The sequence below is a fragment of the Duganella sp. BJB1802 genome (genome assembly GCF_013369445.1).
Classification (GTDB): domain Bacteria; phylum Pseudomonadota; class Gammaproteobacteria; order Burkholderiales; family Burkholderiaceae_D; genus Rugamonas; species Rugamonas vulcania_A.
The window spans coordinates 1-57,671 of sequence record NZ_JABWEF010000010.1; the positions used below are offsets into that span (position 1 = coordinate 1).

51 protein-coding genes (1 of these 51 running past the window's edge) are annotated in these 57,671 nt (G+C 64.9%); 39 read left to right on the forward strand and 12 right to left on the reverse strand.

Annotated elements, in window-relative coordinates; genetic code table 11:
* From HUX88_RS16595 to HUX88_RS16605, 3 genes are all read left to right on the forward strand, one after another.
* Positions 1-247: enoyl-CoA hydratase/isomerase family protein (locus HUX88_RS16595; RefSeq protein WP_176362482.1), on the forward strand; the 247-nt coding region annotated here is incomplete at its 5' end.
* A 7-nt stretch (positions 248-254) separates the two neighbouring features.
* Positions 255-719 (forward strand): Lrp/AsnC family transcriptional regulator, encoded by a 465-nt coding sequence (locus tag HUX88_RS16600; protein ID WP_176362483.1) that lies wholly within the window; start codon positions 255-257, stop codon positions 717-719.
* Positions 720-814: 95 nt separating this feature from the next.
* Positions 815-1,189 carry a VOC family protein gene (locus HUX88_RS16605; protein ID WP_176362484.1) on the forward strand — a complete coding sequence of 125 codons (375 nt, stop codon included), beginning with the start codon at positions 815-817 and terminating at the stop codon, positions 1,187-1,189.
* Between the two features lie 6 nt (positions 1,190-1,195).
* Here HUX88_RS16605 and rapZ read toward each other — a convergent pair whose 3' ends face one another.
* The 5 genes from rapZ to ilvA form a co-directional block, all read right to left on the reverse strand.
* On the reverse strand, positions 1,196-2,056 hold the full coding sequence (gene rapZ / locus HUX88_RS16610; RefSeq protein WP_176362485.1) for an RNase adapter RapZ: 861 nt from the start codon (positions 2,054-2,056) through the stop codon (positions 1,196-1,198).
* A 90-nt stretch (positions 2,057-2,146) separates the two neighbouring features.
* Complete coding sequence (gene hprK / locus HUX88_RS16615; protein ID WP_008444515.1) at positions 2,147-3,082, reverse strand: HPr(Ser) kinase/phosphatase; 936 nt, start codon at positions 3,080-3,082, stop codon at positions 2,147-2,149.
* A 66-nt stretch (positions 3,083-3,148) separates the two neighbouring features.
* Entirely contained in the window at positions 3,149-3,631 is a 483-nt protein-coding gene (locus HUX88_RS16620; protein ID WP_117014389.1) for a PTS sugar transporter subunit IIA, read from the reverse strand.
* 340 nt (positions 3,632-3,971) lie between these two features.
* Positions 3,972-4,805 (reverse strand): NADPH-dependent 7-cyano-7-deazaguanine reductase QueF, encoded by an 834-nt coding sequence (gene queF / locus HUX88_RS16625; RefSeq protein ID WP_176362486.1) that lies wholly within the window; start codon positions 4,803-4,805, stop codon positions 3,972-3,974.
* Positions 4,806-4,867: 62 nt separating this feature from the next.
* Positions 4,868-6,403 carry a threonine ammonia-lyase, biosynthetic gene (gene ilvA, locus HUX88_RS16630; protein WP_176362487.1) on the reverse strand — a complete coding sequence of 512 codons (1,536 nt, stop codon included), beginning with the start codon at positions 6,401-6,403 and terminating at the stop codon, positions 4,868-4,870.
* A gap of 266 nt (positions 6,404-6,669) precedes the next feature.
* Here ilvA and HUX88_RS16635 point away from each other — a divergent pair, with 266 nt between their 5' ends.
* From HUX88_RS16635 to HUX88_RS16650, 4 genes are all read left to right on the forward strand, one after another.
* Entirely contained in the window at positions 6,670-7,161 is a 492-nt protein-coding gene (locus HUX88_RS16635; protein WP_117014387.1) for a YqaA family protein, read from the forward strand.
* 224 nt (positions 7,162-7,385) lie between these two features.
* A complete protein-coding gene (locus HUX88_RS16640) occupies positions 7,386-11,393 on the forward strand; it encodes an FAD/FMN-binding oxidoreductase (RefSeq protein ID WP_117014386.1) in 4,008 nt (1,335 codons plus the stop codon).
* The gene (locus tag HUX88_RS16645) at positions 11,393-11,824 is read left to right on the forward strand and encodes an HIT family protein (RefSeq protein WP_117014385.1); all 432 of its coding nucleotides are present in this window, start codon (positions 11,393-11,395) and stop codon (positions 11,822-11,824) included. The genes HUX88_RS16640 and HUX88_RS16645 overlap by 1 nt, the downstream gene beginning before the upstream one ends.
* 3 nt (positions 11,825-11,827) lie before the next feature.
* Positions 11,828-12,253: a gamma-butyrobetaine hydroxylase-like domain-containing protein gene (locus HUX88_RS16650; protein ID WP_117014384.1), complete on the forward strand. Its 426-nt coding sequence runs from the start codon at positions 11,828-11,830 to the stop codon at positions 12,251-12,253.
* Positions 12,254-12,258: 5 nt separating this feature from the next.
* Here the strand turns inward: HUX88_RS16650 and HUX88_RS16655 are convergent, their stop codons facing one another.
* Both HUX88_RS16655 and HUX88_RS16660 read right to left on the reverse strand, forming a co-directional pair.
* Positions 12,259-12,549, reverse strand: coding sequence for a hypothetical protein (locus HUX88_RS16655; RefSeq protein WP_161098747.1), 291 nt, complete (start codon positions 12,547-12,549; stop codon positions 12,259-12,261).
* Positions 12,536-13,024, reverse strand: a complete 489-nt coding sequence (locus tag HUX88_RS16660; protein WP_176362488.1) for a hypothetical protein — start codon at positions 13,022-13,024, stop codon at positions 12,536-12,538. The genes HUX88_RS16655 and HUX88_RS16660 overlap by 14 nt, the downstream gene beginning before the upstream one ends.
* Positions 13,025-13,155: 131 nt before the next feature.
* Between HUX88_RS16660 and HUX88_RS16665 the strand changes: the two genes are divergently transcribed.
* The 12 genes from HUX88_RS16665 (at position 13,156) to HUX88_RS16720 (ending at position 25,351) form a co-directional block, all read left to right on the forward strand.
* A complete protein-coding gene (locus HUX88_RS16665) occupies positions 13,156-14,454 on the forward strand; it encodes an alpha/beta fold hydrolase (protein WP_176362489.1) in 1,299 nt (432 codons plus the stop codon).
* A gap of 40 nt (positions 14,455-14,494) precedes the next feature.
* Entirely contained in the window at positions 14,495-15,229 is a 735-nt protein-coding gene (gene ubiE, locus HUX88_RS16670) for a bifunctional demethylmenaquinone methyltransferase/2-methoxy-6-polyprenyl-1,4-benzoquinol methylase UbiE (RefSeq protein WP_161092695.1), read from the forward strand.
* Between the two features lie 13 nt (positions 15,230-15,242).
* Positions 15,243-16,157, forward strand: coding sequence for a Tim44 domain-containing protein (locus HUX88_RS16675; RefSeq protein ID WP_176362490.1), 915 nt, complete (start codon positions 15,243-15,245; stop codon positions 16,155-16,157).
* Between the two features lie 91 nt (positions 16,158-16,248).
* A complete protein-coding gene (locus tag HUX88_RS16680; protein ID WP_176362491.1) occupies positions 16,249-16,854 on the forward strand; it encodes an SCP2 domain-containing protein in 606 nt (201 codons plus the stop codon).
* Positions 16,851-18,419 carry a ubiquinone biosynthesis regulatory protein kinase UbiB gene (gene ubiB, locus HUX88_RS16685; RefSeq protein ID WP_176362492.1) on the forward strand — a complete coding sequence of 523 codons (1,569 nt, stop codon included), beginning with the start codon at positions 16,851-16,853 and terminating at the stop codon, positions 18,417-18,419. Before HUX88_RS16680 ends, ubiB begins: the two co-directional genes overlap by 4 nt.
* Before the next feature lie 2 nt (positions 18,420-18,421).
* Positions 18,422-19,030, forward strand: coding sequence for a methyltransferase domain-containing protein (locus tag HUX88_RS16690; protein WP_176362493.1), 609 nt, complete (start codon positions 18,422-18,424; stop codon positions 19,028-19,030).
* A gap of 83 nt (positions 19,031-19,113) precedes the next feature.
* Positions 19,114-19,401, forward strand: a complete 288-nt coding sequence (locus tag HUX88_RS16695; protein WP_161098072.1) for an FmdB family zinc ribbon protein — start codon at positions 19,114-19,116, stop codon at positions 19,399-19,401.
* Positions 19,402-19,443: 42 nt separating this feature from the next.
* Entirely contained in the window at positions 19,444-20,070 is a 627-nt protein-coding gene (locus tag HUX88_RS16700) for a DUF502 domain-containing protein (protein ID WP_117014376.1), read from the forward strand.
* Between the two features lie 49 nt (positions 20,071-20,119).
* Positions 20,120-21,919, forward strand: coding sequence for an aspartate--tRNA ligase (gene aspS / locus HUX88_RS16705; RefSeq protein ID WP_176362608.1), 1,800 nt, complete (start codon positions 20,120-20,122; stop codon positions 21,917-21,919).
* Positions 21,920-21,968: 49 nt separating this feature from the next.
* On the forward strand, positions 21,969-22,427 hold the full coding sequence (nudB, locus tag HUX88_RS16710) for a dihydroneopterin triphosphate diphosphatase (protein ID WP_117014374.1): 459 nt from the start codon (positions 21,969-21,971) through the stop codon (positions 22,425-22,427).
* Between the two features lie 96 nt (positions 22,428-22,523).
* Entirely contained in the window at positions 22,524-24,476 is a 1,953-nt protein-coding gene (locus tag HUX88_RS16715; RefSeq protein ID WP_176362494.1) for a M10 family metallopeptidase C-terminal domain-containing protein, read from the forward strand.
* A 59-nt stretch (positions 24,477-24,535) separates the two neighbouring features.
* Positions 24,536-25,351, forward strand: coding sequence for an endonuclease/exonuclease/phosphatase family protein (locus tag HUX88_RS16720; RefSeq protein WP_117014372.1), 816 nt, complete (start codon positions 24,536-24,538; stop codon positions 25,349-25,351).
* A gap of 15 nt (positions 25,352-25,366) precedes the next feature.
* Here HUX88_RS16720 and HUX88_RS16725 read toward each other — a convergent pair whose 3' ends face one another.
* On the reverse strand, positions 25,367-26,161 hold the full coding sequence (locus tag HUX88_RS16725; protein ID WP_117014371.1) for an ABC transporter substrate-binding protein: 795 nt from the start codon (positions 26,159-26,161) through the stop codon (positions 25,367-25,369).
* Between the two features lie 88 nt (positions 26,162-26,249).
* On the opposite strand from HUX88_RS16725, the gene clsB reads away from it, so the two are divergent.
* Complete coding sequence (gene clsB, locus HUX88_RS16730; RefSeq protein WP_117014370.1) at positions 26,250-27,413, forward strand: cardiolipin synthase ClsB; 1,164 nt, start codon at positions 26,250-26,252, stop codon at positions 27,411-27,413.
* A complete protein-coding gene (locus HUX88_RS16735; protein WP_117014369.1) occupies positions 27,410-27,793 on the forward strand; it encodes an RNA-binding S4 domain-containing protein in 384 nt (127 codons plus the stop codon). Before clsB ends, HUX88_RS16735 begins: the two co-directional genes overlap by 4 nt.
* Here HUX88_RS16735 and HUX88_RS16740 read toward each other — a convergent pair.
* Together HUX88_RS16740 and HUX88_RS16745 are read right to left on the reverse strand one after the other, a co-directional pair.
* The gene (locus HUX88_RS16740; RefSeq protein WP_176362495.1) at positions 27,790-29,109 is read right to left on the reverse strand and encodes an MFS transporter; all 1,320 of its coding nucleotides are present in this window, start codon (positions 29,107-29,109) and stop codon (positions 27,790-27,792) included. The genes HUX88_RS16735 and HUX88_RS16740 overlap by 4 nt on opposite strands.
* The gene (locus HUX88_RS16745; RefSeq protein ID WP_176362496.1) at positions 29,109-30,128 is read right to left on the reverse strand and encodes a LacI family DNA-binding transcriptional regulator; all 1,020 of its coding nucleotides are present in this window, start codon (positions 30,126-30,128) and stop codon (positions 29,109-29,111) included. Before HUX88_RS16745 ends, HUX88_RS16740 begins: the two co-directional genes overlap by 1 nt.
* 187 nt (positions 30,129-30,315) lie before the next feature.
* Between HUX88_RS16745 and HUX88_RS16750 the strand changes: the two genes are divergently transcribed.
* The 11 genes from HUX88_RS16750 to HUX88_RS16800 all read left to right on the forward strand — a co-directional run bounded on the left by HUX88_RS16750 (position 30,316) and on the right by HUX88_RS16800 (position 45,883).
* Positions 30,316-33,165 carry a TonB-dependent receptor gene (locus tag HUX88_RS16750; RefSeq protein ID WP_176362497.1) on the forward strand — a complete coding sequence of 950 codons (2,850 nt, stop codon included), beginning with the start codon at positions 30,316-30,318 and terminating at the stop codon, positions 33,163-33,165.
* Positions 33,152-34,441 (forward strand): BNR repeat-containing protein, encoded by a 1,290-nt coding sequence (locus HUX88_RS16755; protein ID WP_176362498.1) that lies wholly within the window; start codon positions 33,152-33,154, stop codon positions 34,439-34,441. The genes HUX88_RS16750 and HUX88_RS16755 overlap by 14 nt, the downstream gene beginning before the upstream one ends.
* A gap of 96 nt (positions 34,442-34,537) precedes the next feature.
* Positions 34,538-35,689, forward strand: a complete 1,152-nt coding sequence (locus tag HUX88_RS16760) for a glycoside hydrolase family 88 protein (RefSeq protein WP_176362499.1) — start codon at positions 34,538-34,540, stop codon at positions 35,687-35,689.
* A 9-nt stretch (positions 35,690-35,698) separates the two neighbouring features.
* Positions 35,699-36,961, forward strand: a complete 1,263-nt coding sequence (locus HUX88_RS16765) for a DUF2264 domain-containing protein (RefSeq protein ID WP_176362500.1) — start codon at positions 35,699-35,701, stop codon at positions 36,959-36,961.
* 1 nt (position 36,962) lies between these two features.
* A complete protein-coding gene (locus tag HUX88_RS16770; protein ID WP_176362501.1) occupies positions 36,963-38,174 on the forward strand; it encodes a DUF4861 family protein in 1,212 nt (403 codons plus the stop codon).
* Between the two features lie 227 nt (positions 38,175-38,401).
* On the forward strand, positions 38,402-39,022 hold the full coding sequence (locus HUX88_RS16775; protein WP_161092776.1) for a TetR/AcrR family transcriptional regulator: 621 nt from the start codon (positions 38,402-38,404) through the stop codon (positions 39,020-39,022).
* Between the two features lie 55 nt (positions 39,023-39,077).
* Positions 39,078-40,868, forward strand: coding sequence for an acyl-CoA dehydrogenase C-terminal domain-containing protein (locus HUX88_RS16780; RefSeq protein ID WP_176362502.1), 1,791 nt, complete (start codon positions 39,078-39,080; stop codon positions 40,866-40,868).
* A gap of 18 nt (positions 40,869-40,886) precedes the next feature.
* Positions 40,887-43,286: a 3-hydroxyacyl-CoA dehydrogenase/enoyl-CoA hydratase family protein gene (locus HUX88_RS16785; protein WP_161092774.1), complete on the forward strand. Its 2,400-nt coding sequence runs from the start codon at positions 40,887-40,889 to the stop codon at positions 43,284-43,286.
* A gap of 57 nt (positions 43,287-43,343) precedes the next feature.
* Positions 43,344-43,793 carry a PaaI family thioesterase gene (locus tag HUX88_RS16790; RefSeq protein ID WP_026334897.1) on the forward strand — a complete coding sequence of 150 codons (450 nt, stop codon included), beginning with the start codon at positions 43,344-43,346 and terminating at the stop codon, positions 43,791-43,793.
* Positions 43,794-43,836: 43 nt separating this feature from the next.
* Positions 43,837-45,033, forward strand: a complete 1,197-nt coding sequence (locus tag HUX88_RS16795; protein WP_117014358.1) for an acetyl-CoA C-acyltransferase — start codon at positions 43,837-43,839, stop codon at positions 45,031-45,033.
* A 70-nt stretch (positions 45,034-45,103) separates the two neighbouring features.
* Positions 45,104-45,883, forward strand: coding sequence for an enoyl-CoA hydratase (locus tag HUX88_RS16800; RefSeq protein ID WP_176362503.1), 780 nt, complete (start codon positions 45,104-45,106; stop codon positions 45,881-45,883).
* 314 nt (positions 45,884-46,197) lie between these two features.
* Here the strand turns inward: HUX88_RS16800 and HUX88_RS16805 are convergent, their stop codons facing one another.
* Entirely contained in the window at positions 46,198-48,588 is a 2,391-nt protein-coding gene (locus HUX88_RS16805; RefSeq protein ID WP_217916356.1) for a hypothetical protein, read from the reverse strand.
* Between the two features lie 714 nt (positions 48,589-49,302).
* Here HUX88_RS16805 and HUX88_RS16810 point away from each other — a divergent pair.
* The 6 genes from HUX88_RS16810 to HUX88_RS16835 all read left to right on the forward strand — a co-directional run bounded on the left by HUX88_RS16810 (position 49,303) and on the right by HUX88_RS16835 (position 56,452).
* Positions 49,303-49,902 carry a hypothetical protein gene (locus HUX88_RS16810; protein WP_176362505.1) on the forward strand — a complete coding sequence of 200 codons (600 nt, stop codon included), beginning with the start codon at positions 49,303-49,305 and terminating at the stop codon, positions 49,900-49,902.
* Positions 49,903-49,974: 72 nt separating this feature from the next.
* The gene (locus HUX88_RS16815) at positions 49,975-51,048 is read left to right on the forward strand and encodes an SGNH/GDSL hydrolase family protein (protein WP_176362506.1); all 1,074 of its coding nucleotides are present in this window, start codon (positions 49,975-49,977) and stop codon (positions 51,046-51,048) included.
* 104 nt (positions 51,049-51,152) lie between these two features.
* Complete coding sequence (locus tag HUX88_RS16820) at positions 51,153-53,513, forward strand: glycoside hydrolase family 127 protein (RefSeq protein ID WP_176362507.1); 2,361 nt, start codon at positions 51,153-51,155, stop codon at positions 53,511-53,513.
* 101 nt (positions 53,514-53,614) lie between these two features.
* Positions 53,615-54,214 carry a PEP-CTERM sorting domain-containing protein gene (locus HUX88_RS16825; protein ID WP_176362508.1) on the forward strand — a complete coding sequence of 200 codons (600 nt, stop codon included), beginning with the start codon at positions 53,615-53,617 and terminating at the stop codon, positions 54,212-54,214.
* Positions 54,215-54,349: 135 nt separating this feature from the next.
* Positions 54,350-56,050 (forward strand): DUF6600 domain-containing protein, encoded by a 1,701-nt coding sequence (locus HUX88_RS16830; RefSeq protein ID WP_176362509.1) that lies wholly within the window; start codon positions 54,350-54,352, stop codon positions 56,048-56,050.
* Between the two features lie 9 nt (positions 56,051-56,059).
* Positions 56,060-56,452, forward strand: coding sequence for a hypothetical protein (locus tag HUX88_RS16835; protein WP_176362510.1), 393 nt, complete (start codon positions 56,060-56,062; stop codon positions 56,450-56,452).
* A 75-nt stretch (positions 56,453-56,527) separates the two neighbouring features.
* Here HUX88_RS16835 and HUX88_RS16840 read toward each other — a convergent pair whose 3' ends face one another.
* Entirely contained in the window at positions 56,528-57,298 is a 771-nt protein-coding gene (locus HUX88_RS16840; protein WP_229219384.1) for an ABC transporter substrate-binding protein, read from the reverse strand.
* A 176-nt stretch (positions 57,299-57,474) separates the two neighbouring features.
* On the opposite strand from HUX88_RS16840, the gene pnuC reads away from it, so the two are divergent.
* Positions 57,475-57,671, forward strand: the start of a protein-coding gene (pnuC, locus tag HUX88_RS16845) for a nicotinamide riboside transporter PnuC (RefSeq protein WP_176362511.1). The gene runs 397 nt beyond the window's last position; 197 of the gene's 594 nt are visible here — the first part of the coding sequence; it begins with the start codon at positions 57,475-57,477; its stop codon lies beyond the right edge, outside the window.

Genomic DNA, 57,671 nt, shown 5'->3' on the forward strand with positions numbered 1-57,671 from the left:
GCACGAGCGGGGCGAGCGCGGCGCCGCGCTGGACGTGGCCGCCTGCCTGCGCATGGAGCGCACGCTGGTGCGCCACAACTTCGAGGATGGCGAAGTGATCGAAGGCGTGCGCGCGCTGGTGATCGACAAGGACAACGCGCCGCAATGGAAGCCGGCCGTGCTGGAGGAGGTGGACGACGCCATGGTGCGGCGCTTCTTCCAGCCGGTGTGGCCCGACTACGCCCACCCGCTGCGCCACCTGGACTGAGCTGCCGATGGCTGTCGAACTGGACCGACTCGATATCCAGATATTGAACCTGCTGCAGGAAGACGCGGCGATGCCGCTGCGGCGCATCGCCGGGCTGGTGCACGCGTCGGCCGCCACCTGCCAGCGCCGCATCGCCCAGTTGCGCGCCAGCGGCGTGCTGGTCAAGGAGGTGGCGCTGGTGGACCGCGTGCGCGTCGGCCGTCCGCTGACCGCCTTCGTCACGGTGCAGCTGGAGCAGCAGAACACCTCGCTGCTGAAAATGTTCGAAGCGCTGATGCGCGACGAGCCCGACGTCATGGCCTGCTACGAAGTGGCGGGCGAGTTCGACTTCATGCTGGTGGTGACGGCGGTGTCGATGGAAGCGTTCCAGGCCTTCACGCGGCGCGTGTTCACGTCGAATAACAACGTCAGCAATTACAAGAGCCTGCTGGCCATGAACTGCGCCAAGTTCGAGACCAAAGTGCCTTTGTGAAGATCGAATAATTCTTGCACCGGAGCGGGCGAGTTTGCAATTTTGTCTCACGGCCGCTCGGTATGATGGGCTTCCCAATTCAGGAGGACCGCATCATGATCGACCATGTTTCCATCGGCACCCGCGCACTGCCGCGCGCCACGGATTTCTACACGGCCTGCTTCGCGCCGCTGGGCTACATCTTGCAGCACAGCGATGCCACGCAGGTGATCTACGGCGCCGATGGCGTCTGGAGTTTCTGCCTATACCCGTCGGCAGGCGAGGGCGCGCTGGCCGGCGACCGCAGTCACGTCGCGGTCACCGCGCCCAGCCAGCAGGCGGCGCAGGAATTCTTCGACACAGCGATGGGCCTGGGCGCGACCAGCTTGCGCGAACCCGGCCTGCGGCCCGACATCAACGAGCGCTACTTCGGCACCATCATCCAGGACCCGGACGGCCACACCATCGAAGTGGTGCACTGGAGCCGATGACCAGGACTACTGCTCGCGGTGGCGCAGGATGACGCGTTCGGATTGCTGGAAGTAGGCCGCCAGCTGCTCGGCCATGTAGACCGAGCGGTGCTGGCCGCCGGTGCAGCCCACCGCCACCGTCAGGTAGCTGCGGTTGTCGGTCTTGAAGGATGGCAGCCATTTCTCGATGAAGACGCGGATGTCGTTCATCAGGTCCAGCGCGCTTGGCTGGGCGTTGAGGAAGTCGATCACCGGCGCGTCGCGCCCGGTCAGCGGACGCAGGGTCAGGTCGTAGTAGGGATTGGGCAGCGCCCGCACGTCGAACACGAAGTCCGCGTCCAGCGGCACGCCCAGCTTGAAGGCGAACGATTCGAAGAACAGGATCAGCGGCGCGCGCTCGATCGCCACCAGGTCCTTGACCCAGGCGCGTAATTTGTTGGCGCTCAGTTCCGAGGTGTCGATCACATGGCCCAGCTGTTCGATGGTCGACAGCCGCTCGCGTTCCTCCGAGATGCATTCGATCAGCGTGCGCCGCGCCGCCGGGTTCTGGCCAGGCCGCAGCTCGTGCGACAGCGGATGGCTGCGCCGCGTCTCCGAAAAGCGCGCCACCAGCGAATGGGTGTTCGCGGTCAGGAATATGATCTTGATGTCGTGGCCTTGCGCGCGCAGGCGCTCGACGGCGGCCGGCAGCGTGGCCAGCGATTCGGCGCTGCGCGCATCGACCGCGACGGCGAGCGCCTCCAGGCCTTCCTCGACCAGGGTGTCGACCAGGCTGGCAAGCAGGGTGGGCGGCAGGTTGTCGACGCAATAGTGTCCCGTGTCTTCCAGGACGTTCAGGGCCACGGATTTGCCGGAGCCGGAAATACCGGTAATGAGTACGATGCGCATAGCCCCGGATGATACCGCAGCCCGGCAAAGCTTGCCCATCCTGACCATGTTTAGTTTTCGCAATGATGCGAAAAAGCCATGGGAACTTGTTTAGTCCCCGCTCATGGCCTGCCGTTGCCGCTCCATGAACTCCTGCAGCGTATCGATGCCGCGCAGTTGCAGGATGGTGTTGCGCACGGCGGCCTCCAGCAGCACCGCGATGTTGCGGCCGGCCGCCACCGGGATCACCACCTTGCGGATCGGCAGGCCCAGCACGTCCTCGGTCGGGAACTGGAACGGCAGGCGCTCCACCTCCTCGTCGGCCGCGCCGCGCCGCACCAGGTGCACGATCAGCTTCAGCCGCATCTTGCGGCGCACGGCGGTCTCGCCGAAGATGGCCTTGATGTCCAACAGCCCCAGCCCGCGCACTTCCAGCAGGTTCTGCAGCAGCGCCGGGCAGCGGCCCTCGATCATGTTCGGCGCGATGCGCGAGAACTCCACCGCGTCGTCGGCCACCAGGCCGTGCGAGCGCGAGATCAGCTCCAGGCCCAGCTCGCTCTTGCCCAGGCCCGAGTCGCCGGTGATCAGCACGCCCACGCCCAGCACGTCCATGAACACGCCGTGCATGATGATGCGCTGGGCCAGCTTCTTGGACAGGTAGACGCGCAGGAAGTCGATCACCTGCGCGGCCGGCAGCGGCGTGGAGAACAGCGGAATGTTTTTCTCGTCGCAGATGGCGAGGATGTCGGGCGGCGTCTCCAGCCCCTGCGCGATGATCAGCGCCGGCGGGCCGCCGGCGATCAGCTCGCCGATGACGTGGGCGCGCGTCAGCGATTTCAAACGCTGGTAGTAGTTGATTTCCTGGTGCCCGAAGACCTGGATGCGGCCCGGGTGGATGGTGTTCAGGTGGCCGACCTGGTCGGCGGCCGAGGCCACGTCGCCGGAGATCAGGCGCTCGCCGCCGGGGAAGCCGGCGAACCAGCCGAGCTGCAAACTTTCGCGATTGTCGTCGTACAGGCGTTGGATCGTCAGCGGAGTTTGCAGCATGGGTCGTCTTTACAGGAGGATGAACTAAACCTTAGTTTAACCTATAGTCCGGCGACCCAGCCGAACTCAGCCGGCGGCCTGCAGGCTGGGCACCCAGTTGATGATGCGCGCATGGACCGATTTCGGATCGGCGTCGGTGCTCAGCGCGGTGCGGAAGGCGTCGTCGGAGAACATCTCGGCGATCTCGGACAGGATCTCCAGGTGCTGCTGGGTGACGTGGTCCGGGATCAGCAGGAAGAACAGCAGGTTGACCGGCTTGCCGTCGGGCGATTCGAACGGAATCGGCTCGGCCAGGCGCACGAAGGCGGCCAGCGGCGACTTCAGGCTCTTCATGCCCTTGATGCGGCCGTGCGGCACGGCGACGCCATGGCCCAGCCCGGTCGAACCGAGGCGCTCGCGCGCGAACAGATTGTCCGACACGGTGGAGCGGGCGATGCCGCAGTTGTTTTCGAAGATCAGGCCGGCCTGCTCGAAAGCGCGCTTCTTGCTGGACACTTCCAGATCGAGCTGCACGTTTTCCAGTGAGAGTATTTTGCTAAGGTTATTCATAACGCGACATTAAATGTTGCAACGCACAAAGGTGGCATGCGAGCAGAATTATAGGCTGGTTTCTGCGCCATGTAACATGAAATCGCTCACGCCGGTCGTTGTGTTTATGTCAGCCAGCCGGCGCGCGGGCTGGGCTGTATTTGCAGCAAAGAAAGGAATCGCTATTTCTGAGTAGGAATCAGGGAAAACGCCGGTTTTTCGCCAGGGTCCGGGGCGAATTTCCGATTATTTGCGCGTTTTCTGGCCGGTGTGGCCAAATGGCGCGCCGTCGCGTGCAACCGCGCCCCATCCGCCTATCATACGCCTGATTTTTCCCGTTTGATTGGAAAAAGTGCCAGACCTATTGACGTGCGCCACGAAGATTGGACGGCTTCTGGGCGCTGCTGAAGTTGCTGCGCCAAGGGTTGATGTCCAGCCCGCCGCGCCGGGTGTAGCGGGCGTACACCGACAATTGCTGCGGCTGGCACTGGCGCAGGATGTCGGTGAAGATGCGCTCGACGCACTGCTCGTGGAACTCGTTGTGCTCGCGGAAGCCGATCAGGTAGCGCAGCAGGCTCTCCTGGTCGATCTGCGGGCCGGCGTAGTGGATCTGCACGCTGGCCCAGTCCGGCTGGCCGGTGACCAGGCAGTTCGACTTGAGCAGGTGCGAGACCAGCTTCTCCTCGACCGGCTCCTCGTCCAGCGCGGCCTTGAGCAGCTCGGGCGCCGGGCTGTAGTGGTCGATGTCGATGTCCAGCCGGTCCAGCAGCAGGCCGTCGAGCTCGCCCATCTCCACCATGCCGAATTCCTCCGGCTGGGTCAGCGAGATGTGGACGCTGGCGCCGAAGCCGTTCGACAAGTCCTGCTGCAGCAGGCTCTTCAGCGCGACCACGCTGTCGAGGCGGGTTTGGTTGAAGGAGTTCAGGTACAGCTTGAAGGACTTCGACTCGATGATGTTGGGCGAATCGGCCGGCACCGTGATGCGGGCGATCGCCACCTGCGGCTTGCCGCGCGCGTTGAGCCACGAGATTTCGTAGGCGTTCCAGATGTCGACGCCGAAGAAGGGCAGGGTGCCGGTCAGGCCCAGTTCGTCGCGCTTGCCCTGGCGCGCGATCGGGAACAACAGCTCCGGCGCGTAGTCGGTGCGGTAGGCGGAGGTTTTTCCCAGCGGGGACAAGTCGACGGTGTTGGTCATGGCGGTCTGTGTGATTCGGTGAAGGACGGCATGGTAGCGCAAACCATGCCGTCGTGCCGGGCTTAGCCCAGGAACAGCTTGTACACGGGATTGGCGCTTTCATCCCAGTAGCGGTAGCCCAGCGTGGTGAGGAACTGCGCGAACTGGTCCATTTCCTCCGGCGGCACCTGCAGGCCGATCAGGATGCGGCCGACGTCGCCGCCCTGGCTGCGGTAGTGGCACAGCGAGATGTTCCAGTTCGGCGCCATCGAATTGAGGAAGCGCATCAGCGCGCCCGGACGCTCGGGGAATTCGAAACGATACAGCAGCTCGTCCTTGGCCAGCGCGCTCTTGCCGCCGACCAGATGGCGGATGTGGGCCTTGGCCAGCTCGTCGTGGGTCAGGTCCAGCGTCTTGAAGTCGTGCTGCTCGAAGGTGCGCGCCAGCGCGCCCGACTCGCCGCGGTCGGCGATCTGCACGCCGCAGAACACATGGGCCTCGTCCTTGTCGCTGATGCGGTAGTTGAACTCGGTGACGTTGCGCGGGCCGACCAGCGCGCAGAAGCGCTTGAAGCTGCCGCGCTGTTCCGGCAGCGTGACGGCGAACACCGCCTCGCGCGCCTCGCCCAGCTCGGCGCGTTCGGCCACGAAGCGCAGGCGGTCGAAGTTCATGTTGGCGCCGCTGGCGATGGTGATCAGCGTCTCGTTCTTGATCGGGTCCTTGCTCAGCGCCGCGCGCTCGACATAGGCCTTGGCGCCGGCGATGGCCAGCGCGCCGGACGGCTCCAGGATCGAGCGGGTGTCGCTGAACACATCCTTGATGGCCGCGCTGATGGCGTCGGTGTCGACCAGGATGATGTCGTCCACATACTGCTGCACCAGGCGGAAGGTTTCCTCGCCGGCCAAGCGCACCGCCGTGCCGTCGGCGAACAGGCCCACGTCGGCCAGCGTCACGCGCTCGCCGGCCTTGACGCTGCGCGCCATGGCGTCCGAGTCCAGGCTCTGCACGCCGATGATCTTGATGTCCGGGCGGATCTGCTTGACGTAGGCGGCGATGCCGGAGATCAGGCCGCCGCCGCCGATCGGCACGAAGATCGCGTGGATGGGGCCGGAATGCTGGCGCAGGATTTCCATGCCGATGGTGCCCTGGCCGGCGATCACATCGGGATCGTCGAACGGATGGACAAAGGTCAGCTTCTGCTCCTGCTCCAGCAGCAGCGCGTGGTTGTAGGCATCGGTATAGGACTCGCCGTGCAGCACCACCTCGACGTCCGCGCCGCCGCGCACCTTGACCGCCTCGACCTTCACCTGCGGGGTGGTGGTCGGCATCACGATGACCGCGCGGCAGCCCATGCGGGCCGCCGACAGCGCCACGCCCTGGGCGTGGTTGCCGGCCGAAGCGCAGATCACGCCGCGCTTGCGCTGGGCCTCGCTCAGGTGGGCCATCTTGTTGTAGGCGCCGCGAATCTTGAAGCTGAACACGCTCTGCATGTCCTCGCGCTTGAAGTAAATTCGGTTCTCGAAGCGCTGCGACAGCGTCGGCGCGAGTTCCAGCGGGGTTTCAGTAGCGACGTCATAGACGCGCGCGGTCAGGATTTTCTTCAGATAGTCGATAGTCATGGTCTGCAAACGTAGTCATTCCGGGGTGGGGTCAAGTCTGACATTCGGACACGGGCTCTACCGTAGCAACGCGCTACGGTAGAGCCCGTGTCCGAATGTCAGACTTGACCCCAATGGGTTTTGCTCATTCAGTGCTAACTATCCGGCGTGTGACCGGGTGAAGCAGGGGCGCGGGCCGCGCGCGGATGGGCGGGCGACCGGACTGTTCAATCATGCGGTGTGCGACTCATTATAATGGACACCTTTCCTTCCGCTCAAAGAAACCGATGATCGAATCTGCAATCGCCTGGCTGCTGCACCTGTTGGCGGCGCCGGAAGTGGGCCTGACGTCGGTCTTTATCATCAGTCTTATCTCCGCCACTTTGGTGCCGTTGGGCTCGGAACCGGCGGTGTTTGCCGTCGTCAAGGCCAACCCGGCCATGTTCTGGAGCGTGATCGGCGTCGCCACCATCGGCAACACGCTGGGCGGCGCCATCGATTACTGGATGGGCTACCAGGCCAAGCAATCGTTCGCCAAGGAACGCAAGAGCCGCTGGTTCCACTGGCTGGAACGCTACGGCGCCAAGACCATGCTGCTGGCCTGGCTGCCCGGTATCGGCGATCCGCTGTGCACGCTGGGCGGCTGGCTCAAGCTGCCGTTTTGGCCCAGCATCGCCTACATGGCGGTCGGAAAACTGCTGCGCTACCTGACCATGACCTCGCTGCTGTTGTACGTGCCGGACGGGGTTTGGCACCGGATCGGCCAAATGCTCGGCTAATTTGGTGCAAGCAATCATATTGCCATAAGCGCTCAGGAATGAATTTCGTTCAGTTTTATGGTGGGTATTTATCCGTCATTGCCAAGAAAAGCCGGAATTTGCAAATTTTTGGTGGGTTATTGCAAACCGGATAGCCCCTCGGCTGTCTAAGGCTGTTCCGGCGTGGTGCGCCGCAATACGCTAAAATGACCCTCCCGGGTTCAGTCTACAAGTCCAATCTCACAATGAATGCCCCTGCACAAATTCAAGCTTTGCTGGCGGAAACGCCCCACGGTCCCGAGGCCACGCGCCTTCGTGAAATTCCTTACAACTACACGTCGTTTTCCGATCGCGAGATCGTCATCCGGCTGCTGGGCGAGGAGTCGTGGAGCTTGCTGGATGCCTTGCGCGGCGCCCGCCAGACCGGCCGTTCGGCGCGCATGCTGTACGAGGTGCTGGGCGATATCTGGGCCGTCCGCCGCAATCCGTACCTGCAGGACGACATGCTGGACAACCCGAAGCGCCGCCAGGAACTGATCGACGCCCTGCATCACCGCCTGGCCGAGGTGGACAAGCGCCGCCTGACCGTCGACGACACCGGCGACGATGCGGCACGCGAGCGCAGCACCAACGTGGCCAAGCTGTTGCGCGCGGCCGGCAAGGCGGTGGCCGACTTCGGCGAGGAGTTCAAGCAGGTCTACGATCTGCGCAAGCGCACCTACAAGGTGCTGGGCCGCTACACCGACAAGCACAACATCTGCTTCGACGGCATGAAGCGCATCTCGCACGTGACCGACGCCACCGACTGGCGCGTCGAATATCCGTTCGTGGTGCTGACCCCGGACAGCGAGGAAGAGATGGCCGGCCTGGTCAAGGGCTGTATCGAACTGGGACTGACCATCATCCCGCGCGGCGGCGGCACCGGCTACACCGGCGGCGCGATCCCGCTCACGCCGATGTCGGCCGTGATCAACACCGAGAAGCTGCTCAACATGGGCCCGGTGGAAATGAAGGTGCTGCCCGGCCTGGACCGCGAATACGCGACCATCCACACCGGCGCCGGCGTCATCACCAACAAGGTGTCCGAGGCTGCCGAGAAGGCCGGCTTCGTGTTCGCGGTCGATCCGACCTCGGCCCACGCCTCCTGCATCGGCGGCAATATCGCGATGAACGCGGGCGGCAAGAAGGCCGTGCTGTGGGGCACGGCGCTGGACAACCTGGCCTCGTGGCGCATGGTCGACCCGAACGGCGACTGGCTGGAAGTCACGCGCCTGGACCACAACCTGTCGAAGATCCACGACACGCCGCTGGCCCGCTTCAAGCTGGAGTGGACCCATCCGACCGCGCGCGGCGAGTCGAAAGGCGAGCCGTTCAAGACCGAGCTGCTGGAGATCGAAGGCCGCAAGTTCCGCAAGGAAGGCCTAGGCAAGGACGTCACCGACAAGTTCCTGGCCGGCCTGCCGGGTATCCAGAAAGAGGGTTGCGACGGCCTGATTACGTCGGGCCGCTGGATCCTGCACAAGATGCCGAAGTTCGCCCGCACCGTCTGCCTGGAGTTCTTCGGCCAGGCGCGCGACGCGATCCCGTCGATCGTGGAAATCAAGGATTACCTGGACGGCCTGCCGGCCAAGGGCGAGCAGTTCAGCACGCTGCGCCTGGCCGGCCTGGAGCACCTGGACGAGCGCTACCTGCGCGCGGTCGGCTACGCCACCAAGTCCAAGCGCGGCGTATTGCCGAAGATGGCGCTGTTCGGCGACATCGTCGGCGACGATGAGAACGCGGTCGCCATGGCCGCCTCGGAAGTGGTCCGCATCGCCAACACCCGCGTGGGCGAAGGCTTCGTGGCCGTCAGCCCGGAAGCGCGCAAGAAGTTCTGGCTGGACCGCGCCCGCACCGCCGCCATCGCCAAGCACACCAACGCCTTCAAGATCAACGAGGACGTGGTGATCCCGCTCAACCGCATGGGCGAGTACACCGACGGCATCGAGCGCATCAACATCGAACTGTCGATCAAGAACAAGCTGCAATTGGCCGATGAGCTGCAGCAGTTCTTCGCCGCCGGCAATCTGCCGATCGGCAAGAGCGACGACGCCGACGACGCCGTCGGCGACGCCGAAATGCTGGGCGACCGCGAGCAGCAGGCGCAAGCGCTGCTGACCCAGGTGAAGGCGCGCTGGACCTTCCTGCTGGCCGAGCTCGACAAGCCGCTGACCGCCGTCACCGCGCAACTGGCCGAGCTGGGCCTGGAGCGCCTGCTGCCGGTGTTCGACGAGCGCCTGAAGACCCAGCCGGACGCGACCTTGTTCGACGTGGTGCAGGACCGCACCATCCGCGTCACCTGGAAGCAGGAAATCCGCGCCCAGCTGCGCCAGATCTTCAACGGCGCCGCCTACAAGCTGATCCTCGACGAAGCGACCGCCATCCACAAGCGCGTGCTGCGCGGCCGCGTGTTCGTGGCGCTGCACATGCACGCCGGCGACGGCAACGTGCACACCAACCTGCCGGTCAACTCGGACCACTACGAGATGCTGCAACTGGCGCACCAGGCTGTCGCGCGCATCATGACGCTGGCCCGTTCGCTCAACGGCGTGATCTCGGGCGAGCACGGCATCGGCATCACCAAGCTGGAGTTCCTGACCGAAGAAGAGATCGGCCCGTTCCGCGACTACAAGCTGCGCGTCGACCCGGAAGGCCGCTTCAACAAGGGCAAGCTGCTGAACCTGGCCGGCATGGAAGCCGATTTGTCCAACGCCTACACGCCGTCGTTCGGCCTGATGGGCCACGAATCGCTGATCATGCAGCAAAGCGACATCGGCGAGATCGCCAACAGCGTCAAGGACTGTCTGCGCTGCGGCAAGTGCAAGCCGGTGTGCTCGACCCACGTGCCGCGCGCCAACCTGCTGTACTCGCCGCGCGACAAGATCCTGGCGACCTCGTCGCTGATCGAAGCCTTCCTGTACGAAGAGCAGACCCGCCGCGGCATCTCGATCAAGCACTGGGAAGAATTCGAGGACGTGGCCGACCACTGCACGGTCTGCCATAAATGCGTGACGCCATGTCCGGTCAACATCGACTTCGGCGACGTGTCGATGAACATGCGCAACTTGCTGCGCAAGATGGACAAGAAGAGCTTCAATCCCGGCAAGTCGGCGGCGATGTTCTTCCTCAACGCCACCGATCCGGCCACCATCAACGCCACCCGCGCGGCGATGGTCGGCATCGGCTACAAGGCCCAGCGCCTGGGCAACGACTTGCTGAAGAAATTCGCCAAGAAGCAGACCAAGGCGCCGCCTCCAACGGTGGGCAAGCCCAAGGTGCGCGAGCAGGTGATCCACTTCATCAACAAGAAGATGCCGGGCGGCCTGCCGAAGAAAACCGCGCGCGCCTTGCTGGACATCGAGGACGACAAGGTGATCCCGATCATCCGCAATCCCAAGGCCACCAACGCCGACACGGAAGCGGTGTTCTACTTCCCTGGCTGCGGCTCGGAGCGCCTGTTCTCGCAGGTGGGCCTGGCCACGCAGGCCATGCTGTGGGAAGTGGGCGTGCAGACCGTGCTGCCGCCGGGCTACCTGTGCTGCGGCTATCCGCAGCGCGGCTCGGGCGAGTACGACAAGGCCGAGAAGATGATGACCGATAACCGCGTGCTGTTCCACCGCATGGCCAACACGCTCAACTATCTGGACATCAAGACCGTGCTGGTCTCGTGCGGCACCTGCTACGACCAGCTGGCGACCTACGAGTTCGACAAGATCTTCCCGGGCTGCCGCATCATGGACATCCATGAGTACCTGATGGAGAAGCAGGTCAAGCTGGAAGGCGTGACCGGCACGCGCTATATGTACCACGAGCCTTGCCACACGCCGATGAAGATGCAGGAGGCGACCAAGACCGTCAACTCGCTGATCCAGACGCACGACAACGTCAAGATCGAGAAGAACGACCGCTGCTGCGGCGATTCGGGCACGCTGATGATCGCGCGTCCCGACATCTCGACGCAGGTGCGCTTCCGCAAGGAAGAGGAAGTCATCAAGGGTGCGGACAAGCTGCGCGCCGACGGCTTCGACGGCGAAGTGAAGATCCTGACCAGCTGCCCGGCCTGCCTGGGCGGCGTGTCGCGCTACGGCGAGGACGCGGGCACGACGGCCGACTACATCGTGGTCGAGATCGCCAAGCACCTGCTGGGCGAGAACTGGATGGCCGACTACGTCAAGCGCGCCAACGACGGCGGCATCGAGCGGGTGCTGGTGTAATGGCCTGCGACCTGTGCGCCTTGCTGGCGGCGCCCGCCGCCGGCGCCGTCATCTGGAGCGACCGCCAGCTGTCGGTGGTCGCCGTGGACGAGGCCGAGTATCCGGGCTTCACGCGCGTGGTGTGGAACGCCCACGTCAAGGAAATGACCGACCTGTCGCCGGCCGAACGCGGCCGCGTGATGGAGGTGGTGTGGGCGGTCGAGTCCGCACAGCGCGCGGTGATGGCGCCGGAAAAGATCAACCTGGCCAGCTTTGGCAACATGACGCCGCATGTGCACTGGCACGTGATCCCGCGCTACGTGGACGACGCGCACTTCCCGAATCCGACCTGGGCTGCCGCGCAGCGCGCGTCGGCGCCGGAGGTGCTGGCTGCGCGCCGCGCATTGCTGCCGGCCCTGCACGCGGCGATCATCGAACGTTTGAAAGCATAAACCATGAGCAAGCAACCGACCGGCCTGACCGTCCACAACAAATCCAAAGTGCTGGACATCGAATTCGACGATGGCGCCTCGTTCTCGATTCCGTTCGAGCTGCTGCGCGTGTATTCGCCGTCGGCCGAGGTGAAGGGGCATGGGGAAGGGCAGGAGGTGCTACAGGTGGGCAAGCGCGAAGTGGGCATCGCGGCGATGGACCCGGTGGGCAACTACGCGGTGCAGCCGACCTTCACCGACGGCCACAACACGGGCTTGTACACCTGGGATTACCTGTACAAGCTGGGCAATGAGAAAGACGCCTTGTGGGCCAACTACATGGATCGCCTGCACGCATCAGGCTTCGAGGGTGACAGCGGCCGCGAAACCGGCGTCACGCTGACCGGCCCCGGTGGGCAGAACCACAAGGGCTGCGGCCACAAGCACTAAGTCTCTTAACGCGTGACGTGCTCACGCAGCACGTAGGCGAAGATCGCTCGCACATGCAGAGGTAGCTCGCGTAGTGCCTCGATATTAATGGATGGCGCGGCGCTGGAAGACGGCGGGGCGGAAGCCGGTGTCCGGGTTTCTCCCCAATCCTTGTACGGCGACATCTCCACTTGTCGTTTGCGTTCCGCTCTGTCGCGCGCGATCTCATCATGCAGCGCGTCTATCTCTGCCCGCGATTTTTCGTCTAGTTCTGGAATCTCCAGGTCGGGCGGAATTTCCACGTCATATATTTTCATAGCGATTCTCCATCAGTTCAAAGGGGGTTACCAGTTCGGGCAGATGCAGCCTCTGCGCGTTGATTAGTATCCTTAGAAGTCGGAATTGCCCGGCGTTGGCGATGTCCCGGCAATTCCACGTGAGCAGGATTTCGCTCCGGTTCTGCGCGGCACAGGCAATGTGCTCGGCGGATTTCATGGCTCTTGCGTTTAGACCGCCTCCGCAGATTAAAAGTTCGGCAATGCCTTCCGTTCGGCCGCCATCGGGTAACCGGGGCAAAAATTCAATCTTTCTCAAGCGGCGCGCCATGCTGAGCGGATCGCCGTGCCTTATTTCCGCGATGACGTACTCGGAAACATACGTGTTGGTTGCGTCGCAGCGGGTATCCCACCAAAGCTGGGTCAGCTGCTGGCAGGCACGGATGATCGGATTAGGACTTGGCGGATCGGCCAAGTGCAAAATGACGGAGGTGTCGAGATAGACGGTGGGCGGCATGGCGGAACCTCTGATGGCTTCAGCCAGATTAGCCCGTCCGGTTGGCCGCGGCTTCGGCTAAATCAAACGGATTTCATCAAGCTGTCACAGCGCCGTGCGATAGTTGGCGGTTTCGCTTGAGGGGAGTTGGCATGAGGGATGTTTGCAGAGGTTGGTTGCTGGCGCTGGCCTTGGTCGCCGCGCCTTTGAGCGCCCAGGAATACTTTGGCGATGCGCGGCCCGATGCGCCGGAACTCGCTGCGCGCGGCCAACTGCCGGTCGGCGTACGCACGCTGACTGCCGAGCATGCGGACCAGCTCGACATCCTGCGTTACAGCGACGCCAATACCAACCCGCGCTACAGCCGCAAGCTGACGCTCGAAGTCTGGTACCCCGCCCAACTCCAGCCTGGCCAAAAAGAACATACGGTTTATACCGATGTGCTCGGCTCCGGCCCGAACGATCCGGCCCGTCCCAACACGCCGTTCACCTTCAACGGCCGCGCCGCGCGCGACGCCGTGCCTCAAGCCCCGGCCGCCACCGCGCCGGCCGGCGGCTATCCGCTGGTGATCGTCTCGCACGGCTATCCCGGCTCGCGCATGCAGATGAGCTACCTGACCGAGAACCTCGCCTCCAAAGGCTACGTCGTGGTGGCGATCGACCATCCCGAGTCGACCCGCGCCGACAAGGCCGGCTTCGCCAGCACGCTGCTGAACCGCGCGCAGGACGACCTGTTCGTGCTGCAAACCGTGGCCGCGTGGAGCCAGCCCGGCAGCGGCCACTTCCTGTCCGGCCTGGTCGACGCCGACAACACCGCGCTGGTCGGCTACTCGATGGGCGGCTACGGCGCGCTCAACACGGTCGGCGCCGGCGTCAGCCCGGTGGCGGTGGCGTTCGTCCCCGGCGGCAAGCTGGCCGTCAACCAGCAGGGCAACGCGCAATACGAGGCGCGGCGCGATCCGCGCATCAAGGCGGTGGTGGCGTTCGCGCCTTGGGGCGGCGCGCACAAGGTGTGGGAGCCGGCCGGCCTGGCCGGCGTGCGTACGCCAACGCTGTTCGTCAGCGGCGACCAGGACGACGTGGCCGGCTATCAGGACGGCGTGCTGCGCCTGTTCGAGGGCGCCATCCACGCCGACCGCTACCTGCTGACCTACCAGGGCGGCCGCCACAACTCGGCGCCGAACCCGCCGTCGCCGGCCATGCTGGCCAACTTCGACGATTTCATGTCCTATGCCGAGCCGGTGTGGGACAGCCGTCGCATCAACAACATCAACCAGCATTTCGTGACGGCCTTCCTCGGCGTCCACCTCAAGCAGCAGCCGTTCCAGCCCTACCTGGACCTGCCGCCGCTGGGCGCGGACGGCACCATCAAGCCCGATCCGGGCCTGTGGAAGGGTTTTCCCAAGCGCGCTGCGCTGGGACTGGCGTGGCGGCACCTGCCGGCGCAGTAGCGTCTTGTATAATGCAGGCAAACTAACAGGCCTGCCTATCATGACCAATACCACTCACTTCGGTTACAAAACCGTCGCGGAAGACCAGAAGGTCCGCGAAGTCGCCAAGGTTTTCCATTCTGTCGCCGCCAAGTACGACATCATGAACGACGTCATGTCGGCCGGCCTGCACCGCATCTGGAAGATGTTCACCATCGCCAATGCCGGCGTGCGTCCCGGTTTCAAGTGCCTGGACATCGCCGGCGGCACCGGCGACCTGGCCAAGGTGTTCGCCAAACAGGCCGGCCCGACCGGCGAGGTATGGCTCACCGACATCAACGAGTCGATGCTGCGCGTCGGCCGCGACCGCCTCTTGAATCGCGGCCTGACGACCCCCACCTTGTTGTGCGACGCCGAGAAACTGCCGTTCCCGGACAATTATTTCGACCGCGTCAGCGTCGCCTTCGGCCTGCGCAACATGACCCACAAGGACCAGGCGCTGGCGGAAATGCGCCGCGTGCTCAAGCCGGGCGGCAAGCTGCTGGTGCTGGAATTCTCGAAGGTGGCGGAGCCGCTGCAGAAGCCCTACGACATCTACTCGTTCAAGGTGCTGCCGTGGATGGGCCAGAAGATCGCCGGCGATGCCGAAAGCTATCGCTACCTGGCCGAATCGATCCGCATGCACCCGGACCAGGAAACGCTGAAGACCATGATGGAAGAGGCGGGCCTGGAACGTGTCACGTATTACAACCTGACGGCGGGTGTGGCCGCTTTACACACCGGTATCAAACTGTAGTCATAGGAATAGCATGTACATCAAGAAAATCCTGATCGGCGCCGTGCTGGCCGTGTCCGCACTGTCGATGCTGGCCGAGGCGACCGCCCGTCCAATGGGCGGCGGCCGTACGATCGGACGCCAGTCGCAAAACGTCAGCCGCATGCCGCCGGCCACCGCGCCGGCGCCCGCGCCGCGCCAGGCCGCGCCCGCGCCTGCACCGGCCGCTCCGGCCGCGATTCCGCCGAAGCCGGCCAGCCCGTGGAAGGGCATCCTGGGCGGCGCGCTGCTGGGCCTGGGCATCGGCGCCTTGTTTTCGCACTTCGGCATGGGCGGCGCCATCGGCAGCCTGTTCGGCACGCTGATCCTGCTGGCGCTGGTGGGCGGCGTGGTGTTCCTCATCGTCCGCCTGGTCCGTGGCCGCGCACAACCGGCGCCGGCCGCGTTTGGCGGCAATGGCGGCGGCAACAATGTGTACCAGATGCAGCCAAGCCGCACGCCGGACATCGGTTCGCGCCTGCAGCCCGAGCCGGTGCAGCAGGCCGCCGCGCCGGTCGCTCACACACCATGGGGCGTGCCGGCCGACTTCGACGCGCCGTCCTTCCTGCGCGTGGCCAAGAGCAATTTCATCCGCCTGCAAGCGGCCTGGGACAAGGGCGACTCGGCCGACATCCGCGAATTCACCACCCCCGAGGTGTTTGCCGAGCTCAAGATGCAGATCAGCGAGCGCGGCGCGCAAAAGGACTACACCGATGTCGTCACCATCGACGCCGAGCTGCTGGGCATCGAAACCAGCGACCACGACTACCTGGCCAGCGTCAAGTTCACCGGCACCATCAAGCCCGCGCCGGACGCGCTGGCCGAGCCGTTCAACGAGGTGTGGAACCTGTCCAAGCCGGTGTCCGGCGCATCCGGCTGGATGCTGGCCGGGATCCAGCAACTTGCGTAATTGCCGTAAATTCCCGGCAAGCTGGTAAGATCAGGACCGCCCGTATTTTCGGGCGGTTTTGCTTTGCGGTTTTTGTTTTCATGGTTAGCGAATGACACCACCGAATTTCTCCGCCGCGGCGCCGGCCAGCGCCGCCATCAATCACCTGCTGGCGCAGGAGCCCTGGGCGCGCAAGGAACTGCTGCGCCACGCCGGCAAGATCGCCGCCATCGACACCGGCGCCGTCGTGCTGCGCCTGCGCGTGACGGCCGACGGCATGCTGGAGGCCGCCCCGCCCGAGGAGCCGGCGCGCGTCACGATCCGCGTCAAGCTGTCCGACTTGCCGCTGATCGCGCAGAACCGCGAGCGCGCCTTTTCCTACGTGCAGATCGAGGGCGACGCCGAATTCGCCAACGCCATCTCCAGCCTGAGCAAGTCGCTGCGCTGGGAAGCCGAGCACGACCTGGAAAAAGTGGTGGGCCCGATCGCCGCCGTGCGCGTGGTGTCCGGCGCGCGCGCCGCGTTCGAGGCGATCCGCAACGGCCACCAGAAGCTGGCCGAGAACGTCGCCGAATTCCTGCTCGATGAAAAACCCGTGCTGATCCGCCCGCAAACGGTGGAAGCCTTCTCGGCCGACGTGGTGCGCCTGCGCGACGACGTCGAGCGCGCCGCCAAGCGCCTGGCCAAACTGGAACAGAAACTGGACCCCAAAAAATGATGTTGAAATTCCTACGCCTGCTGAAGATCCTGCGGGTATCGGTGCAGTACGGCCTCGACGAAATCGCCATCTCCGGCCTGAAAAAGCCGCGCATCGCCAAGCTGATCGACACCGTGTTCTTCTGGCGCGACCTGTCGGCGCCGCGCGGCGTGCGCCTGCGCATGGCGCTCGAGGAGCTGGGGCCGATCTTCGTCAAGTTCGGCCAGGTGCTGTCGACCCGCCGCGACCTGATCCCGGCCGACCTGGTCGAGGAACTGTCGCGCCTGCAGGACCGCGTGCCGCCGTTCGATTCCGACCTGGCCATCGCGCAGATCCGCAAGTCGCTCGGCGCCCATCCCGACCAGCTGTTCGCCAGCTTCGAGCGCACGCCGGTGGCGTCGGCCTCGATCGCGCAGGTGCACTTCGCCACGCTCAAGGACGGCAAGCAGGTGGCGGTCAAGGTGCTGCGTCCCGGCATGAAGAAGTCCATCGACGAGGACGTCGCGCTGATGCATATCGCGGCGGAATGGATAGGCCGCATCTGGTCCGACAGCAAACGCCTCAAGCCGAGGGAAGTCGTCGCCGAGTTCGACAAGTACCTGCACGACGAGCTGGACCTGATGCGCGAGGCCGCCAACGCCAGCCAGCTGCGCCGCAACTTCGCCGACTCCCAGCTGCTGCTGGTGCCGGAGATGTACTGGGACTACTGCTCCAATAGCGTGATCGTGATGGAGCGCATGCACGGCATCCCGGTGTCGCAGATCGACCGCCTGGAGGCGGCCGGCGTGGACCTGAAAAAACTCTCCAGCGACGGCGTCGAGATCTTCTTCACGCAGGTGTTCCGCGACGGCTTCTTCCACGCCGATATGCATCCGGGGAACATCCTGGTGTCGGTCGATCCGCAGAGCTTCGGCCGCTACATCGCGCTCGACTTTGGCATCGTCGGCACCTTGAACGACTTCGACAAGGACTACCTGTCGCAGAACTTCCTGGCCTTCTTCCGCCGCGACTACAAGCGCGTGGCCGAGGCCCACATCGAGTCCGGCTGGGCGCCCAAGGAAACCCGCGTCGACGAGCTGGAGTCGGCCGTGCGCGCCTGCTGCGAGCCGATCTTCGACCGGCCGCTGAAGGACATCTCCTTCGGCCAGATCCTGCTGCGCTTGTTCCAGACCTCGCGCCGCTTCAACGTCGAAGTGCAGCCGCAACTGGTGCTGCTGCAAAAGACGCTGCTCAACATCGAAGGCCTGGGCCGCCAGCTCGATCCCGACCTGGACCTGTGGAAGACAGCCAAGCCCTACCTGGAGAACTGGATGGCCGAGCAGGTTGGCTGGCAGGGCATGTGGCAGCGCCTGAAGGCGGAGGCGCCGCGCTACACCCACGTGCTGCCGCAACTGCCGCGTCTGCTGCACCGCGCGCTGGAGCAGCAGGGCGAGAAGCCGTCCGACAACGCCGAGCTGATCAAGGTGCTGATCCACGAGCAGCAGCGCACCAACCGGTTGCTGAGCCTGGTGATCTACTTCGCCTGCGCGTTCGGCGTCGGCGTGGCCGGCCACCAGCTGTACCTGCGCTGGCATCACTTCGTCTGACCATGGCGGACTTTGAACAGCGCGACCCGATGTCGCCGGCGTTCTGGGACGAGCGCCTCGAGCGCCGGTTCACGCCCTGGGACCGGGGCGGCGTGCCGCAGGCGCTGCGCGGGTTCGCCGCCGCCAGCGCGCCGCTGACCACGCTGATACCCGGCTGCGGCTCGGCCTACGAGCTGGCCTTCCTGGCCGACGCCGGCTGGGACGCGGTCGCCATCGATTTCTCGCCGGCGGCGGTGGCGGCCGGCAAGGCGGCGGTGGGCCCGCACGCGGCGCGCGTGGTCGAAGCCGATTTCTTCACGTGGCAGCCGCAGCGGCCACTGCAACTGATCTACGAGCGCGCCTTCCTGTGCGCCTTGCCGCGCGCGATGCGGCCGCGGGTGGCGGCACGCTGGGCTGATTTGCTGGCGCCGGGCGCGCTGCTGGCCGGCTATTTCTTCTTCGACGACGCGCCCAAGGGCCCGCCGTTCGGCATCACGCGCGCCGAGCTGGACGCCTTGCTGCAAGCCGGCTTCGAGTGCATCGCCGACGACGCGGTCGGCGATTCCATCCCCGTGTTCAAGGACAAGGAGCGCTGGATGATCTGGCGCCGTCGGGGCGAAATCGGCGGCTGATGGCCCTTGGTCATCGGAAACAGGCAGCTTGCCGGGAAAAAGCTTTATAATTCAGGGTTTTGATGATTTTTGCGGAGTAATAGATGCCGATCTACGCCTACCGCTGCGAGGCATGTGGTTTTGCCAAGGATGTCTTGCAGAAGATTTCCGACCCGCAGCTGACTGTTTGCCTGTCGTGCGGCAAAGAAACGTTTAAGAAACAATTGACCGCCGCCGGCTTCCAGTTGAAGGGTTCGGGCTGGTACGTGACCGATTTCCGTGGCGGCACGCCGCCGGCGACCGGTACCGCGACCGGACCGGCCGCGCCCGCGCCGACGGACACGCCGGCCGCCGCGCCGGCCGCGCCGGCCACCGGCACGAAGTCGGACTGAAACGCGGATCCACCGCAGCCACACCCACTTCAAGAGTAATCGATGCGTAAATATTTCATTACCGGCTTGCTGGTCCTGGTGCCCTTGGCGATTACCGCCTGGGTGCTGAACCTGATCATCGGCACCATGGACCAGTCGCTGCTGTTGATACCGAAAGACCACCGGCCGGACATGAAGCAGCTGATCGGGGTCGATCTGCCCGGCCTGGGCGCGCTGCTGACGGTCCTCATCGTGTTCCTGACCGGCCTGCTGACCAACAACCTGGTCGGCAATTACGTGGTCAAGCTGTGGGAAAAACTGCTGACCCGCATCCCGGTCGTCAGTTCGCTGTATTCCAGCGTCAAGCAGGTGTCGGACACGCTGTTCTCGTCGTCCGGCAACGCTTTCCGCAAGGCGGTGCTGATTCCGTACCCGCACCAGAACTCGTACACCATCGCCTTCCTGACCGGCACCCCCGGCGGCGACGTCAAGAACCATCTGGTGGGCGACTATGTCAGCGTCTACATCCCGACCACGCCGAACCCGACGTCGGGCTTTTTCCTGATGATGGCGCGCAAGGACGTGGTCGAGCTCGACATGTCCGTCGATGCGGCCCTGAAGTACATCGTGTCGATGGGTGTGGTGGCGCCGGAAGAGGCGCCCAAGATCATCGACACCGCCGGCAAATAAAAGATTAACTGAGTAACTTAACCTGAACCGAGAAATAAACATGTCCTCAATGCGTACTCACTACTGCGGCCTCACCACTGAAGCGCTGCTTGGCCAAACCGTCAGCCTGTGCGGCTGGGTACATCGTCGCCGCGACCACGGTGGCGTGATCTTCATCGACCTGCGCGACCGCGAGGGCCTGGTGCAGATCGTCTGCAATCCGGAGCAGGCTGAAGTATTCAAGGCCGCCGAAGCCGTACGCAACGAGTTCTGCCTGCGCGTCACCGGCGTGGTCAAGGACCGCCTGGCCGGCACTGTCAACGCCAACCTGAAGTCGGGCAAGATCGAAGTGGTCTGCTCGCAGCTGGAAGTGCTGAACCCATCCGTGGCCGTGCCGTTCCAGCTGGACGACGACAACCTGTCGGAAACCACCCGCCTGACCCACCGCGTGCTGGACCTGCGCCGTCCACAGATGCAGAACAACCTGCGCCTGCGCTACAAGGTCACGATGGAAGTGCGCAAGTACCTCGACGAGCTGGGCTTCATCGACATCGAAACCCCGATGCTGACCAAGTCGACCCCGGAAGGCGCGCGCGACTACCTGGTGCCGTCGCGCGTCAACGCCGGCAACTTCTTCGCGCTGCCGCAATCGCCGCAGCTGTTCAAGCAGCTGCTGATGGTCGCCAACTTCGACCGCTACTACCAGATCACCAAGTGCTTCCGCGACGAAGACCTGCGCGCCGACCGCCAGCCTGAATTCACCCAGATCGACTGCGAGACCTCGTTCCTGACCGAACAGGAAATCCGCGACCTGTTCGAAGACATGATCCGCAAGGTGTTCCGCAACACCATGAACGTCGAGCTGCCCAACCCGTTCCCGGTGATGGACTTCGCCGAAGCGATGGGCAAGTACGGTTCGGACAAGCCGGACATGCGCGTCAAGCTGGAATTCACCGACCTGACCGAAGTGATGAAGGACGTCGACTTCAAGGTGTTCTCGGGCGCCGCCAACATGCCCAACGGCCGCGTGGTCGGCCTGCGCGTACCGAAGGGCGGCGACATGCCCCGTTCGGAAATCGACGCCTACACCCAGTTCGTCGCCATCTACGGCGCGCGCGGCCTGGCCTACATCAAGGTCAACGAGAAGGCCAAGGGCCGCGACGGCCTGCAATCGCCTATCGTCAAGAACCTGCACGACGCCGCGCTGGCCAAGGTGCTGGAACTGACCGGCGCCGAGGACGGCGACCTGATCTTCTTCGGCGCCGACAAGGCCAAGGTGGTCAACGACGCCATCGGCGCGCTGCGCGTCAAGATCGGCCATTCGGAATTCGGCAAGAAGGCCGGCCTGTTCGACGACGTCTGGTCGCCGCTGTGGGTGATCGACTTCCCGATGTTCGAATACGACGAAGAGTCGGACCGCTGGACCGCGACCCACCACCCGTTCACCGCGCCGAAGGACGGCCATGAGGACTGGCTGGAAACCAATCCGGGCGCCTGCATCGCCAAGGCCTACGACATGGTCCTGAACGGCTGGGAGCTGGGTGGCGGTTCGATCCGTATCCACCGCGAGGAAGTACAGTCGAAAGTGTTCCGCGCCCTGAAGATCGACGCCGACGAAGCCCGCCTGAAGTTCGGCTTCCTGCTCGACGCGCTGCAATACGGCGCGCCGCCGCACGGTGGCCTGGCGTTCGGCCTGGACCGTATCGTGACCCTGATGACCAAGTCCGATTCGATCCGCGACGTGATCGCCTTCCCGAAAACCCAGCGCGCCCAGTGCCTGCTGACCCAGGCGCCGTCGGAAGTGGACGAGAAGCAGTTGAAGGAACTGCACATCCGTCTGCGCGCCGCCGAGCCGAAAGTGGCAAGCTAAATCTTTGCAATGGAAAGGGCGCTTCGGCGCCTTTTCTTTTATCCGAACCATGAAGCCTTACAAGATTCCCGAGTCGGTGCTGGTGGTGATCCACACGGCCGACCTGCAAGTGCTGCTGATCGAGCGCGCCGACCGCCCCGGCTACTGGCAGTCGGTGACCGGCTCGCTGGACGCGCCCGACGAGCCGCTGCTCGACACCGCCCGCCGCGAGCTGTTCGAGGAGACCGGCATCGTCGCCGACGGCGAGACCATCGTGCTGCGCGACTGGCGGCTGTCCAACGTCTACACCATCTACCCGGTGTGGCGCCACCGCTACGCGCCGGGCGTGACCGAGAACACCGAGCACGTGTTCAGCGTCGAGGTGCCGCGCGACATCGCCATCACGCTGGCCCCGCGCGAGCACCTGAACCACGTCTGGCTGCCCTGGCTGGAGGCGGCCGATCGTTGTTTTTCTTCCTCCAACGCTGAAGCTATATTACAATTGACAAGATATTGCCGTACGGCATAATTTTTTTCAGTTCGCGGCTTCCCTGTTCATTCCGATTCTTTTTGCATAGAATCAAGAGGCAGGCCCGTCTGACGGCCCGCTTCCAGGAGAACCCGCATGACCAGCCCCACCAAGTCCAGCCCGGCGTCGTTTGTTTTCGATTCCGGCACCTTGTCCGTCGACGCGCTGCTGAGCGGCTACAAGTGGGGCGGCGGCGTCGGCACGGGCGCCACGGTCAGCTACAGCTTCCCGTTTTCCTTCGGCTCGGCCGTCTTCAGCGGACCGGGCGGCGGCAGCTACTCCGACCTGGACGAGCCGCACGCCAGCCAGCATTACGGCCTCGACACGGTGCAGCAGGCGGCCGCGCAGACCGCGCTGCAGGCCTGGGCCAACGTCGCCAACGTCAAGCCGGTGCTGGTGGCCGACACCACCACCTCGGTCGGCGACATCCGCCTGGCCTGGACCTCGGCCAGCGAGACCGCCAGCGACGGCGGCGCCGCCTGGGGCTGGGCCAGCTTCCCGAGCAGCATCTACCCGTCCGGCGGCGACGTCTGGATCAGCACCGACGCGGACGGCGCACTCAGCAGTAATGACTGGTCGGTGGGCTCGTACAACTACATGTCGCTGGTGCACGAGCTGGGCCACGCGCTCGGCCTCAAGCATCCCTTCGAGGACAATCCGGTCGATCCGGCGCACTCCACCCGCCAGTACTCGGTGATGGCCTACGACGATGCGCCGCACAGCCTGTTTGTCCGCGTCACCGACAGCGCCAATTCGGCCTCGTGGAAGTCCTACACCGTGGTGCCGAACTCGCCGATGCTGGACGACATCGCGGCGATGCAATACCTGTACGGCGCCAACACCACCTACCACACCGGCAACGACACCTACACCTTCGATCCGTCCACGCCGTTCCTGACCACCATCTGGGACGCGGGCGGCAACGACACCATTTCGATCGCCAACTTCAGCAACGGTTCGCTGATCGACCTGCAGCAGGGGCACTACTCGTCCATCCACATTCCGTCCGACACCGGCGCCGGCATCAACTGGCAGACCGATCCGCCGGTGCCCACCTACGACGGCACCGACAACCTGGCCATCGCCTACGGCACGGTGATCGAGAACGCCATCGGCGGCAGCGGCAGCGACACGCTGATCGGCAACAGCGGCAGCAACCACCTGCAGGGCAATGGCGGCCACAACATCATCGACGGCGGCGCCGGCACCGACACCGCCGTCTACACGGGCGCCTTCGGCAGCTACACGCTGGCCGCCAGCGGCGCCGGCTATACGGTCACGTCCAAGATCGATCCGGGCCAGAGCGACACCCTGAGCAATATCGAGCGCCTGGCGTTCGCCGACGGCACCATGGCGCTGACCCAGGCCGCCGTGGACGAGGATGCGGCGCGCGCGCCCTATGTGGCGATGGCGCAGAAATTCTATATCGCGTATTTCGGCAATCCCGCCGACCCCGGTGGCCTGAGCGGCATGGTCAGCCAGATGATGACCACCCACGCGCCGACCACCACCGGCGGCTTCATCACGGCGTACTACAGCAACGCCACCGTCAAGGCGATGGTGGACAACTTCGCCCTCAGCTCCGACCCCGCCGCGCTGGGCAACGGCAGCGACCTGGATTTCCTGACCGCGATCTATGCCCACGTGCTGGGCCGCGCCCCGGACGAGGGCGTGAATTACTGGGTCAACTCGCTTAAGGCCGGCTTGCCGCGCCCGCTGGCCGCGCTCAGCGTGCTGGAAGGCGCGGAGCACAACACCAGCGCCCAGGGCCTGATCGACGGCGCGCTGGTGAACAACCGCCTGGTGGTCGCCTCCAATTTCACGTCGCTGCTCGATACGCCCGCCGAACTGGCCGGCTACTCCGGCAGCGCCGCGGCGTCCGTGGCGCGCGCCTTGCTGGCGCACGTCGACCAGAACACCAGCGTGCTCGCCTACGAGTCCACGGTGATGCAGACGGTGGCCAACCTGGCGGGCGGCGTCCAGAGCAGCGCCGGGCCGCACGAGGTGGTGCTGGTCGGCACCAGCACGCTCGAGCACGCCTGGGCCTAGGCCCGCGTTGTGTGCGGCGGCATACGCCGCAATTCCGGACTCAGGGTTAGAATACAAGGATGAAAATCCGAGTCGCGACCTACAACATCCACAAGGGCGTGTCCGCCATCCGCAGCGAACCGCGTGTGCTGGCGCTCAAGCAGGCGATCGGCCTGTTCGACGCCGACGTGGTGTTCCTGCAGGAGGTGCAGGGCAAGCACGACCTGAACGCCGCCAAGTACGGCGCCGAGCACCTGGGCCACAAGCACTGGCCGGCCGCCGCGCAGCACGAGTATTTCGCCGGCGAGTCGCGCCACGCCCACGCCGCCTACGGCATGAACGCGGTGTACGACCACGGCCACCACGGCAACGCGCTGCTGAGCGCCTTCCCGATCGCCAACCAGGCCAACCACGACGTCTCCGACCACGCCTACGAGCAGCGCGGCATCCTGCACTGCGTGCTCAACACGCCCAAGGGCGCGGTGCATTGCTACGTGGTCCACCTGGGCCTGTTCGAGGCGGGCCGGCGGCGCCAGACCCAGGCGCTGATCTCGGCCGTGCGCGCCTCGGCGCCGGACGGCGAGCCGGTCATCATCGCCGGCGATTTCAACGACTGGCGCAACACCCTCAGCGCCGAGCTGCGCAACGCGCTCGGCGTGGTCGAGGCCTTCGACCAGATCGGCTCCAACTCCACCCTCGACGAGCTGGTGCGTACGCTGCGCCGCAAGCCCGGCGTCACGCCGGCGCGCACCTTTCCGGCGGCGCTGCCGTTCTTCCGGCTGGACCGCATCTACGTGCGCGGCTTCAAGGTCGAGACGGCCGAGGTGATGCACGGCAGCCTGTGGGCCAAGCTGTCCGACCACGCGCCCATCGTCGCCGGCCTGGCGCTGGCCTGACGCATAGGCGGACCGTTATTTGCGCACCAGCGTCGCGCTGTCGAGCTTGACGTCCAGCTGCTGCAGGCTGCTGTTCAGCATGACGAGGTTGGTCTTGTTGGCCACCAGTTCCTTGAGGCGCGCCTCGAAGGCGTCGAGGTGGCGGGTGCAGGGGCTGAGCTTGGCGAAGGCGAAGTAATTCTTGTCCTCGGTCAGGAAGGGGCGCATCGCCATGAACTGCGCGCCGCCGCCGTGGCGCGCCAGCCACGCCTCGCCGGTGAACAGGCCGCTGACGAAATAATCGATGCGGCCCAGGCCCAGCTTGCGGAAGTTGCTGTCGGCCGTGCCCGATTCCTCCAGCCGCAGGTGGGCGGCGGAAAACGCCGAGAACTCGCGGCCGAAGGTGTTGCCGAGCGCGATGCCGCCCTTGTGGCTGGCCAGGTCCTGCCAGGTGTTGAAGATGAAGGCGTGCTGGCGCGGCACGAACACCGCTACCGGATTGGGGAAGGCCGGCGTCCGCACGAAGTCCAGGTAGCGTTCGCGCTCGGGCTGGATCTTCAGCGTCGCCACCAGGTCGATCTTGCCGGCCGCCGCCGTGGCCAGCACTCGCTTCCACGGGCCGACGTAGCGCACCTCGTAGGGGATCTTCAAATCGGCCAGGATGCGGGTGGCCAGCTCGACGCTGGGGCCGCGCAGCGTCGTGCCGTCGTACCAGTGCAGCGGCGGATAGTCGGGGTCGGCGGACACCACCACCTTGGCGCAGTCGGCCAGCACGGCCGCCGCCGCCGGCTGCAGGCAGGACAACAGCAACATCATCGACAGGCTACGCATGCTCCGGGCGCTCCATTCCCACAGGGGTTGCAATTTATTATAGGCTTGTTTCGCGCCGTGTTCGTGAACTCAAGGGTAGAATCCAGCCATGCGCACAGTTAATTTCATCGCCGACAACGAAGTGACCCTGCTCCACACGGGCGCCGACTTCTTTCCGGCGCTGATCGCCGCCATCGACGCCGCCAGCTACGAGGTGTATTTCGAGACCTACATCTTCGCCGCCGACGACACCGGCAAGGCGGTGATGGCGGCGCTGATGAACGCGGCCCGGCGCGGCGTGCAGGTGCGTATGATCACCGACTGGTGGGGCACCGGCCGGCGCCAGGTCAACGGCATGCACGTGGAGCTGGTGGCGGCCGGCGTCGAGCACCGCGTGTTCAATCCGTGGTTCAAGCGCGGCGTCACGCGCACCCACCGCAAGATCTGCGTGGTCGACCGCGAGGTGGCCTACGTCGGCGGCATCAACATTAACGACGACATGTTCTGCGACCGCAACCGCTCCATCGAGCTGGTGGCGCCGCGCTGGGATTTCGCGGTGCAGGTGCGCGGGCCGCTGGTGGCGGCCATCCACCTGGAGGCGCTGACCCAGTGGCGCCGGCTGGGCAAGCTGGGCATCATCAAGCGGATCGGCCTGTTCCGCGACATGCGCAAGGTGAACAAGATCGCCACGCAGAACATGGTGCAGGCCGGCTTCGTGGTGCGCGACAATTTCCGCAACCGCCGCACCATCCAGCGCGCCTATCTGCAGGCGCTGGGGCGTGCGCGCCACAGCGTGCTGCTGGCCAATCCGTATTTCGCGCCCGGCGCCAAGTTCCGCCACGCGCTGGCCGCCGCCGCCGAGCGCGGCGTCGAGGTCACGCTGCTGATCGGCGTCGGCGAGCTGTGGCTGCAGGACGCGGTGGCGCACTCGTTCTATCCGAAACTGCTGGCGGCCGGCGTCAAAGTGGTGGAATATCACAAGACCCAGTTGCACGCCAAGGTCGCGGTGGTGGACGACGACTGGGCCACCGTGGGCTCGAGCAATGTGGACGGCCTGAGCCTGTTTTTGAACCAGGAAGCGAACGTGGTGATCAAGGACGCGCTGTTCGCGCAAAACCTGCGCCGGCACATCGAGGCCGCCATCGCCGAGGGCGTGCTGGTCAACCCGGCCGACATCAAGCACGTCGGCCGCTTCCGCCGCATCGGCTACGAGGTCGCGTTTTTCGCGTACAAGATGGTGATGCGGGTCTTCGCAGTGGAGAAATACGCTTGAGCGAAAGTGTCAGACTGGACAAGTGGCTGTGGGCCGCGCGTTTTTTTAAAACCCGTTCGCTCGCCACCGAGGCGGTCGACAGCGGCAAGGTCAAGCTGGGCGGCGACAAGGTCAAGCCGGCGCGCGCGGTGCGCGTCGGCGACACGCTGGACATCGACAACGGCTCCGACCGCTGGGAGGTCGACGTGATGAACCTGTCCGACGTGCGGGCCGCCGCGCCCATCGCCCGCAACCTGTACGAGGAAACCGACGCCAGCGTGGCGCGCCGCGCCGACGTGGCCGAGAACCGCCGCCTGTACCGCGAACCGGGCGCGGACATCAAGGGCCGTCCCACCAAGCGCGACCGGCGCCAGCTGGGCAAGGCCGGCGGTTACGATTAGAGGCGTGGCCGCAGGCGCGCCAGGCACATCAGGCTGAGCAGCGCGAACACGGCGCCGCTCAGCAGGGTCAGGCGGTAGTCGTGGCCGGACAGGTCGAGCACCGGCCCCTGCACGCCGCTGACCACGATATTGCCCAGCACGACCATCAAGTCCTTGGTCGAGTTGTACTGCACGAACCGGGCCTTCGGAAACAGCGCCATCGGCAGCGACGCCGCCGCCGTGAACCAGGCGCCCGACACCACCACATGGGCCAGGTAGAACCACGGGAAGCAGGACGGATCGCCCAGGCTCAGGTAGCCGAGCGCGGCGGCCGCGCCGTACGCGCCCATGATCAGGCTGGACACGCGCAGCGCGCCGTAGTGGTCCACCAGCCAGCCGATGCCGAAGGCGGAGAGGATCGACACCGCGTAGCCGTACGCCGTCAGCGTGCCCAGCGTGGCTTTCGGGATGCCGGACAGGTGGGCGTAGTACTGGTAGAAGGTGTTGAACGGACTGAAGGTGACGCTGGCCAGCATGAAGGCCGCCACCGCCCACAGGAAGGGCCGGTGCGCGAAGCAGGCCAGCACGTGGGCGCGCGGCACCGCCAGCGCGCGCCAGCCGGCCGGGCGCGGCGCGCTGTCGCGATCGGCGGGGCAGGGCGGCTCGCGCACCATCAGGCACACCAGCAGCAGCGCCGCGCCGAACACCAGGCCGACGGCCACCAGGATCTCGCTCAGGTAGTGGTCGGTCAGCGCGAACACCCAGGTGTTGAAGGCGATGCCCACGCCCAGCCCGACGATGCGGAAGGCCGCGTAGAAGCGTCCCAGCAAACCCTGCGGCACGACGTCGTTGACCAGGCCGGTGAACAGCGACACGGCGCTGATGCCGGCGCATTCGAAGATGGTCCAGAACACGCTGAAGGCGGCCAGGTTGCACAGCCGGCGCCCCGGCGACAGCGCGCCCAGCGCGGCGTCGGCCAACGCGCCCAGCGCCGGCGAGCAGGCCAGGCCCAGCATGGCGGCGCAGCCGACCGGCGCGGCCACCAGCAGGAAGGGCCGGCGCCGGCCCCAGCGGCTGCGCAGGCGGTCCGAGTGGTAGCCGAGCAGCGGCACCAGCAGCACGCTCAGCAGCGCCGGCACGGTCGACATCAAGAGCGAGGTGGTGGTGTCCGAGGCGCCGTTGCGGCGCAGCAGCTCCAGTCCGCTGGGCAGCGCGGCCCGTTCGCGGATCGAGATCGCCAGGTCGCCCACCAGCAGCCAGAACAGCACCGCCAGCAGGCCGGCCGAGGCCACGCCCCACACGGCGCGCCGCCCGGCCAAGGCGCCGCCCTTGTCCATCAGCCAGGACGGCGCAGCGGCCCGGTGGAACTGCGCACCACCAGCTCAAGCGGGAAGCCGATGCGCTTGGCCTGCATCTCCTCGCCTTCTATCTGCGCCAGCAACTCGCTGACGGCGCGCGTGGCCATGTCGGCGTTGGACTGGCGCATCGTGGTCAGCGGCGGATGCACGAAGCTGGACGTGGAAATATCGTCGAAGCCGATCACCGAGATATCGTCCGGCACCTCCAGGCCACGGCTGTGGATGGCGTCGATGGCGCCGAATGCGGTCTCGTCGTTGGCGGCGAAAATGGCGGTCGGCGGCGCCGCCAGCGACAGCAGTTTTTCGGTGGCGGCAAAGCCGCCCGTCTGCGAGAAGTTGCCGTCCACCGCCAGCGCCGGATCGGGCGCCAGGCCGGCCGCTAGCAGCGCGTCGTTGTAGCCCTTGAGGCGCTCGGCGCCCTGGCCGGTGCCGGCCGTGCCGCCGATGAAGGCGATGCGGCGGTGGCCCAGCGACAGCAGGTGCTCGACCGCGGTGCGGGCGCCGAGGCGGTTTTCCACCACCACCACCGGCAGCTCGACCGGGCGCGCGTCGAAGCCGACGAACACGCAGGGCAGGCGCTGGCGCTCGAGCACGTCGAGGTAGCCGTCGGCCGCGTTCGGCAACAGCAGCACCAGGCCGGCGCACAGCTGGCTCAGCATCGCGCAGGTTTCCATGCGGCTGGGCAGGTCGAAGCGTTCGGCGTTGTACAGCAGGATGTCGTAGCCCTGGCGGCGCGCCTCGTCGCTGATGGCCTTGGTGATCTCGTGCAGCACCAATGAGCCGTAGTGGTTGACGAATACGCCGATCAGTTTGCTTTTGTCGCCGCGCATGCGGCGCGCCAGCATGTCGGGCGTGTAGTTCAGCTGCGCGGCGGCGGCCAGCACGCGCGTGCGCGCCGCCTCCGACACGTAACCATTGCCGCGGATCGCCCGCGAGGCGGTGATCGGCGAGACCCCGGCGATTTTCGCCACTTCACTCAATTTGCTGGCTTTTGTCATGTGGTTACGATACCACATCCTCTGTGGCCGTTGAAGATTTCAGTTGTACGATGAGTTTAAGGGGTGGTAACGTGACCACATGCCGAAAAATCAGGCAACGTGGCGCGTTTTTCAGGAGACACCGGCGCGCCGTGACAAAACTACACAGTGAATCTTTAGATTGTTGAACACAACAACGGGGGAAATAATGCATAAGAAACTACTCGCCACGCTGCTGCCGCTGGCATTGGCAGCGGCCTACGGCAACGACGCCGCCGCCCAGCAGGCGGCCGCGCCAGCCGCGCCGGCAGAGGGCGCCGCCGCCGAGCCGACCACGGTGGTGGTCACCGGCTTCCGCTCCAGCCTGCAAAAAGCGTTGAACCTGAAGCAGCAGGCCATCGGCGTGCGCGATTCCATCGTGGCGGAGGACATCGGCAAATTCCCCGAGGCGAACATCGCCGAATCGCTGCAGCGCGTGCCCGGCATCATCCTCAACCGCGACGAGAGCTCGGCCGAAGGCCAGCGCATCTCGATCCGCGGTCTGCCGACCGAATACTCGGTGACCACGCTCAACGGCGCGCCGGTCAACACCACCTCCACCAGCACCATCGGCAGCGCGGCGCGCGGCTTCAACTACGACGTGTTCGCGTCGGAACTGTTCGGCCGGGTCGACTTCTACAAGTCGCCGCTGGCCGAGTTGAGCGAAGGCGGCCTGGGCGGCGTGGTGGACCTGCAGACGCCGCGTCCGTTCGACAATCCCAAGCGCACCATCCGCTACGCCGTGTCCGAGGCGTACAACACCATGTCCAAGAACGCCGACCCGATGGGCTTCGCGCTGTACTCCAACACCTGGGGCAACTGGGGCTTCCTGGCCGGCGTCTCGCACTCGGCCAGCACCAACAACCGTTCCGGCTTCGAGGCCACCGGCGGCTACAACAGCTCGGCGCGCGGCAGCCAGAGCCCGGTCAAGGGCAACTTCGCGATGCAGCTGGACTACGACGATCCGCGCGCCAACCTGAGCGGCTACACCCGCAGCCAGATCGACAACGCGCTGCTGCCGCGCATCTACCGCTTCTACGGCTCGGCCAACGAGCGCACCCGCGACGGCCTGGTGTCGTCGCTGCAATACAAGACGGCCGACCTGAACCTGAGCCTGGACGTGCTCGGCTCCAAGCTGACCAACCACCGCGACGAGATGTACATGGGCCTGCTGATCCGCAACAGCAAGACCACCAACCGCGCCGCGCCGGCCGGCCAGAACGGCCACAACGGCCTGGTGCCGCTGAACGTGCACATCGATCCCGATTCCAACCTGCTGACCGGCACCTTCGGCGACACCTCGTACAGCAGCGGCGTCACCTACAGCGAGGACGAGACCAAGTTCGGCTACGCCGCCTTGAACGGCCGCTGGGCCGCCACCAGCAAGCTGGCGCTGACCGGCCAGCTGAGCGCCAACAACAGCAACGCGCTGACCTACCAGGACACGCTGTCGGGCCAGATCTTCGGCGTCGACTCCACCATCGACTACGGCAGCGACCACGTCTATCCATCGCTGTCGTCCACCTCCAGCTACACCGACCTGAACAACTACCAGGGCTTCGGCGTCGGCACCACCTGGACCCGCGAGACCGACAAGGGCAAGCAGGGCCGCCTGGTGGCGGACTGGGACTACGACCTGCCGGGCGACTGGACCGGCCACCTGAAGACCGGCGTGGTGTACGTGGAGACCACCAAGGGCATCGCCAAGCGCAACGGCACGGCCGCCGCCACCGCCAAGCTCAACGGCCTGGGCAACGCCGGCATGCGCGGCCTGATGACCACCACGCTGCCGGTCGACAATCTCGACATGGGCGCCGGCTGGCCGCACGCCTGGGGCACCTTCACGCGCGGCGCCACCTACTCGGCCTTCGATCCGCTGGCCTACAACACGGAAGCCACGTTCACGCCGGCGCAGAGCTTCAGCGCGACGGAAAAAGTGTCGACCGGCTTCATCCAGTCCGACTTCAAGGGCGAGGTCGCCGGCCACGAGCTGCGCTTCAACGCCGGCGTGCGCTACTCGCGCACCGAGACCGGCATCGACAACTTCAAGCAGCAGGGCGCCAGCCTGGCCTATGCCGCCAACCACGAGCAGGGCACCTACAGCAATGTGCTGCCGGCCTTCAGCGCGGCGCTGGACCTGACCGAGAACCTGATGTGGCGCGCCTCGTGGGGCAAGACCGTGAGCCGGGCCTCGCTGTCGATCATCGCGGCGCAGACCGTCATCCCGAATCCCTTCGACAACTCGGCCACCGCCGGCAACGCCAGCCTGAAGCCGCAGCAATCGAAGAACCTGGACACCAGCCTGGAGTGGTACTTCCAGCCGGGCAGCCTGCTGTCGGCCGCCGTGTTCCGCAAGAAGCTGACCGACGCCACCGTGGCCAACACCACCAACACCACCTTCGGCGCGCTGGGCTTGCCGGACACGGCGCTGGGCGCGATCTTCCAGGACGCCAACGGCCATGTGGACCCCAACCTGCCGATGACCCTGCGCAGCTACACCAACGCCGGCGAGCAGACGCTGAAGGGCTACGAGCTGGCCTACCAGCAGGCGTTCACCTTCCTGCCGGAACCGTTCAAGGGCTTCGGCGCGCTGGCCAGCTACACGCACATCGATCCGTTCAACAGCGCCAAGTGGATCACCAACGCCGGCAAGGAGATCGAGGTCAACTCGGTGCCGAAATATGCCTACAGCACCACCGCCTACTACGAGCGCGGACCGCTGGCGTTGCGCATGTCCTACAACTACAAGGGCCGCTCGCTGCACTCGGACAATCCGCGCAACCTCGGCGACGATCTGATCCGCTGGCACGCGGGACGCGGCTACCTGGACGCCAACGTTAGCTACAAGATCAACGAGCAACTGGAGCTGCGCATCGACGGCATGAACCTGTCCAACACGCTGGCCTACGACTACTTCGAGGACGCCAGCGGCCAGTACGGCAGCGGCAAGAAAACGCGCATGGACTACGCCAAGTACGACGGCCGCACCATCAAGGTTGGATTGCGTGGCAAGTTCTAAGCATCTGCTACTGCTGCTGGCCTGCGTGGCCTGCGCCGCGCGGGCCGGTCCCGCGCGCGTGGTCGACGTCGCGCCGGGCTGGGCCAACAATTCGGTCAACGCCGTGGTGTTCCGCAAGAACTCGCTGGTGTCGGACGGCGACACGCAGTACATCGCCTTCTACGACAAGGACGCGGCCGTGGTGCTGGGCAAGCGCAAGCTGGGCACCGCGCGCTGGACGCTGCGGCGCACGCCGTATCGCGGCAACGCGGCCGACGCGCACAATAGCATCAGCATCATGGTGGACGGCGCCGGCTACCTGCATCTGGCGTGGGACGCGCACAACCAGCGCCTGCGCTATGCGCGCGGCAAACGTCCGGGCGCGCTGGAGCTGGGACAGGAAACGCCGATGCTGGGCAAGGACGAGGATTCGGCCACCTACCCCGAGTTCTTCCGCTGCCCGGACGGCGGCCTGCTGTTCCTCTACCGCGACGGCGGCTCCGGCCACGGCAACCTTGTGATGAACCGCTACGACGTGACGAGCGCCAGCTGGACCCGGCTGCATAGCAAGCTGATCGACGGAGAAGGGCAGCGCAGCGCCTACTGGCAAGCCTTCGTCGATGGCGCCGGCGTCATCCACCTGTCGTGGGTATGGCGCGAATCGCCAGACGTGGCCAGCAACCACGACATGGCCTATGCCCGCTCGCGCGACGGCGGCCTGACGTGGGAGCACAGCGGCGGCGAACGCTACACGCTGCCGATCACCGCGAGCAGCGCCGAGTATGCCGCGCACATCCCGCAGAACAGCGAGCTGATCAACCAGACCTCGATGGCGGCGGGCGCCGACGGCGAGCCGGTGATCGCCAGCTACTGGCGCGTGGCCGGCTCGACGGTGCCGCAGTACCACCTGCTGTATCGCGACAGCGGCGCGTGGCGGCAGCTGGACCTTGATTTCCGCCGCACGCCGTTTTCGCTGAGCGGCTTGGGCACGAAGGCGATACCGATATCGCGGCCGCAGATCATGGTGGACCGCCGGCGCGCACTGCTGGTGTTCCGCGATGCCGAGCGCGGCAACAAGGTATCGGTGGCCACCGTCGCCGACCTGCACCGGCCGCGCTGGGTCGTGCGCGACCTCGGCACGGCGCCGGTGGGCGCGTGGGAACCGTCGTTCGACACCGAGCTGTGGCGGCGACGCGGCGAGCTGCACCTGTTCGTGCAGGACGTGCCGCAGCTGGACGGCGAGGGCGCGTCCACCGGCGCATCGTCGCCAGTACAGGTGTGGCAGTGGAAGCCCTGAAGTACCGAGCACTCCAGACCGGAACCACGTCATGGTTCCGGGCATTTATGCCGAAGGTGGCGGTCCCGCGCCTTCGGCCCTTTTTTACATGACATTATGAACCTCAAAAAATACGCGCAAGGATTGCTGTTGCTGCTGGCCGTCACGCTGGGCGGCTGCGCCACGCCGGCAAAGGACGGCGCGGCCATCGACGCCAGCAGGGTGGAGGTGGTCGCCATCATCGACCAGGTCAACGGACACTGGCAGCGCAGCACGCCCGCGCAGCAGTGGGCGTTCTGGCACGTGGCGGCCTACCAGACGGGGAATATGGCGGCCTACCAGGTCACGCACAACGAGGCCTACCGCCGCTACGCCGAAGCCTGGGCCGAGCACAACCAGTGGATGGGCGCGCGCTCGCCGGACAAGAGCCGCTGGCAACACACCTACGGCGAGACCGACGATCACGTGCTGTTCGGCGACTGGCAGATCTGCTTCCAGACCTACACCGACCTGTACAAGCTGGCCCCCGATCCGCGCAAGATCGCCCGCGCCCGCGAGGTGATGGAATACGAGATGAGCACCGCGCGCGACGATTACTGGTGGTGGTCCGACGGCCTGTACATGGTGATGCCGGTGATGACCAAGCTGTACGGCGTGACCGGCGACCGCCGCTACCTGGAAAAGCTGCACCAGTATTTCGAGTACGCCAACAGCATCATGTACGACCCGGTCGAGCATCTGTACTACCGCGACGCCAAGTACGTCTATCCCGCGCACGCCAGCGTCAACGGCAAGAAGGACTTCTGGTCGCGCGGTGATGGCTGGGTGTTCGCCGCGCTGGCCCGTGTGCTGGACGAACTGCCGGCCGACGATCCGCACCGCGCCGATTACGTGGCCCGCTTCAAGGACATGGCGCAGGCGCTCAAGCGCGCCCAGCAACCGGAAGGCTACTGGACCCGCAGCCTGCTCGATCCGCAGCACGCGCCGGGGCCGGAGACCAGCGGCACTGCCTTCTTCACCTACGGCTACCTGTGGGGCATCAACCACGGCGTGCTGGCGCGCGACGAATACCTGCCGGTGGCGCGCAAGGGCTGGCATTACCTGAGCAAGGTGGCGCTGCAGCCGGACGGACGCGTGGGCTACGTCCAGCCGATTGGCGACCGCGCGATACCGGGCCAGGTGGTGGACCAGAACTCCACGGCCGATTTCGGCGTGGGCGCTTTCCTGCTGGCGTCGGCGGAACTGGTACGCTTGCTCGATCAAAAATAAGGAGACACGATGGAACGTCGCAACTTTATGCAGGCGGTGCTGGCCGGCACCGCCGCCACCGGCTTGATGCACGCCGGCGCCGCAGCCGCCGCCGACAGCGCGCCTGTGGCCGGCGGCGAGCGCGCCTACATGGCCGGCCTGCTGCAGCAGATGGCCGAGCCGGTGCTGTCGAACATGGCGCAGGGCAAGCTGAAGAAGAACTTCCCGCTGGAACTCAGCCCGACGTGGGACGGCCGCGATCCCGGCGTCGCCTACCTTGAGTGCTTCGGCCGCCTGATCGCCGGCGCCGCGCCCTGGCTGGCGTTGCCGGACGACGGCACGGCCGAGGGCAAGACGCGCCATCGCCTGCAACAGCTGGCGCTGCAAAGCTACACCAACTCGGTCGACCCGAAGAACCCGGACTACCTGCTGTGGAAGGGGCCGGGCCAGACGCTGGTCGACTCGGCCTACTTCACCAACGCGATGATGCGCGCGCCGAAAGCGCTGTGGGAGCCGCTGGACAAAATCACCAAGCAGCGCATCATCGCCGAGATCAAGAGCCTGCGGCGGATCGAACCGCCGTACATCAACTGGCTGCTGTTCGCCGCGATGAACGAGGCGTGGTTGCTGTCCATCGGCGAGGAGGCCGATCCGCTGCGCATGAACCTGGCCATCCGCAAGATCAACGAGTGGTACGTGGGCGACGGCTGGATCAAGGACGGCGAGTCCTTCCACTTCGACTACTACTGCTCGTACGTGATGTACCCGATGCTGCTGGAAATCCTCGAAGTGCTGGTGCGCTGCAAGGGACCGTTCTGGAACGCCAAGCCGGAGGAACTGCTGGCGCAGGCATTGCAGCGCACGCAGCGCTATTGCGAGCACCTGGAGCGCTTCATCTCGCCGACCGGCACCTACCCGCCGATAGGTCGCTCGCTGACCTACCGCACCGCCGTGTTCCAGCCGCTGGGCCTGCTGGCCTGGCGCAAGCAATTGCCCGCCAGCCTGCCGGCCGGGCAGGTGCGGGCCGCGCTGCACGCCGTGCATCAGACGGTGTGGTCGGGCCCGAGCAACTTCACCCGCGACGGCTTCCTCAACATCGGCTTCGTCGGCCACCATCCCGAGCTGGGCGACTGGTACTCCAATAACGGCAGCATGTACATCGCCTCCGAAGGATTCCTGTCGCTGGGCTTGCCGGAGAACGATGCCTACTGGACCGCGCCGTCGCAGGACTGGACCCAGAAGCTGGCCTACTCGGGCCGCCAATTCCCCAAAGACTATCCGGTGAAATACTGACATGCAGCGATGCTACCTATTGATGCTGGCGCTGGCCGGCACCTCCGCCGGCGCAGCGGAACGGCTGGCCGTCACGGCCACCCACGAGCTCGACGCGGCGCGGCCGGCCGAAACCATCGCCATCCCGTGGTCCGAGGTCAACCAGGCCCTGCCGGGCGCGCTGCTGCAGCGCCTGACCGTGCGCGACGCGGCCGGCCACAGCCTGCCGTACCAGGTGACCAATGTGGCGCCCGAGGCCAAGGACCCGCAGGGCAAGGGCATCGCCTACGGCGAACTGATCTTCCAGCACGACTTCGCCGCCGGCGAGCACAGCGCCAGCTTCACGGTGGAGAAGAGCGAGTCGGTGGCGCCGCCGTTCCCGGTGCAGGCCTTCGCCCGCTACGTGCCGGAGCGGCTGGACGACTTCGCGTGGGAGAACGACCGCATCGCCCACCGCACCTACGGCCAGGCGCTGGCCGCGCCCGACTCGCAGGGCAGCGGCAAGGAGGTGTTGGTGACGAGCGGGCTGGACATCTGGTTCAAGCGGGTGCGCTATCCCATCGTCGACCGCTGGTACAACAAGGGCCACGACCATTACCACAAGGACGAGGGCGAGGGACTGGACATGTACGGCGTCGGCACCACGCGCGGCGCCGGCGGCACCGGCATCTGGGATGGCAAGCAGCTCTACACCAGCCGCAACTACGCCAAATGGAAAGTCATCGCCAACGGCCCGATCCGCGCGATCTTCGAGCTGAGCTACGACGCCTGGGACGCCGCCGGCGCCAAGGTCTCGGAAGTGAAGCGCTTCACCGTCGATGCCGGGCACGACTTCGACCAGATCGACAGCACCTTCAGCTTCGGCGGCCCGGCAAACCTGACCGCCGCCATCGGCCTCAATAAAACTCCGGCCTACGCGCACCAGGAACCCAAGGTGGCGGCCACGCCGCTGCCGGCGGCCCGCGCGCTGACGCAGTGGGTCACCCAGCGCAACGCCGGCGATTTCGGCGTGGCCATCGTTCTGCCGTCAGGCGAACCGGCCTACGCGGCCGACGCCGCCAACGAGCTGATCCTGGCCCCGGTGCGCCCCGGCCAGCCGCTGCGCTACTACGTGGGCGCCATCGCCAGCTGGTCCGGCGAGGTGGGCGATGCCGCCGCCTGGCAGCGCCGCGTCACCGCCTTCGCCGCCCGCCTGCGCGCCCCCGTCTCCATCCAGCTCCGCCCCCTGCCATAACCTCCGCTGTTGCCGCCCGATGTCCCCCTGCGGCAACAGCGCATGTTGCACCGCGACAATAGAACGCCACCTCTAACGGTACTGTTTGACATTTACCCCTCGCTGGATAATAGTACGAGCGTTCGCAATTCTTTTCACACGGAGTAAATTCAACTGGAGCAGAATACCTTCTTCTCTCCATGAATGTTACCTTGGGACGCAATCTTATTAATACCTCAACTAAATTTATGCGCAAAGGCGAACTGACCCGCGCAGCAATCCTGGACGTGGCGCTGGACCTGGCCAGCCGTGATGGTCTGGAAGGCCTGACCATCGGATTGCTCGCGGATAAGATGAACATGAGCAAGTCCGGCGTGTTCGCGCACTTCGGCTCGCGTGAAGATTTGCAGTTGGAAGTCCTCAAGCTGTACCACCATCGTTTCGAACAGGAAGTGTTTTTCCCCAGCGTGAAGGAACCGCGCGGCATCCAGCGGCTCAAATCGATGTTCGCGCGCTGGGTCAAGCGGGTCAGCGTGGAGGTGGCGTCGGGCTGCATCTACATCAGCGGCGCGGTGGAGTATGACGACCGTCCAGGTCCGATCCGCGAAGAGCTGATGGCCATGGTCGGCGCCTGGCAGGGCGCGCTGCTGCGCTGCGTGAAGCAGTGCGTCGAATGCGGCGACCTCAAGGCCGACACCGACCCGCAGCAGCTGGTGTACGAAATGTACGGCCTGATCCTGGCACTGCACCACGATGCGCGCTTCCTGCGCATACCGGGCAGCCTGGGCCGGGCCGGCGTCGGCTTCGAGCGCTTGATCGAAACGTACCGCAATCCGCAAACACCGTCCGCGGTGGTGGCGCAGCAATAACGTAAAACACACTAATTCACATCGTAGTCACTACAAAAGTCATCAGGAGAAAATCATGGGTCAATACGTCGCGCCAATCCGGGATATGCAATTCGTTCTGCACGAGTTCCTGAAAGTGGAAGAGGAACTGAAATCGCTGCCGGACTATTCCGAAGTCGATGCCGACATCATCAATCAGGTGCTGGAAGAAGGCGGCAAGTTCACCGCCGAGGTGCTGTTCCCCCTGAACCACTCGGGCGACCGCGAAGGCTGCAAGCACGACGCCGCGACCCACACCGTGACCACGCCCAAGGGCTTCAAGGAAGCGTACAAGCAGTACGTCGACGGCGGCTGGGCGGCATTGGCCTGCGATCCTGAATACGGCGGCCAGGGCCTGCCGGTGGTGCTGAACAACTCGTTCTACGAGATGCTGAACTCGGCCAACCAGGCATGGACCATGTACCCGGGCCTGTCGCACGGCGCCTACGAGTGCCTGAAGGAACACGGCACCGACCACCAGAAGAAAGTCTACCTGCCGAAGCTGGTCTCCGGCGAGTGGACCGGCACCATGTGCCTGACCGAACCGCACTGCGGCACCGACCTGGGCATGCTGCGCTCGAAAGCGCTGCCGCAGGCCGACGGCTCCTGGCTGATCACCGGCAACAAGATCTTCATCTCGGCCGGCGAGCACGACATGTCGGAAAACATCCTGCACCTGGTGCTGGCCCGCGTGCCGGACGCGCCGGAAGGCTCGAAAGGCATCTCGCTGTTCCTGGTGCCTAAGTACCTGCCGAAGGAAGACGGTTCGGTCGGCGAACGCAACCCGATCACCTGCGGCGCCATCGAAGAGAAGATGGGCATCCACGGCAACTCGACCTGCCAGATGAACCTGGACGGCGCCAAGGGCTGGATCATCGGCCAGCCGAACAAGGGCCTGAACGCCATGTTCGTGTTCATGAACGCGGCCCGCCTGGGCGTGGGCATGCAGTCGCTGGGCCTGACCGAGATCGCCTACCAGAACGCGCTGATCTACGCCAAGGACCGCATCCAGATGCGCTCGCTGTCGGGCGTGAAGAATCCGGAAATGCCGGCCGATCCGATCATCGTCCACCCTGACGTGCGCCGCATGCTGTTGACCGGCAAGGCCTACGCCGAAGGCGCGCGCGCCTTCACCTCGTACGTCGCGCTGCAGATCGACCGCGAACTGCACCACCCTGACGAAGAAGTGCGCAAGGAAGCGGCCGACGAAGTCGCGCTGCTGACCCCGATCGTCAAGGCCTTCATCACCGACAACGCCTGGATCGCCACCTCGGAAGCGATGCAAGTGTTCGGCGGCCACGGCTACATCTCCGAGTGGGGCATGGAGCAGTACGTGCGCGACGCCCGCATCAACCTGATCTACGAAGGCACCAACACCATCCAGTCGCTGGACCTGCTGGGCCGTAAGATCCTGGGCGACAACGGCGCCAAGCTGCGCAAGTTCGGCGAGAAGATCAAGGCCTTCGTGGAGGACAACGGCACCGACGAAGCGATGAGCGAATTCGTCACCCCGCTGGGCGACCTGGGCGACAAGGTCACCAAGCTGACCATGGAAATCGGCATGAAAGCCTTCCAGAACCCGGACGAAGTGGGCGCGGCATGCGTACCTTACCTGCGCGTGGTCGGCCACATGGTGTACAGCTACTTCTTCGCACAGATGGCGAAAATCGCCCTGGCCAAGGAAGACAGCGGCGACAATTTCTACAAAGCCAAGCTGGCCACGGCGCGCTTCTACTTCGCGCGCCTGCAGCCAGAAACTGCAACCCTGATTCGCCAGGCACGTTCGGGCTCCGCCAACCTGATGGCTCTCGACGCCGACCTGTTCTAAGAACCTAGAGGAAACGACATGACCAATTTCATCGTTAAAAAAGTAGCCGTGCTGGGCGCCGGCGTGATGGGCGCGCAAATCGCCGCTCATTGCGTCAACGCCAAAGTGCCAGTCGTACTGTTCGACTTGCCTGCAAAAGAAGGTCCGAAGAACGGCATCGTGCTGCGCGCCATCGAGAACCTGAAGAAGCTGTCGCCTGCGCCGCTGGGCAACAAGGACCACGCCGCGCTGATCGAAGTGGCCAACTACGAGGACGACCTGGCCAAGCTGGCCGAGTGCGACCTGATCATCGAAGCCATCGCCGAGCGCATGGATTGGAAGCACGACCTGTACAAGAAGGTCGCTCCGCACATCGGCGCCAACGCGATCTTCGCCTCGAACACCTCGGGCCTGTCGATCACCAAGCTGTCCGAAGGCTTCGACGCCGACCTGAAATCGCGCTACTGCGGCGTGCACTTCTTCAATCCACCGCGTTACATGCACCTGGTCGAGATCATCCCGACCGAGTTCACCAAGCCGGAAATTTCCGACCAGCTGGAAGGCTTCCTGACCACCACCCTGGGCAAGGGCGTGGTCCGCGCGAAAGATACGCCTAACTTCATCGCCAACCGCGTCGGTGTGTTCGGCATCCTGGCGATCGTGCACGAAGCCGAGAAATTCGGCCTGTCCGTGGACGTGGTCGACGACCTGACCGGCTCCAAGCTGGGCCGCGCCAAGTCGGGCACCTTCCGCACCGCGGACGTGGTCGGCCTGGACACCATGGGTCATGTGATCAAGACCATGCAAGACTACCTCCCGAACGATCCGTTCGCCGCTGTCTACAAGACTCCAGCCGTGCTGGCGGGCTTGGTGGAAAAAGGCGCGCTGGGCCAAAAGTCCGGCGCGGGCTTCTACAAAAAGGTGGGCAAGGAAATCCAACGCCTGGACTTCGCCACCGGTGAATACGTCGCCGGCGGCGCCAAGGCTGCCGACATCATCGCCCGCATCCTGAAGGAAAAAGATCCGGTCAAGAAGATGAAGGCCCTGCGCGAATCGACTAACCCACAAGGCCAGTTCCTGTGGGCGATCTTCCGCGACGCCTTCCACTACATCGCCGTCCACCTGGACACCGTGGCCGACAACGCGCGCGACATCGACTTCGCCATGCGCTGGGGCTTCGGCTGGAACGTCGGCCCGTTCGAAACGTGGCAGGCCGCCGGCTGGTCGCAAGTGGCCCAGTGGGTCAAGGAAGACATCGAAGCCGGCCACGCGCTGTGCAACGCGCCGCTGCCGGCCTGGGTGTTCGAAGGTCCTGTCGCTGAAAAAGGCGGTGTCCACACCGCTGAAGGTTCGTGGTCCGCAGTATCGAAATCGTTCGTGCCGCGCTCGTCGCTGGCCGTGTACGACCGTCAGCAGTTCCGCGCGCCGGTACTGGGTTCGGGCGAAGCCAATGGCCGCACCGCCGGCACCACCGTGCATGAAGACGACGACGTGCGCCTGTGGCACTCGGGCGACGACGTGCTGGTGATCTCGCTGAAAACCAAGATGCACGTGATCAGCCCTGGCGTGATCGCCGGCTTCAAGAAGGCATTGGCCGAAGCCGAGAAGAACTTCAAGGGCCTGGTGATCTGGAGCGCGGACGCGGCCGACGGCGGCGCGTTCTCGGCCGGCGCCGACCTGCAATCGGCACTGCCTGCGTTCATGCAGGGCGGCGCGAAAGCGGTCGACCCGATCATCAAGGAACTGCAAGACACCTTCATGGCGATGAAATATTCGAACGTGCCGGTGGTGGCTGCTGTGGCTGGCCTGGCGCTGGGCGGCGGCTGCGAAATGGCGCTGCACGCATCGAAGCGCGTGGCCTCGATCGAATCGTACATCGGCCTGGTGGAAGTGGGCGTTGGCCTGATCCCTGCGGGCGGCGGCTTGAAGGAAGCGGCAGTGCGCGCGTTCAAGGAAGCCAAGGGCACCGACATCCTGCAATTCCTGAAGACCGGCTTCACCAACGCGGCCACCGCGAACGTGTCGAAATCGGCTCTGGAAGCGCAAGCCATGGGCTACCTGAAGGAAGACGACGTGATCGTGTTCAATCCATACGAGCTGCTGCACGTGGCCAAGGTGGAAGCACGCGCCATGTTCGACAAGGGCTACCGCGCGCCGCTGAAGGCGCCGGTGCAGGTGACCGGCCGCTACGGCTGGGGCACCATCAAGGCCCAGCTGGTCAACATGCGCGACGGCGGCTTCATCTCGGCGCACGACTTCAAGCTGGGCGACATGATCGCCGAGATCGTGTCGGGCGGCGACATCGACCAGGGCTCGTTCGTCAGCGAACAGTGGCTGCTGGACATGGAGCGTAAAGCCTTCCTGGAGCTGCTGAACCATCCGAAGACGCAGGAACGCATCATGGGCATGCTGCAGACCGGTAAGCCAGTCCGCAACTAAGGGCGTATGTCGATCCTGAAGCTGGTGTTTAAAGTTTTACTGCGCGTGAGGCCTAGCATGGTGTATGACCGTATCAAGCAACAAATGATGGACACCTTGCCCTTCGTGCGCCTGCTGGGGATCAGGATCGACGAGATCGGCAGCGGCACTTCGAAAGTGTCGATGCCGGAAGACCCGAAGCTCAATAACCACCTGGGCACGCAGCACGCCGGGGCCTTGTTCACGCTGGCCGAGACGGCTTCCGGCGCGGCCATGGCGGGCGGCTTCGCGGAGCTGATCCTGGGCTTGCGGCCGGTCGCCAAGGAATCGCGCATCCAGTACCAGAAAGTAGCCAAGGGCGCCACCCGCGCCGAAGGCCGCGTCCCTGGCGATCTGGCCGCGCTGAAGGCCGAGCTGAAAGAGCAGGGCAAGGTGGCGTTTCCGGTGGAGGTCGACATCTTCGACGCCGCCGGCACGCTGGCCGCACAGGTTCAAGTGGATTGGTATTTATCCGAGAAGCGGGCTTAATCGTTCCGCATAGTCTTCGATCAAAAATTTTCGAAAGAACAAAATGAGCAAACAAATTCAAGACGCATACATCGTCTCTGCCACCCGCACCCCGATCGGCAAGGCGCCGCGCGGCATGTTCAACAAGACCCGCCCGGACGACCTGCTGGTGCGCGTGCTGCAATCGGCCCTGGCGCAAGTGCCTGGCCTGGATCCGGCGCTGATCACCGACGCCATCATCGGCTGCTCGTTCCCGGAAGCGGAACAGGGCTTCAACATCGCCCGTCAATCGGTGCTGCTGGCCGGCCTGCCTAAGACCGTTGGCGGCGTCACCGTCAACCGCTACTGCGCATCGGGCATCACCGCGCTGGCCATGGCCGCCGACCGCATTCGCGTTGGCGAAGCCGATGCGATGATTGCCGGCGGCGTCGAGTCGATGTCGATGGTGCCGATGATGGGCCATCACCCATCGATGAACCTGAACATGTTCACCGACGAGAACGTTGGCATGGCATACGGCATGGGCCTGACCGCTGAAAAAGTGGCGACCCAGTGGAAGATCTCGCGCGAAGCGCAGGATGCGTTCGCTGTTGAATCGCACCGCCGTGCCATCGCCGCGCAGCAGGCCGGTTTCTTCAAGGACGAGACCACCCCGGTCGAGATCATCACCCGCACGCCTGACCTGGCGACCGGCGAGATCAAGATCAAGACCCGCACCGTCGACACCGATGAAGGCGCACGCGCCGATTCGACCGTGGAATCGCTGTCCAAGCTGAAGCCGGTGTTCGCCGCCAAGGGTTCGGTCACCGCCGCCAACTCGTCGCAGATGTCCGACGGCGCCGGCGCGCTGCTGGTCGTGTCGGAGAAGTTCCTGCGCGAGCACAACCTGACTCCGCTGGCCAAGTTCTCGTCGTTCGCCGTCAAGGGCGTGCCACCGGAAATCATGGGTATCGGTCCTAAATTCGCGATTCCGGATGCGTGCAAGGCCGCCGGCATCACGCAGGACCAGCTGGACTGGATCGAGCTGAACGAAGCGTTTGCCGCACAGGCGCTGGCCGTGATCGGCGACCTGGGCCTTGACCCAGCGAAGGTCAACCCGATGGGCGGCGCGATCGCCCTGGGCCACCCGTTGGGCGCGACCGGCGCGATCCGCGCCGCGACCGTGGTGCACGCACTGCGCCGCAACAACCTGAAGTACGGCATGGTGACGATGTGCGTCGGCGCCGGCATGGGTGCTGCTGGTATTATCGAACGCGTGTAAGCTAAGCACGGAATCATAAAGAAGGGCGCTGCGGTTCAACCACGGCGCCCTTTAATCATTTGGAGATCACATGGATATTTTAAGTAGCAAGACCAACGGCGTGCTGACGCTGGAATTCAACCGCCCGGAACGCAAGAACGCCATCACCTCGGCGATGTACCAGAGCATGGCCGACGCCATCAACGACGCGGAGCAGGACGCCGCCGTGCGCGCCATCCTGATCGTCGGCAAGCCGGAGATCTTCACCGCCGGTAACGACCTGGAAGACTTCATGAAGACCTCGCGTCCGGCCGACGGCTCGGGCATCGAAGAGCGTTCGGTGTACAAGTTCATGATGGCGCTGAGCGGTTCGACCAAGCCGGTGGTGGCTGCGGTGGCTGGTGCGGCGGTCGGCATCGGCACCACGCTGTTGATGCATTGCGACCTGGTCTACGCTGCCGACAACGCCAAGTTCTCGATGCCGTTCGTGCAGCTGGGCCTGTGCCCTGAGTTCGCGTCGAGCCTGTTGCTGACGCAGATCGCCGGCTACCCGCGCGCCGCCGAGAAGCTGATGCTGGGCGAAGCCTTCCTGGCGCAGGAAGCGCTGGAGATGGGCCTGGTATCGAAGATCGTGCCGGCCGCCGAGCTGCGCGCTTTTGCCGAAGGCCAGGCCGCCAAGCTGGTCGCCTTGCCGGCCAGCTCGATCCGGGCCACCAAGCAGCTGATGAAGGCCACGCGCAAAGGCCCGGTGACGGAAGCCATTGCCGCCGAAAACAAATTCTTCGGCGCCATGCTGGCCGCACCGGAAGCGAAGGAAGCGTTCACCGCCTTCTTCGAGAAGCGCAAGCCGGATTTCACCAAGTTCTCGTAGAACTTGATTCGGGCCCGGCGTATGGGGCGCGTAGTGCTCTGAGTGGCTTTTAACTCAGGACATCACGCCTGATTGGACGGGAGCTGGTTAGCCGGATCCCGTCGGATTTCAGCGCAAAGCGAGGGGCGCCATCTCGCCTTTGATTTGCCTTGTGATTTCAAGCGTCTGGTAACTCGGTTAAGAAAGCGGGATCAAACTGTGAATTTTCAGGGGGGCCGTCAAGACTCGGACACCGACCGAATTGATGGCGCCATTTGAGCGATGACCAGTTGTACCAATGACGGCTTCGGGGCGGAATCTGAAGCAACTCCACCTCAAAAATAAAACTCACGCACTTGGTTGCATGTGGGGCATACCCTGTGTAAGGGGTTGGGGCCAATCTGCTGTGAGTAATTCGCTACAGGCGCTAATGATGGCACATGGTCCTGTCTCAAAGGAGACGCATTAGGTATATCCCATCCAAGCGCAACATTGCCGTTAGCGTGCCCCTTCAGGTTTGCATCCGGTAATAAGGTCCCGGGTGCCAGCTCCAATGGGTTGAAAAATTGATTGCTGGTGTAGTCGGCCACAGCGGTATTGAGTCGGTTAAATTCCCCGGCACCATGAGGAGCGACGCCCCATCCTGCAGTCTCGTAATTAAGAAGTGCTGCCGCTCTGGGATGTCCATCGTTTTTTGTATTTCGGCGACGGTAGCAGTGGGCGCCCGCAATTGTTCCGCTCAGACGTGTCCCGTAGGAATACACAATTTTTGCCGTAGGTGTGCACTGAACATCGCCCGGCCAGTACTTGCTCGCTGGCGCTGGGGGAATGTGCCACAACGCTGAGTTGTGGTTTGGTGGGTCTGGTATCCAACTATCGGAACCATGGTGGGTCGCCACGAGTCCAACAATGTGGATTGGTGCGCTGCCCGCTGCGCCATTTCCAGATGCATGGTGTTCTCGCAATTTCCGCCAGGCTGCCATCGAAGGAATGTGCTGATAGCCTGCGTCGCCAGGTAAAAGTACATAGCGCTCATTCTGCGTAATCTGGGCTGAGCTTCCCATAGGTATGAGTGATTGGGGGCCTGCTGGAAGTGGCAGTAGTGCGCCCGCTGCAGCTGCTGGCAGTGGCACTTTCCAGCAGGTGAGTGCCCGCCCCCAAACCGGCTGCCAGCCCTTTTTCCTGAGTTTTACCGCGCCTTTTACTCCGGACGGCGCCCTTTTGCTATTCCATTTCGTGCCGGGCGTAGGCGAGACACATACCATTTGTTCTTGCTTAGTGCTTTTAGGCGGGAAGTCCAGAATCATGCCTCCGCATTTGATAAAATCCAATGCACTGATGGCCCACCCTCCAGCCCAAGCGACATTCTGGATTGACGGTACGTACTGGCCGCCGTTGACGGTTGGCAGCGATATGCCCCCTGCTGGGATCCAGAATGCGGCGCCGCCCCCTTGGACTTGACCAATACTACCGGCGGCTGTGTTCGGAGGGAGAGCGGCAGGAAGGAGCTGGTGCGCGCCCGCCGGCACGGCGATGAGTTTGCTGTGGAAGGGAAGGGCGAGGTTTTCGTCCATCCACTGGCCACCCAGGCCGCCGTGGCAGATCAGGGGATGGTTTAGTACCATGCCAGCACCAGTGGTTGGCGCTGGCATCGGCTTGAGTCTCTGGCCAAACATCGGCAACGCAGTCGCTGCGGGAGCGGCGGCTGGGTCCTCGGCCACACGCACGTAGGCAACTAGGCCATCGTCGTTGACCGGATTTCCGTTCGCGCGTTCAATGAAGCCAAAGTCGGTGGGTACATGACCAGCTGGGGCATTAGACGGCCAGATGATGAGCATCGCGCCATGAGGCGTTTCATTCAGTAGGCGTGCGTAGAGCTCTCGTGCTGCAACACTGCCGAACAGCTGCTGTGGCGCCATCCAGCGGCGACGCAGGGCGTCTGGTTGCATGCGCACCATCGCGTAATGGTCGTAGTCCCAATGGGACAGTATCATCGCCGCATCGGCGCACACGCAAGGGTGATCGGGCAATTGTTGGTAGGTGTTGAGGTTTTGAGGCGCTGGCAGACCGTAGTCGACATATGCCCGGATTTTTCCCGATTCATCGTAGAGCGCGATATTGTTGCCAGCGCCGATTGAATTGACGCCGACAAAAGGCTGATACCAGTTTGGCGTTATCTCTGGAGTCGCTGAATCGGTTGGCTTTCCGGGTGGAGTACCAACGTTGGTTCTTGGTGACGTACCAAAGCGACTAATACCAGCTGGCGTTGCAAGGAATGCTGCAATTCGTGGATCGCTCTGTGGGAAATGCAGGCCTTGCAGGAGCGCTTGCAACTCGCTGGAAAGACTTTTAAACTGGACTAGCTCGGCTAGCATTACCGGTCCATCTTGGTCCATCGTTACCCCGATGTTGGCTACGATGATTTCTCCGTCGTCCGCTGGTTCTCGTAGTGAATCGAGCACGCCCACGCGCTTGCCCGCAAGAAAATACCAGTTGCCCTCTTGTATAAGGATTTCTTTTAAAGATCCTGGCCCGAGCATGGCTTCCTGCAGCGACACGGGGGCTGGTTGCTGCGCGTTCGTCATAAACATCATGTACTGCAGGTGCGCCTCATATAGGCGGATACGTAGCGGCTCGGGGAGCTCATGGTATCCCGTCTGTAGCGATTTCCCCTTCAGTTCACTCACCAGTGCCTTGCCTAGGTCACGCAATTTCAGTTGGCTCACTGTCTTGAGGAACCATAATACGTCGACTGATTCAAAACGCATGCAGCGGAAGCTGTTAGAGCCGCCACCTGATTCTTGGGGGGCGTCCTCGTGAAGAAATGCGAAATTGCAGAAAACCATAGGGATGCTCGGTCTCAGAATTTAGATTGTGGGAATTACATGGTATCGTGATTTGGAACTGGGGGAAATGCCCAAAGTCGGCCAGCTCCATTTCAGTATTGCATAGGCTTGGATATTGGGTGCTGATTTGCACGGAATGCAGATGGAGTAATTTCGTTTCTCCTGACAAGATCGCGAGAAATCTCACTTCCCATGGCGGCCTGTCTCAAATTGGCTGGCAATGATAATTCTAAGCAATTGAAATTCGTTCATTTCGGCCTCTACTTAGATGTCATTTAAAGGGGGGGCTGTCTTATTCCATCTCAAAAACGTAAAGCAGCCGCAGCGCGACGCTAGCACGATCATGTTAACGCTGAGAGGTGCCAAAAAGGCGATTACATTTATGCGATGGCAGGCGCTCTATAAAGGAAACCCAATTCTGAAGCCAGCGACAATGCGGATGCGTTTTCGGTGATCGAGTAGGAAGCTCATGCGCACTCTGATTTAGTGGTTTTTAGTTCCGAAAATAGCGCGGAGTCGTACGAAATGTCGGTGGTTAGTATAGGGTAGTAGTGGCTAGCGCGTTTTAGTAAAAGCCGAAAAAAATAGACCCCCATGAATGCATACCAAAATTTCTTCGATTTCTTTTCAATGAACAACGGGGAACGCCTGGATGGTTTGAGCGAAATCTATTTCAGCGGCATGAGCCGTGATGAGCGCGCGATGGCGTTCGAGTACTTGTTGAAAATGGTGCTGGAGGGCGGTAGCTGGGAGAGTGTCAACGGGCTGTTCATCGCCGACGCGGAGCGTGCGGCGCTTGTCGTCAGGAAGTTGTTGGACGCTCACCAGCTACGCGAAGATGCCGAGATCGCGGCCGCCTGGAACCTCTATTGCCTGCAGCCAGATTCGTCATTGATTCCCGTGTTTATCCGGTTGATGTCGAGCGGTGACAAATACAATCGCGCGCATGCCGCCTTCTACGTGCCGGCCGATGATTTCACACCGGAGCTGGACTCGGCCCTCAAAGGCATGATCCGCACGGAGACGGAGACCCTGCCATTGGTGAACGCCACCAACAAGTACCTCGAATGCCACGGCATCACCAGGGAGTCGGTGAGCAAGGAAGAGTTTTCCCGTCTCTATCGCGGCCTGCGCAGCGACGAAGCCGGCGTCAAGGAAGCCGTGTTCAACGAACTGAAAAATCTGCTTCAATAGAACGATGGTCGGTTAATCGTTTACCATGCCGGTAAAGCTCGATTTGACGGGCATCGGACAGGAGACGATTTGATGAGGTTCACAGCAGGATTGGCGGCGTTGTTGTTGGCCGGGCAGGCGTTCGCGGGCGTGGCGGTGCAGCCGGACGATGCGCAATTGCGCTACACGGGGCGCATCGATTTCGCCGACCGCGCGCGGCCCATGTTGTCGTGGCCCGGTACCAGCATCGAAGGGAACTTCACCGGCGCCAGCCTGGCGGTCAAGCTGGACGACCAGTTGGGCAAGAACTTCTTCAACGTGTTCATCGACGGCGACCTGGCCAGGCCGGCGGCGGTCATCGAGGCCGCGCAGGGCGGCAAGACCTACGCGGTGGCCAGCGGCCTGGGGCCGGGCCCGCACCGATTCCTGATCACCAAGCGCACCGAGGGCGAGGAGGGCGGCACCGTCTTCCAGGGCCTGGAACTGGCGGACGGCGGCAAGCTGCTGCCGCCACCGCCGGCCAAGCAGCGCCGCATCGAGTTCTTCGGCGATTCGATCACCACCGGCATGGGCGACGAGTCGCCGGACGACGGGCCGGATCATCTGCTGAAGGACAAGAACAACTTCCTCTCCTATTCGTCGGTCACGGCGCGGGCGCTGGACGCGGAGGCCCACATCATCTCGCAAAGCGGCATCGGCGTGATGATCAGCTGGTTCCCGTTCACCATGCCGGATTTCTATGACCAGCTGAGCGCCGTCGGCAACAACGACACCCATTGGGACTTCCGCTCGTGGACGCCGGACGTGGTGGTCATCAACCTGTTCCAGAACGACCGCTGGCTGATCGACCGCGAGAAGCGCCTGTCGCCGGCGCCGGACGATGCGCAACGCGTGCAGGCCTACAGCAGCTTTGTGCAGAAGATCCGCGCGCTGTATCCGCAGGCCTACATCGTGTGCGCGCTGGGCAGCATGGACGCGGTGCAGGAAGGCTCCAAGTGGCCGGGCTACGTGCGCGCGGCGGTGGACCAGATGCGGCAAGGCGGCGATCGGCGGATCGACACCATCGTGTTCCCGTGGACCGGCTTCGGCGGCCATCCGCGCGTCAAGCAGCACCAGGCCAACGCCGCGCAACTGACCGCCTTCATCCGCCAGAAAATGGGCTGGTGAGCGCCGCATTGTGCGGATTTCGTCATCCTTTTAGCGGCGCCGTCACAAGACGGCCGCCGCGACTGCACGTACATTAGAGGATGGCCATCCACCATGGGGTAAGTATGCATCGTCGACAGGTATTGCAGGGCGCCGCCGGACTGGGGCTGATTTCAGGCTGGCCCGCCGCCGCCAGAGCGGCCACCGCCGCCACCGGTTTTCCATCCACCGCGCGTGCGCTGCCGCTGTCGTCGGTCCGGCTGCTGCCTTCGATCTACGCCGATGCGCTGCAAGCCAACCAGGCCTACCTGCTGCGCCTGAGCGCCGACCGCTTCCTGCACAACTATCACCGCTTCGCCGGCCTGCCGACCAAGGGCGCCATCTACGGCGGCTGGGAGTCCGACACCATCGCCGGCGAGGGACTGGGCCACTATCTGTCGGCGCTGTCGCTGATGCTGGCGCAGACCGGCAACGCGGCGCTGAAGCCGCGCATCGATTACATCGTGGCCGAACTGGCGCGCGTGCAGCAGGCGCACGGCGACGGCTATGTGGCGGGCTTCATGCGCAAGCGCGCGGACGGCACGGTGGTCGACGGCAAGGAGATCTTCCCCGAGATCGTGCGCGGCGAGATCAAGTCCGCAGGCTTCGACCTGAATGGCTGCTGGGTACCGCTGTATAACTGGCACAAGGTCTTCGCCGGCCTGTTCGACGCGCAGACCCACGCCGGCAACGCCCAGGCGCTGCAAGTGGCGCTTGGCTTGGCGGGCTATATCGACAAGGTGTTCGCCGCGCTCAGCGACGATCAGGTGCAGCAGGTGCTGGCCTGCGAGCATGGCGGCATCAACGAGAGCTTCGCCGAACTCTATGCGCGCACCAACGACCAGCGCTGGCTGGCGCTGGCGCGGCGGCTGTACCACACCAAGGTGCTGGCGCCGCTGACGCAGGGCCGCGATGAACTGGCCAACCTGCATTCCAACACGCAGATCCCCAAGCTGATCGGCCTCGCGCGCCTCCACGAGCTGACCAGCCGCCGCAGCGACGCCGACGCCGTGGACTTCTTCTGGAAGCGCGTCACGCAGCACCACAGCTACGTCATCGGCGGCAACGGCGACCGCGAATACTTCTTCGCGCCCGACAGCATCGCCACCCACATCACCGAGCAGACCTGCGAGGCCTGCGCCAGCTACAACATGCTGAAGATGACGCGCCATCTCTACAGCTGGGCGCCGGACGCCGCCTACTTCGACTACTACGAGCGCACGCACCTGAACCACATCCTCGCGCACCAGAACCCGCGCACCGGCATGTTCACGTATATGACGCCGCTGATGTCCGGCATGGCGCGCGAGTACTCCAGCGAGGACAACGACTTCTGGTGCTGCGTGCTGTCCGGGATGGAGAGCCACGCCAAGCACGGGGATTCGATCTACTGGGAGAACGGCGACACGCTGTTCGTCAATCTCTACATTCCATCGACGGTGGAGTGGAAGGCCGCGCGGCTGGAGCTCAACACGCGCTATCCGTTCGAGGGCGACATCGACCTCAAGGTGCGCCGGCTGGCGGGGCCTCGCCAGTTCACGCTGGCGCTGCGCGTGCCGTCGTGGGCCGGCGGGCACACGGTGCTGGTCAACGGAAAACCGCAGACCGCCAGCAAACATAAGGGCTACTTGCTAATACGCCGGCGCTGGCGCGCGGGCGACAGCGTGCGCCTGTCGCTGCCATTGGACCTGCGGATGGAAGCGGCGGCCGGCGACGACCATGTGGTGGCGCTGCTGCGCGGCCCGATGGTGCTGGCGGCGGACCTGGGCGCGGCCGACAAGCCGTTCACCGGACTGGCGCCGGCGCTGGTGGGCGCCAACGTGCTGGCCGCGTTCGCGGAGGCGGACAAGAGCCGGGCCGTGTACCGCAGCGTGGGCACGGGCCGTCCCGGCGACATGAAGTTCACGCCGTTCTTTTCGCAGTACGAGCGGCGCGCGGCGGTGTACTTCAACGTCTACACCGAGGCCGAGTGGGCGGCGTCGGAAGTCGCCTTCCGCAAGGAGGAGGCGCGCCTCAAGGACTTGGCCGAGCGCTCGGTCGATGTCATGCACCTGGGCGAGATGCAGCCGGAGCGCGACCACGACCTGCAATCGGCGATCTCCTATCCGGTCGCCTACCGTGGCCGCAATGGACGCGATGCGCGCACCGGCGGCTACTTCAGCTTCCGCATGAAGTGCGCCGACGGCCCGCTGCTGCTGCAGGCGAGCTACTGGGGCGAGGAGCGCAACCGCGATTTCCACATCAGCGTCGACGGCGAGCGCATCGCGCGCGTCACGCTCGATGGCGGCCAGCCGGGCGTGTTTGTCGATCAGGAATATCCTGTGCCGGAGCGCATCACCAGCGGCAAGCGCAGCGTGGTGGTGCGCTTCGATCCCGAGCCGGGCCACACCGCTGGGCCGGTGTTCGGCGTGCGCCTGTTCACGCAGCGCACGGGCATGTCGTCCTGAGCGCGGCGTCGCGCACGCGAGACAGCGCGACTTGAATGTTGGCCAGCCCATGCTATTCTGGTTTTCTATCTTATCAATTTTATATTGCTTAAGGAGAAGACATGAAGAAGCTCGCGATTGCGCTGGCCTGCCTGGCCTGCGCCGGTTCCGCCCTGGCCGATACCAACGTCGCCCTGGGCGGCGGCGTGACGCTGACCGGCGGTGGATTCTGGAATAGCGGTGAATGGGGCTTGGGCGTGCCGGCCTTGCCATCGTCGGTCACGGACGGCGTCTACCTGCCGATCCAGACGCAGTGGAACCTGGGCACGGTGTTCTGGAGCGGCGACTACGGCGCCGATTCGGTGACCATCACCCTCAACCAGGCGGCGATGGTGAACCAGCTGAACATCCAGGCCGACAACGACAACCTCTACCGCATCCAGTACCGCGACCAGGCCAACACCTGGCACGACCTGGCGGTGATGGCGCCGCACCTCTCATGGGGCATGGACAACGGCAGCACGACGCTGGACACGCCGGTCGCGGCCACCGCCTTCATGATCAGCGGCGCCGCCGGCCGCGGCGACAACCACTTCGCCGTCTCGGAATTCCAGGCCATCGGCACCGTCATCCCGGTGCCCGAGCCGGCCGGCTACGCCATGCTGGGCGCCGGCCTGGCCTTGCTGGGCTGGACCGCGCGCCGCAAGCAGCGCCGTTCCTGAGCGTACGCCGCGCTGATTGCGCAAGACGCCGCCACGAGCGGGCCGGCGTTTTGCGCGCGGATGTGCGGCAGCGAACGGTGGCCGGCGCGCCGTTCGGCTAATTTGGGCTCATCGCTGATTATTCCGAGTCCCATCATGCATATCCGATTTCTGCTGGCGCTGGCCGGCGCCGCCTTGTTCCACAGCGGCGCCGCGCTGGCCGATCCCCCGGCGCGCGTGGCGCGCCTTGCGTATGTCGCCGGTCCCGTGAGTTTTTCCGCCGCCGGCGCCGATGACTGGCAGACGGCCGGCATCAACCGGCCGCTGGTCGCGGGCGACCGCCTGTGGACCGCGGCCGGCGCGCGCGACGAGGTGCAGGCCGGCCCCGCCGCCGTCCGCATGGGTGGCGAGACGCTGGTCACGCTGCTCAACGCCGACGACACCAAGACCCAGTTGCAACTGTCGCAGGGGCGGCTGAACCTGCGCGTGCGCCAGCTGCGTCCCGACGAGGTGCTGGAGGTCGACACGCCCAACCTGGCGTTCAGTATCCGCAAGCCCGGCCACTACCGGCTACAGGTGGACGCCTCCGGCAACGCCACCGAGGTCGCGGTGGTCGACGGCCAGGGCGAGGCGTATGGCGACAACACGTCCTACCTGGTCGATCCCGGCCAGGCGTATCGCTTCACCGGCACCGGCCTGCAGGATTTCAGCGTGAGCCAGCTGCCGCCGGCCGACGATTTCGACCGCTGGGCGGCGCAGCGCGACCGCCGGCTGGAGCATCCGGTGGCGGCGCGCTATGTGTCGAGCGACGTGGTCGGCTACGAGGACCTGGACGACAACGGCGACTGGCGCGACGTGCCGGGCTACGGCAATGTGTGGGTGCCCACGCATGTGGCGTCGGACTGGGCGCCGTATCGCGACGGCCACTGGGCCTGGGTCGACCCGTGGGGCTGGACCTGGGTCGACGATGCACCGTGGGGGTTCGCGGTGTCGCACTACGGCCGCTGGGCGCAGACGCCTGCCGGCTGGGGCTGGGTGCCGGGGCCGGTGGTGCAGCGGCCGGTGTATGCGCCGGCGCTGGTGGTGTTCCTGGGCGCGGCGACGCTGATGGTGGGGCAGCGCGATCCCGGCGTGGCCTGGTTCCCGCTGGGGCCGCGCGAGGTGTACCGGCCGGCGTACCGGGCCAGTCAGGTGTATGTCACCAACATCAACACCAGCAACACGGTCATCAACAAGACGCAGATCACCAACGTCTACAACAACGTCAACATCACCAACGTGCGCTATGTGAACCGGCAGGCCGTGACGGCGGTGCCGGCCAGGGCGTTCGCGCAGGCCCAGCCGGTGCGGCAGAACGTGGCGCGCGTGGCGCCGCAGGCCTTGGCGGCGGCGCCGCTGGCCGCCGCGCCGTCGCTGAAGCCGCAGCGTCCGGCGGCGCTGGGCGGCGGGCAGGGTGGTGCGCGTCCGGCGCCGGCCATCCTGGCGCGGCCGGTGGTGGCGAAGACCGCGCCGGCGGAGGCGGCGGTGCGGTCGATGGCGCCGAAGCCGGCGCAGGGCGTTGCGCAGGCGGCCGCCAATGTCCACATGGTGCGGGCGGCGCGGCCGACGATGCCGATGCCGGCCGCTGCGCAGCAACTGGCGCAGAAGGGCGGGGCGCATGGTCCGGCGGCAGCCGCGCCGGCGTCGACGCCCTTGCCGCTGGCGGCGCGGCCGATGAAACCGGGGGAGATTCCGCCGCAGGCGCTGCTACGCTGGCCAGCGACACCAGCGCAGCCTGCCCACGCTCGGGAGTGCATCCGCCCATCGTGCAACATGCGCAGACGGAATCGCGGCCGCCGCCGGGGCAGCATCCTGTAGCGGAACCGCATGCATCGACGCCGCCGCAGCCTGTGGCGCAAGCGCATCCGCAGGCGGAGGCCCATCCGCAACCGGCGCCGCATATGCAGGCAGAAGCGCGCCCGCAACCAGCGCCGCATCCGCAAGCTGAAGCTCGTCCTCAGCCGGCGCCGCATCAGCAGGCGGAAGGCCGCCCGCAACCGGCACCGCATCCGCAGGCGGAGGCTCGCCCGCAACCGTCGCCGCATTTGCAAGCCGAGGCGCGGCCGCAACCGGCGCCGCATCCACAAGCTGACGCTCGTCCACAGCCCGCGCCGCATCAGCAGGCGGAAGCGCGCCCGCAACCGCCGCCGCATCCGCAAGCCGAGGCGCGGACCGCCCCGCCGCCGCGTGAGCCGCAGCACGGCGCGCAGCATCCGTTAGCCGAGGCGCCGCCGCATCGCGAGGCCGCGCATCACGATCCCAAGCAGGAACCGAAGCGCGAATAGCGGCCCGCGCCTACGAGACGCCGTAACGGCCGCGGATTTCCGCCAGCACGCCTTGCTTCTCCAGCCGCAGGATGGCGGCGTTGAGCAGGTCGAGCTCGGCCTGGGTCGTGCTGTGCTTGTTGAGCATCAGATGCACCGGCGCCCGCATCACGGTGAACGGCAGCGGCGCGATGGCGACGCCCTGTTCCCGCGCCTCGTGGCGCAGGGCGGCGGTGTCGCCGAGGATCAGCTCGGCCCGTCCGGCGTCCAGCATGCGCAAGCCCTGCTCGAAGCTGAGGAAGGTGCTCAGGTGGCCCGATTCCAGCAACCGCGGCTGCACGCGCGCATACGCCGCGCCATACCAGCCCAGCTTGGGCGCCAGCAGCGACAGGTTTTTTCCCGCCAGCGCCTCGACGCTGTGCACCCCGCGGTAGCGCGCCAGGTTGGCGCTGCGGGTGAAGACGCCGACCGATTCGAAGCGGTAGGCCAGGCTGAAGCGCGCGTACTTGCGCCGCTCGGCGGTGTCGGACGCGGCCAGCAGCAGGTCCAGCCCGCCCTGCTCGAACTGGCGCTGGCGGCGCGCGGTCGGCAGCGCCGGCAGCAGCTGCAGCGCGCAGCCGGCCTCCTTGAAGATCGCCTGCGCCAGCTCCAGGTCCAGTCCGGCCGGCGGGCCGTCGGGCCGGGTGTAGACATAGGGCGGCCATTGTTCCAGCGCCATTTTCATCTGGCACGGCGCGGCCTGCGCCTGCAATGCGGACGCGACCATGAACGCCATGACGGGACCGACGCGACGCGCTTGCATGGCGTAACCCTTTCTAGTCTTATGGCTACAATTTGCCAGATGCGGCGGGAATGTCAAGCCCGACCGCCCGCCATCGATGCGGGCGGCGGCATGGCTATTGCGTTCACCGCGTGGCTGGATGAAAATGGGCGCCTTGCCTAACAACCAACCGCCAAGCGCCGGACTGGAACCCTCTGTTGACCTCCTCCCTCGAAATCGCCGCCAACGTCGTGATGACGGTCTCCATCGTCCTGGCCGGGCGCAACAACGTGCATTCGTGGTGGCTGGGCGTGGTGGGCTGCGCGATGTTCGCCGCGCTGTTCTACAACGTCAAGCTGTACGCCGACGTGGCGCTGCAGCTGTTCTTCATCGTCACCTGCTTCATCGGCTGGCT

Bases quoted from the DNA above. Each gene is read 5' to 3' on its own strand.
- HUX88_RS16600 (WP_176362483.1), top strand. From the start codon at position 255: ATGGCTGTCGAACTGGACCGACTCGATATCCAGATATTGAACCTGCTG.
- HUX88_RS16605 (WP_176362484.1), top strand. From the start codon at position 815: ATGATCGACCATGTTTCCATCGGCACCCGCGCACTGCCGCGCGCCACG.
- rapZ (WP_176362485.1), bottom strand. From the start codon at position 2,056: ATGCGCATCGTACTCATTACCGGTATTTCCGGCTCCGGCAAATCCGTG.
- hprK (WP_008444515.1), bottom strand. From the start codon at position 3,082: ATGCTGCAAACTCCGCTGACGATCCAACGCCTGTACGACGACAATCGC.
- HUX88_RS16620 (WP_117014389.1), bottom strand. From the start codon at position 3,631: ATGAATAACCTTAGCAAAATACTCTCACTGGAAAACGTGCAGCTCGAT.
- queF (WP_176362486.1), bottom strand. From the start codon at position 4,805: ATGACCAACACCGTCGACTTGTCCCCGCTGGGAAAAACCTCCGCCTAC.
- ilvA (WP_176362487.1), bottom strand. From the start codon at position 6,403: ATGACTATCGACTATCTGAAGAAAATCCTGACCGCGCGCGTCTATGAC.
- HUX88_RS16635 (WP_117014387.1), top strand. From the start codon at position 6,670: ATGATCGAATCTGCAATCGCCTGGCTGCTGCACCTGTTGGCGGCGCCG.
- HUX88_RS16640 (WP_117014386.1), top strand. From the start codon at position 7,386: ATGAATGCCCCTGCACAAATTCAAGCTTTGCTGGCGGAAACGCCCCAC.
- HUX88_RS16645 (WP_117014385.1), top strand. From the start codon at position 11,393: ATGGCCTGCGACCTGTGCGCCTTGCTGGCGGCGCCCGCCGCCGGCGCC.
- HUX88_RS16650 (WP_117014384.1), top strand. From the start codon at position 11,828: ATGAGCAAGCAACCGACCGGCCTGACCGTCCACAACAAATCCAAAGTG.
- HUX88_RS16655 (WP_161098747.1), bottom strand. From the start codon at position 12,549: ATGAAAATATATGACGTGGAAATTCCGCCCGACCTGGAGATTCCAGAA.
- HUX88_RS16660 (WP_176362488.1), bottom strand. From the start codon at position 13,024: ATGCCGCCCACCGTCTATCTCGACACCTCCGTCATTTTGCACTTGGCC.
- HUX88_RS16665 (WP_176362489.1), top strand. From the start codon at position 13,156: ATGAGGGATGTTTGCAGAGGTTGGTTGCTGGCGCTGGCCTTGGTCGCC.
- ubiE (WP_161092695.1), top strand. From the start codon at position 14,495: ATGACCAATACCACTCACTTCGGTTACAAAACCGTCGCGGAAGACCAG.
- HUX88_RS16675 (WP_176362490.1), top strand. From the start codon at position 15,243: ATGTACATCAAGAAAATCCTGATCGGCGCCGTGCTGGCCGTGTCCGCA.
- HUX88_RS16680 (WP_176362491.1), top strand. From the start codon at position 16,249: ATGACACCACCGAATTTCTCCGCCGCGGCGCCGGCCAGCGCCGCCATC.
- ubiB (WP_176362492.1), top strand. From the start codon at position 16,851: ATGATGTTGAAATTCCTACGCCTGCTGAAGATCCTGCGGGTATCGGTG.
- HUX88_RS16690 (WP_176362493.1), top strand. From the start codon at position 18,422: ATGGCGGACTTTGAACAGCGCGACCCGATGTCGCCGGCGTTCTGGGAC.
- HUX88_RS16695 (WP_161098072.1), top strand. From the start codon at position 19,114: ATGCCGATCTACGCCTACCGCTGCGAGGCATGTGGTTTTGCCAAGGAT.
- HUX88_RS16700 (WP_117014376.1), top strand. From the start codon at position 19,444: ATGCGTAAATATTTCATTACCGGCTTGCTGGTCCTGGTGCCCTTGGCG.
- aspS (WP_176362608.1), top strand. From the start codon at position 20,120: ATGCGTACTCACTACTGCGGCCTCACCACTGAAGCGCTGCTTGGCCAA.
- nudB (WP_117014374.1), top strand. From the start codon at position 21,969: ATGAAGCCTTACAAGATTCCCGAGTCGGTGCTGGTGGTGATCCACACG.
- HUX88_RS16715 (WP_176362494.1), top strand. From the start codon at position 22,524: ATGACCAGCCCCACCAAGTCCAGCCCGGCGTCGTTTGTTTTCGATTCC.
- HUX88_RS16720 (WP_117014372.1), top strand. From the start codon at position 24,536: ATGAAAATCCGAGTCGCGACCTACAACATCCACAAGGGCGTGTCCGCC.
- HUX88_RS16725 (WP_117014371.1), bottom strand. From the start codon at position 26,161: ATGCGTAGCCTGTCGATGATGTTGCTGTTGTCCTGCCTGCAGCCGGCG.
- clsB (WP_117014370.1), top strand. From the start codon at position 26,250: ATGCGCACAGTTAATTTCATCGCCGACAACGAAGTGACCCTGCTCCAC.
- HUX88_RS16740 (WP_176362495.1), bottom strand. From the start codon at position 29,109: ATGGACAAGGGCGGCGCCTTGGCCGGGCGGCGCGCCGTGTGGGGCGTG.
- HUX88_RS16745 (WP_176362496.1), bottom strand. From the start codon at position 30,128: ATGACAAAAGCCAGCAAATTGAGTGAAGTGGCGAAAATCGCCGGGGTC.
- HUX88_RS16750 (WP_176362497.1), top strand. From the start codon at position 30,316: ATGCATAAGAAACTACTCGCCACGCTGCTGCCGCTGGCATTGGCAGCG.
- HUX88_RS16760 (WP_176362499.1), top strand. From the start codon at position 34,538: ATGAACCTCAAAAAATACGCGCAAGGATTGCTGTTGCTGCTGGCCGTC.
- HUX88_RS16765 (WP_176362500.1), top strand. From the start codon at position 35,699: ATGGAACGTCGCAACTTTATGCAGGCGGTGCTGGCCGGCACCGCCGCC.
- HUX88_RS16770 (WP_176362501.1), top strand. From the start codon at position 36,963: ATGCAGCGATGCTACCTATTGATGCTGGCGCTGGCCGGCACCTCCGCC.
- HUX88_RS16775 (WP_161092776.1), top strand. From the start codon at position 38,402: ATGCGCAAAGGCGAACTGACCCGCGCAGCAATCCTGGACGTGGCGCTG.
- HUX88_RS16780 (WP_176362502.1), top strand. From the start codon at position 39,078: ATGGGTCAATACGTCGCGCCAATCCGGGATATGCAATTCGTTCTGCAC.
- HUX88_RS16785 (WP_161092774.1), top strand. From the start codon at position 40,887: ATGACCAATTTCATCGTTAAAAAAGTAGCCGTGCTGGGCGCCGGCGTG.
- HUX88_RS16790 (WP_026334897.1), top strand. From the start codon at position 43,344: ATGGTGTATGACCGTATCAAGCAACAAATGATGGACACCTTGCCCTTC.
- HUX88_RS16795 (WP_117014358.1), top strand. From the start codon at position 43,837: ATGAGCAAACAAATTCAAGACGCATACATCGTCTCTGCCACCCGCACC.
- HUX88_RS16800 (WP_176362503.1), top strand. From the start codon at position 45,104: ATGGATATTTTAAGTAGCAAGACCAACGGCGTGCTGACGCTGGAATTC.
- HUX88_RS16810 (WP_176362505.1), top strand. From the start codon at position 49,303: ATGAATGCATACCAAAATTTCTTCGATTTCTTTTCAATGAACAACGGG.
- HUX88_RS16815 (WP_176362506.1), top strand. From the start codon at position 49,975: ATGAGGTTCACAGCAGGATTGGCGGCGTTGTTGTTGGCCGGGCAGGCG.
- HUX88_RS16820 (WP_176362507.1), top strand. From the start codon at position 51,153: ATGCATCGTCGACAGGTATTGCAGGGCGCCGCCGGACTGGGGCTGATT.
- HUX88_RS16825 (WP_176362508.1), top strand. From the start codon at position 53,615: ATGAAGAAGCTCGCGATTGCGCTGGCCTGCCTGGCCTGCGCCGGTTCC.
- HUX88_RS16830 (WP_176362509.1), top strand. From the start codon at position 54,350: ATGCATATCCGATTTCTGCTGGCGCTGGCCGGCGCCGCCTTGTTCCAC.
- HUX88_RS16835 (WP_176362510.1), top strand. From the start codon at position 56,060: ATGCATCGACGCCGCCGCAGCCTGTGGCGCAAGCGCATCCGCAGGCGG.
- HUX88_RS16840 (WP_229219384.1), bottom strand. From the start codon at position 57,298: ATGCAAGCGCGTCGCGTCGGTCCCGTCATGGCGTTCATGGTCGCGTCC.